The sequence below is a fragment of the Pseudoalteromonas neustonica genome (assembly GCF_001653135.1).
Taxonomy (GTDB): Bacteria; Pseudomonadota; Gammaproteobacteria; order Enterobacterales; family Alteromonadaceae; genus Pseudoalteromonas; species Pseudoalteromonas neustonica.
Genome location: NZ_BDDS01000005.1, coordinates 1 through 57,671, shown reverse-complemented (window position 1 = coordinate 57,671; position 57,671 = coordinate 1). Strand labels below are relative to the sequence as shown.

At 40.2% G+C, this 57,671-nt stretch carries 42 protein-coding genes and 1 rRNA gene (1 of these 43 running past the window's edge); 20 read left to right on the top strand and 23 right to left on the bottom strand.

Annotated elements, in window-relative coordinates:
- Together nudB and A7967_RS09035 are read left to right on the top strand one after the other, a co-directional pair.
- On the top strand, positions 1–242 hold the 3' portion of the coding sequence (nudB, locus tag A7967_RS09040; RefSeq protein ID WP_054205831.1) for a dihydroneopterin triphosphate diphosphatase. The gene continues 202 nt to the left of window position 1, outside the view; only the last 242 of its 444 coding nucleotides appear in the window; the start codon falls outside the window, past its left edge; it ends in the stop codon at positions 240–242.
- Positions 243–358: 116 nt separating this feature from the next.
- Positions 359–604 carry a DUF3297 family protein gene (locus A7967_RS09035; protein WP_054205830.1) on the top strand — a complete coding sequence of 82 codons (246 nt, stop codon included), beginning with the start codon at positions 359–361 and terminating at the stop codon, positions 602–604.
- 77 nt (positions 605–681) lie between these two features.
- On the opposite strand, the gene A7967_RS09030 is transcribed toward A7967_RS09035, so the two are convergent.
- Positions 682–1,116 carry a fatty acid desaturase gene (locus tag A7967_RS09030; protein ID WP_231659059.1) on the bottom strand — a complete coding sequence of 145 codons (435 nt, stop codon included), beginning with the start codon at positions 1,114–1,116 and terminating at the stop codon, positions 682–684.
- A gap of 248 nt (positions 1,117–1,364) precedes the next feature.
- Between A7967_RS09030 and A7967_RS09025 the strand changes: the two genes are divergently transcribed.
- Positions 1,365–2,162 (top strand): response regulator, encoded by a 798-nt coding sequence (locus A7967_RS09025; RefSeq protein ID WP_054205829.1) that lies wholly within the window; start codon positions 1,365–1,367, stop codon positions 2,160–2,162.
- 108 nt (positions 2,163–2,270) lie between these two features.
- On the opposite strand, the gene folE2 is transcribed toward A7967_RS09025, so the two are convergent.
- From folE2 to A7967_RS09005, 4 genes are read right to left on the bottom strand one after another with little or no spacing between them, the layout of a single operon-like run.
- Positions 2,271–3,185, bottom strand: a complete 915-nt coding sequence (folE2, locus tag A7967_RS09020) for a GTP cyclohydrolase FolE2 (protein ID WP_054205828.1) — start codon at positions 3,183–3,185, stop codon at positions 2,271–2,273.
- Between the two features lie 20 nt (positions 3,186–3,205).
- Positions 3,206–4,534 (bottom strand): dihydroorotase, encoded by a 1,329-nt coding sequence (locus A7967_RS09015; RefSeq protein ID WP_054205827.1) that lies wholly within the window; start codon positions 4,532–4,534, stop codon positions 3,206–3,208.
- Positions 4,531–4,959, bottom strand: a complete 429-nt coding sequence (locus A7967_RS09010) for a MerC domain-containing protein (protein ID WP_054205826.1) — start codon at positions 4,957–4,959, stop codon at positions 4,531–4,533. The genes A7967_RS09015 and A7967_RS09010 overlap by 4 nt, the downstream gene beginning before the upstream one ends.
- A gap of 10 nt (positions 4,960–4,969) precedes the next feature.
- Complete coding sequence (locus A7967_RS09005; protein ID WP_054205896.1) at positions 4,970–5,446, bottom strand: Fur family transcriptional regulator; 477 nt, start codon at positions 5,444–5,446, stop codon at positions 4,970–4,972.
- A gap of 178 nt (positions 5,447–5,624) precedes the next feature.
- Between A7967_RS09005 and A7967_RS09000 the strand changes: the two genes are divergently transcribed.
- From A7967_RS09000 to A7967_RS23000, 4 genes are all read left to right on the top strand, one after another.
- Positions 5,625–8,039, top strand: a complete 2,415-nt coding sequence (locus tag A7967_RS09000; RefSeq protein WP_054205825.1) for a TonB-dependent receptor — start codon at positions 5,625–5,627, stop codon at positions 8,037–8,039.
- Between the two features lie 36 nt (positions 8,040–8,075).
- Complete coding sequence (locus A7967_RS08995; protein ID WP_054205824.1) at positions 8,076–9,473, top strand: hypothetical protein; 1,398 nt, start codon at positions 8,076–8,078, stop codon at positions 9,471–9,473.
- Between the two features lie 219 nt (positions 9,474–9,692).
- Positions 9,693–10,853, top strand: coding sequence for an ATP-binding protein (locus A7967_RS08990; protein ID WP_054205823.1), 1,161 nt, complete (start codon positions 9,693–9,695; stop codon positions 10,851–10,853).
- Complete coding sequence (locus A7967_RS23000; RefSeq protein WP_054205822.1) at positions 10,840–13,068, top strand: NACHT domain-containing protein; 2,229 nt, start codon at positions 10,840–10,842, stop codon at positions 13,066–13,068. The genes A7967_RS08990 and A7967_RS23000 overlap by 14 nt, the downstream gene beginning before the upstream one ends.
- Before the next feature lie 82 nt (positions 13,069–13,150).
- Here A7967_RS23000 and A7967_RS08980 read toward each other — a convergent pair whose 3' ends face one another.
- From A7967_RS08980 to A7967_RS08970, 3 genes are all read right to left on the bottom strand, one after another.
- Positions 13,151–14,449 (bottom strand): DEAD/DEAH box helicase, encoded by a 1,299-nt coding sequence (locus tag A7967_RS08980; protein WP_064435638.1) that lies wholly within the window; start codon positions 14,447–14,449, stop codon positions 13,151–13,153.
- Positions 14,450–14,607: 158 nt separating this feature from the next.
- The gene (locus A7967_RS08975) at positions 14,608–15,210 is read right to left on the bottom strand and encodes a hypothetical protein (RefSeq protein WP_054205820.1); all 603 of its coding nucleotides are present in this window, start codon (positions 15,208–15,210) and stop codon (positions 14,608–14,610) included.
- A gap of 362 nt (positions 15,211–15,572) precedes the next feature.
- On the bottom strand, positions 15,573–16,277 hold the full coding sequence (locus tag A7967_RS08970; protein WP_064435637.1) for a type 1 glutamine amidotransferase: 705 nt from the start codon (positions 16,275–16,277) through the stop codon (positions 15,573–15,575).
- Positions 16,278–16,374: 97 nt separating this feature from the next.
- On the opposite strand from A7967_RS08970, the gene A7967_RS08965 reads away from it, so the two are divergent.
- On the top strand, positions 16,375–17,169 hold the full coding sequence (locus A7967_RS08965) for a helix-turn-helix transcriptional regulator (protein ID WP_054205818.1): 795 nt from the start codon (positions 16,375–16,377) through the stop codon (positions 17,167–17,169).
- Positions 17,170–17,246: 77 nt separating this feature from the next.
- Here A7967_RS08965 and A7967_RS08960 read toward each other — a convergent pair whose 3' ends face one another.
- From A7967_RS08960 to A7967_RS08945, 4 genes are all read right to left on the bottom strand, one after another.
- Positions 17,247–18,437: an alpha/beta hydrolase gene (locus A7967_RS08960; protein WP_054205817.1), complete on the bottom strand. Its 1,191-nt coding sequence runs from the start codon at positions 18,435–18,437 to the stop codon at positions 17,247–17,249.
- A gap of 112 nt (positions 18,438–18,549) precedes the next feature.
- The gene (glmS, locus tag A7967_RS08955) at positions 18,550–20,370 is read right to left on the bottom strand and encodes a glutamine--fructose-6-phosphate transaminase (isomerizing) (RefSeq protein ID WP_054205816.1); all 1,821 of its coding nucleotides are present in this window, start codon (positions 20,368–20,370) and stop codon (positions 18,550–18,552) included.
- A 123-nt stretch (positions 20,371–20,493) separates the two neighbouring features.
- On the bottom strand, positions 20,494–21,264 hold the full coding sequence (locus A7967_RS08950) for a DeoR/GlpR family DNA-binding transcription regulator (protein ID WP_054205815.1): 771 nt from the start codon (positions 21,262–21,264) through the stop codon (positions 20,494–20,496).
- A 156-nt stretch (positions 21,265–21,420) separates the two neighbouring features.
- Entirely contained in the window at positions 21,421–23,475 is a 2,055-nt protein-coding gene (locus tag A7967_RS08945) for a winged helix-turn-helix domain-containing protein (protein ID WP_054205814.1), read from the bottom strand.
- 188 nt (positions 23,476–23,663) lie between these two features.
- On the opposite strand from A7967_RS08945, the gene A7967_RS08940 reads away from it, so the two are divergent.
- From A7967_RS08940 to A7967_RS08920, 5 genes are all read left to right on the top strand, one after another.
- A complete protein-coding gene (locus A7967_RS08940; RefSeq protein WP_054205813.1) occupies positions 23,664–24,890 on the top strand; it encodes an efflux RND transporter periplasmic adaptor subunit in 1,227 nt (408 codons plus the stop codon).
- 8 nt (positions 24,891–24,898) lie between these two features.
- Entirely contained in the window at positions 24,899–25,603 is a 705-nt protein-coding gene (locus A7967_RS08935; RefSeq protein WP_054205812.1) for an ABC transporter ATP-binding protein, read from the top strand.
- Entirely contained in the window at positions 25,597–27,990 is a 2,394-nt protein-coding gene (locus tag A7967_RS08930; protein ID WP_054205811.1) for an ABC transporter permease, read from the top strand. The genes A7967_RS08935 and A7967_RS08930 overlap by 7 nt, the downstream gene beginning before the upstream one ends.
- A gap of 182 nt (positions 27,991–28,172) precedes the next feature.
- Positions 28,173–28,709, top strand: coding sequence for a sugar O-acetyltransferase (locus tag A7967_RS08925; RefSeq protein WP_054205810.1), 537 nt, complete (start codon positions 28,173–28,175; stop codon positions 28,707–28,709).
- A gap of 98 nt (positions 28,710–28,807) precedes the next feature.
- Positions 28,808–29,113, top strand: a complete 306-nt coding sequence (locus A7967_RS08920) for a hypothetical protein (RefSeq protein ID WP_157601504.1) — start codon at positions 28,808–28,810, stop codon at positions 29,111–29,113.
- A gap of 65 nt (positions 29,114–29,178) precedes the next feature.
- Here A7967_RS08920 and A7967_RS08915 read toward each other — a convergent pair whose 3' ends face one another.
- The 5 genes from A7967_RS08915 to A7967_RS08895 form a co-directional block, all read right to left on the bottom strand.
- Positions 29,179–31,590 (bottom strand): ABC transporter permease, encoded by a 2,412-nt coding sequence (locus A7967_RS08915; protein ID WP_054205808.1) that lies wholly within the window; start codon positions 31,588–31,590, stop codon positions 29,179–29,181.
- 88 nt (positions 31,591–31,678) lie between these two features.
- A complete protein-coding gene (locus A7967_RS08910) occupies positions 31,679–34,075 on the bottom strand; it encodes an ABC transporter permease (protein WP_054205807.1) in 2,397 nt (798 codons plus the stop codon).
- A 93-nt stretch (positions 34,076–34,168) separates the two neighbouring features.
- On the bottom strand, positions 34,169–36,568 hold the full coding sequence (locus A7967_RS08905; RefSeq protein WP_054205806.1) for an ABC transporter permease: 2,400 nt from the start codon (positions 36,566–36,568) through the stop codon (positions 34,169–34,171).
- Between the two features lies 1 nt (position 36,569).
- The gene (locus A7967_RS08900) at positions 36,570–37,274 is read right to left on the bottom strand and encodes an ABC transporter ATP-binding protein (RefSeq protein WP_054205805.1); all 705 of its coding nucleotides are present in this window, start codon (positions 37,272–37,274) and stop codon (positions 36,570–36,572) included.
- A gap of 11 nt (positions 37,275–37,285) precedes the next feature.
- Positions 37,286–38,539, bottom strand: a complete 1,254-nt coding sequence (locus A7967_RS08895) for an efflux RND transporter periplasmic adaptor subunit (RefSeq protein WP_054205804.1) — start codon at positions 38,537–38,539, stop codon at positions 37,286–37,288.
- Between the two features lie 227 nt (positions 38,540–38,766).
- Between A7967_RS08895 and A7967_RS08890 the strand changes: the two genes are divergently transcribed.
- From A7967_RS08890 to A7967_RS08865, 5 genes are all read left to right on the top strand, one after another.
- Positions 38,767–40,173: a sigma-54-dependent transcriptional regulator gene (locus tag A7967_RS08890; protein ID WP_054205803.1), complete on the top strand. Its 1,407-nt coding sequence runs from the start codon at positions 38,767–38,769 to the stop codon at positions 40,171–40,173.
- 2 nt (positions 40,174–40,175) lie between these two features.
- A complete protein-coding gene (locus A7967_RS08885) occupies positions 40,176–41,495 on the top strand; it encodes a sensor histidine kinase (RefSeq protein ID WP_054205802.1) in 1,320 nt (439 codons plus the stop codon).
- Between the two features lie 249 nt (positions 41,496–41,744).
- Entirely contained in the window at positions 41,745–44,105 is a 2,361-nt protein-coding gene (locus tag A7967_RS08880; RefSeq protein WP_054205801.1) for a TonB-dependent receptor, read from the top strand.
- A 773-nt stretch (positions 44,106–44,878) separates the two neighbouring features.
- The gene (locus tag A7967_RS08870) at positions 44,879–45,148 is read left to right on the top strand and encodes a hypothetical protein (protein ID WP_054205799.1); all 270 of its coding nucleotides are present in this window, start codon (positions 44,879–44,881) and stop codon (positions 45,146–45,148) included.
- Positions 45,145–46,722 carry a PepSY-associated TM helix domain-containing protein gene (locus tag A7967_RS08865; protein WP_054205798.1) on the top strand — a complete coding sequence of 526 codons (1,578 nt, stop codon included), beginning with the start codon at positions 45,145–45,147 and terminating at the stop codon, positions 46,720–46,722. The genes A7967_RS08870 and A7967_RS08865 overlap by 4 nt, the downstream gene beginning before the upstream one ends.
- Positions 46,723–47,033: 311 nt before the next feature.
- On the opposite strand, the gene A7967_RS08860 is transcribed toward A7967_RS08865, so the two are convergent.
- Together A7967_RS08860 and A7967_RS08855 are read right to left on the bottom strand one after the other, a co-directional pair.
- A complete protein-coding gene (locus tag A7967_RS08860; RefSeq protein WP_054205797.1) occupies positions 47,034–48,854 on the bottom strand; it encodes a choice-of-anchor I family protein in 1,821 nt (606 codons plus the stop codon).
- 140 nt (positions 48,855–48,994) lie between these two features.
- Complete coding sequence (locus tag A7967_RS08855) at positions 48,995–50,272, bottom strand: acyltransferase family protein (RefSeq protein WP_082379053.1); 1,278 nt, start codon at positions 50,270–50,272, stop codon at positions 48,995–48,997.
- A 197-nt stretch (positions 50,273–50,469) separates the two neighbouring features.
- Here A7967_RS08855 and A7967_RS08850 point away from each other — a divergent pair, with 197 nt between their 5' ends.
- Both A7967_RS08850 and A7967_RS08845 read left to right on the top strand, forming a co-directional pair.
- Positions 50,470–51,339, top strand: a complete 870-nt coding sequence (locus A7967_RS08850) for a LytR/AlgR family response regulator transcription factor (protein WP_054205796.1) — start codon at positions 50,470–50,472, stop codon at positions 51,337–51,339.
- A 384-nt stretch (positions 51,340–51,723) separates the two neighbouring features.
- The gene (locus A7967_RS08845; RefSeq protein ID WP_054205795.1) at positions 51,724–52,995 is read left to right on the top strand and encodes a LysM peptidoglycan-binding domain-containing protein; all 1,272 of its coding nucleotides are present in this window, start codon (positions 51,724–51,726) and stop codon (positions 52,993–52,995) included.
- 74 nt (positions 52,996–53,069) lie between these two features.
- On the opposite strand, the gene creD is transcribed toward A7967_RS08845, so the two are convergent.
- From creD to rrf, 4 genes are all read right to left on the bottom strand, one after another.
- A complete protein-coding gene (gene creD, locus A7967_RS08840; RefSeq protein ID WP_054205794.1) occupies positions 53,070–54,377 on the bottom strand; it encodes a cell envelope integrity protein CreD in 1,308 nt (435 codons plus the stop codon).
- Between the two features lie 340 nt (positions 54,378–54,717).
- The gene (creC, locus tag A7967_RS08835; protein WP_054205793.1) at positions 54,718–56,199 is read right to left on the bottom strand and encodes a two-component system sensor histidine kinase CreC; all 1,482 of its coding nucleotides are present in this window, start codon (positions 56,197–56,199) and stop codon (positions 54,718–54,720) included.
- The gene (locus A7967_RS08830) at positions 56,186–56,866 is read right to left on the bottom strand and encodes a response regulator (protein ID WP_054205792.1); all 681 of its coding nucleotides are present in this window, start codon (positions 56,864–56,866) and stop codon (positions 56,186–56,188) included. Before A7967_RS08830 ends, creC begins: the two co-directional genes overlap by 14 nt.
- A 461-nt stretch (positions 56,867–57,327) precedes the next feature.
- Positions 57,328–57,442 (bottom strand): 5S ribosomal RNA (gene rrf / locus A7967_RS08825).
- Positions 57,443–57,671 lie beyond the last annotated feature (229 nt).

The window sequence follows — 57,671 nt, the reverse complement described above, 5'->3', positions numbered from 1 at the left end:
TAGGTTTAACCATTCGCAATCACCAAAAGACCAACCAATATACTATCCGCGAAAACTGGCGTCCTCGTTATCATGCCAACGCGCTTATTAATACCGAGCATGTGTTTAGTGTTTGCGTCCCAGATGATATCGTCATCATACTCGATCCTAAAGAACACACTGACTACGAATGGCTACCGCAACAACAAGCCGCAAACAAAGCATGGTCACCGAGTAACCGCGACGAGATATTGGCTCTATAAGCTCCTATCTCTTAGCTATTTTAGCGGTAATCGTTCATATTTATCACAGCCACTATTGAGCCTAAAGCGTGTATTGCCTACAATAGCGCACAATCTATTCTTTGCAGATCACAATTATGACTGACACAAATAAACCTGAACTACCTGATCAACTTTCGATCAACCCTCGTAGCCCACATTATGTGGAAGCCGTTTTTGATCACGACATTGGTATTCGCCACAATGGCAAAGAACGTTCAGACGTTGAAGAATACTGCATCAGCGAAGGCTGGATCAAAGTGGCAGCACCAAAAGCGTTAGATCGCCGCGGCCAACCACTTTTAATTAAAGTAAAAGGCACTGTTGAAGCGTTTTATCGTTAATACCTAACGGTAAACAAAAGCTCAACGTTGCAGCTTACGATGAATATTAACGTATCCGTCGTAAGCACAACACCATATTAGCGATCTATTCGTACTAACTCGTCACGTTGTGCTAAATGCTGCGGCAATACTAAACCCCACACCAAACCGATCGCGAACAACCCTTTTAACACCCACCAGCCAATATCCAATTGCCCTTTTTCTAAAGCAAAATTTGCAGAGCCAGGAAATGCATGATGATTGTTATGATAACTTTCGTCCATAGTTAATAATGCAGCAAAAGGCACGTTATAGCCTTGAACATATGCTTGCTCAACATGCCAATCCCTTTGCCCATGATTATGTGCAAAATAACCAATTAACCAATGCCCAACCACAGATACACTCACTCTAAGGCATACACCCCACACCACCCAAGAGACACCGCCCAGCCAAAATAATAGCAGCGCTAAAGGGAGTTGTTGCAGCATCCATGTTCTTTGCATCCATAAATACACGCGACTATTGGCCACACTCGATTCAATATTAAAGCTTGGTGGATCGGCAAGTTTTATATCGCAAAAGAGCAAAAAAAGACTACAGACTAACCTTCACACTCTGCCATTGGCCTTTCATAGGCCTTTTTACTCTTTGTTTTACATGCTTTTTAATACTTTTAGTTACAAAAATGCAAAGTTTTGTCCTGCTAGGGCATATTGTTGATCTATAATACCGATCTAAGCAAAAGCTTTCGTATAACAACAACACTGAAGAGATATAAATGAGTGATTTAACCGCAATAGCCAATTTATCAATACTGTTAGTTGAGCCTTCCGATGTGCAACAAAAGTTGATAATAAAATCACTGACTCAGAGCGGTGTAACTCAAGTTGAAACAGCTAACACACAAGCCCAAGCTTTAGCGTTGCTTGATAGCTATCAGCCTGATTTAGTGATCAGTAGCATGTATTTTTCTGACGGCACCGCTGATTCACTTTTACAGAAAATACGCTCAACACCACAAACTGAGCATCAAGCGTTTATGTTGGTATCAAGCGAGCGCAACAAAAAATATTTAGAGCAACTAAGGCAATCTGGGGTATTAGCTATTCTACCCAAGCCATTTAGCGCCGAAGCAATTACCCGTGCGCTTAAAGCAACATTAGATATTATTAGTGAAGAAGAAGTTGAATTAGAGCATTTTGATGTCACTTTGCTGCGCGTGCTTGTTGTTGATGATAGCCGTTTTGCGCGTAAGCATATTATAAGGGTGCTTGCAGGTATGGGGATCCCTGCACCTGTTGAAGCAGAAGATGGAAAAAAAGCTGTAGAACTGCTTAATGAACAGTCGTTCGATTTAATTGTAACCGACTACAACATGCCTGAAATGGATGGCAAAGAACTGACCGAAACAGTAAGAAGCTCAGCAACCTATTCGCATATTCCGGTTCTAATGGTAAGTTCGGAAGCCAACGAAACTCATTTAGCAAACATTGCCCAAGCGGGTGTAGATGCCATTTGTGACAAGCCATTTGAACCCGCAACAGTAAGAGAGCTGCTGTTTAAAATTATGTCTTAATATACCCATAGCATTAAATTAATGACCTGTTATTACAGCTTAATAACAGGGAAATAACTCATACGGTTAGTGAGTCATTTCACCGATAAAATTCTCCATTTTGGGTCTTTAAAGCTTTTCGTAACCATGTGAAGATTTATGATCAATAACCACCGCATTATGAGCATGTAAACTTTCTTGATGCTCAACCTTAAACCAGTAGTCGATGACTTGCCCATTATTTTCTAGCGCTAGTTTTAAACGTCTTGCTGCGTCTTCACAGAACATGAGGTTTTCAGCATTTAATTTTGCAAACGCTTGTTCGTCTTCGCGTTTTACTGCGGTTTGCACAGGTGTGCCTATCACTTCTTCTAAGTTTTTAATCAACGTTTCAAGGTTCGGCAACGCATTATTTTGCAGGCGTAATTTTAAATAGGCATATGAACGCTGACTATGTGGTGTTGCAACTGAACCTTGCTGCGAGGTAACCCAATCTAAAAGCTGCTCTTTAGATATAAGATCCTGACTAAACTGTGAAGTAATGGCATCACTCATTGCCTGCCTTGATAAAGCCGCAGAACAAGGACATGTACTTGAATAAGGAATGGTCAGTGACAACTCCATATTCATTTGTTCATTAATGTATTCACAACGAATACTCACAGGATAAGTTTGATAACCAAATTGATCACTGAGCAACGCAGGTTTGCGAATTGTTAATTCAAACGCTAATTGCAGTCGTGCAGCAAGGCTTAATCCTTGTTGAGACTCGACTAACTCTTTTAAAAGAGCAGCCAACACACCTACACTTAATTGCTCTCGCGCCAAAATATCTTTTACCCTTAGATACAACCGCGACATATGTATGCCTTTCGCGTCAGCTTTATCTAAACTTACAAATACATCCGCTTTTGCTGCAATTGATGAGCTGGGTTGTTCAATAATATTTAAAGGAATGGCAATGCCTTCCATACCAACCCATTTTAATGGTAAGGCTGCCCCGGCGCGCTGCCCAGATGCAATATCAGGTAATTGTAATTTCATATTTTAACTACTATTCACTTTTAACGATTAAATAACAAAGGCATTGCAATGCCAGTCGTGTCTATTAGCTGCTGGCCATCAAATACTTGTTTACCATTAACCCACGTGGCCATAATCTTTGCCGGGAATCGATGACCGTCAAAGGGGGTCCATTCACAGTGGTAGCGGGTGCTTGTATGATTGACTAAGGTTTGCTGATTTGTATCAACTAAAACCAGATCGGCAAAATAGCCTTCACGAATAAAACCACGATCTATTATGTGGTAACGCAATGCAGGATTATGGGCTGTTTTTTCAACGACCTGCTCTAGTGTTAAGCGCTGTTGCTCTACGTGTTCAAGCAAAGTTAATAATGCATGTTCAACCAAAGGCAGGCCTGCTGGTGCTTGACTATAAGGAACCTGTTTTTCACTCCAAGTATGTGGAGCATGATCGGTTGCAATAATATCAATTTGACCATTTATAACTGCATTGAGTAGCGCATCGCGGTCGCTTTTTGCTTTGATTGCTGGATTACATTTAATCAAATTACCTTGCTTTGCATAATCCTCTGCACTGAACCACAAATGATGAACACAGGCCTCAGCAGTTATATGTTTATTACGAATATCACCTGCCGAAAACAAGCTAAGCTCTTTTTCTGTGGTGATATGCAATACATGTAATTGCGACTGATACTTTTTAGCCAATGCAACAGCATAAGATGATGAGGCATAGCAAGCCTGCGTATCTCGGATAATAGGGTGATCGTGTATGTCTAAGGTTTTCCCCTGCAACTTACCAAGGTTTTTTTCAATAACACGACCATCTTCACAGTGGGTCACAATTAAAATTGGGCTCTCTTTAAAAATTGCATCTAACGCATCAGGGTGCTCAACAAGTAAATCCCCTGTGGATGCCCCCATAAAAACTTTTACGCCACAATGGCGAGTTGGATCAAGCCTTTTAATTTGCTCTAAATTATTTTCAGTAGCACCTAAATAAAAGCTATAGTTTGCCAATGAGCTGTCGCGACCTAGCGCAAACTTATGCTCCAGTGCCTCAATCGTGGTCGTTGACGGGCTTACATTTGGCATTTCCATAAAACTAGTGATGCCACCTGCAACGGCTGCGCGCGACTCACTGCCAATATTGCCTTTATGAGTTAAACCAGGTTCGCGAAAGTGCACCTGATCATCAATCATTCCAGGTAATAAATAACACCCATTTGCTGCAACTACATGGTCATTCGCTTGTGCGGGTATATCCGCCGCTATTTTATCGATACGCCCACCAACAATGCGCACATCAAGAACCTGTGACTTACCCTCATTGACTACACAGGCATGTTTAATTAATGTGGCTTTCAATTTACTTGCTCTGACATGCTAGCTGAACACGGACAGTCTTCATTATTTTTGGCTATACACTGACGAAAATTAAACCAATGGGCAACAGCAATAAAAGCCGCACCTAATAGCGTAAACCCTTTCTCGCCTAACTCACCGAATAACGCCTCACCAGCGGTCACTGCGAGTACCATTAAAATCACACCAACAAGCCCTGACACCATATAGCGAAAACGTTTATGCTTTTTACAACCTAAACTTAATGCAAGTATGCTTGTAGGTATTACAGCTGCCAATATCCATAAATGGAACTGTTCATTATCAAGTTGTAAGGCAGCAAAGCTAGGTAAAAGTGTTAGTAAAATAGGTGTTGCAAAACAATGAACTGTGCATACCATTGAAAGACCTATAGCAAGCTTATCCATTACACTTTGTGTCGATTTCATTCTATTTCCTCTAATTGGACTGCGGCAATTTTGGCTTGCATTGGCAACATAATCCCGAAATCTCTAACTGCGAACCCGCCGGCGAAAAACCTGTAAGCTCCAAATGTTCAAACAAAGCCTTCACCTTGTCATTATCATCATTCATCTCGGTCACTTTGTTACATGAAGCACAAATTAAAAACATAGATAACTGATGCTGGCATCCATCATTGGCATGACTGCATGCCATAAATTTATTCTCTGATTTTAATCTATGTACCAAGTTGACCGACTCTAAAACATCTAAAATCCGATAAACTGACATAGCCAAAATCGGCACATCCATCACCTTATTGAATTGGTCAGTAAGTTCATAAGCCGACAAAGGCTTATTTGCATGGAGTAAAATTTCGAGTACCTGCTGACGTTTTTCAGTCAGTTTTTTTCCTGATGTTTCGCACTTAATATTTGCAAAACGAATCGCTTTTTTAACTTGCCGTTGATTCACTTTGACCACACTAACTCAGGCTTACTCAACTCAAACTTTGCCATTCCTTGCCCCTTATCATGATTCCATTTCGTGTAAACCTGTTCCATTTGCGCCAAACATTAATTAATTTTTCTATTGATACAATATAACATTTCAAGCACAATTGATATAGTATAACATTCACTAAGGTAGTCAAATGAAACGAAGATCTCAATTAGCTGTGTTGATAGCGGCTTTATTACCCGCAAGTGTGCTTGCAAAATCCATTGAAGGCGTTGTGTTAAACAAGCAAGGTAACGTTGTTGCCAACGCAACAGTAGAAGTTGAAGGCTCAGACATAAAAGTTACAACGGATGCAAACGGCAAATTTGTAATAACGGGCTTAAAAGACGGTTTAAAAGAACTTCACGTTGTTGCCCCAGGTTATGCTCACCTTCATCGCGATATCATGCTTAATACCAGTGATAGCCAATCGGTTGCTTTTAATTTAGAGCGCTCACCAATTGAAGTTATTGACATTGAAGCAACCCCAATTCATATGTCAGCAATGGAATCTGCCTCTCCGGTGAGTGTTTTATCCGGTGAAAAATTAAGACGCGAACAAGCCGCAACACTCGGTGACAGCTTGGAAAGACTGCCAGGTGTTAATACTAATTTTCACGCCAAAGTCGCCAGCACCCCAATTATTCGTGGCTTAAGTGGACCTCGAGTTCTGATCACTCAAAATGGCCTTGATGTGAGTGATGTATCAAGGGTTGGTCCAGACCATTCAGTTGCTTCAGAGGCGTCAACTGCACAACAAATAGAGGTATTACGCGGCCCTGCAACGTTATTTTACGGCAGCGGTGCAATTGGCGGGGTAGTCAATGTGGTAGATAATCGCGTACCAACAGACAGTTCAACTCGTGGTGAATGGAATGTAGAGCACAACTCGGTTGATGACCAAACCGTTGCTTCTTTTAATGCCACCACAGGCACTGATTCGTTTGCTTTTTATGCTGATGCATTTTGGCGAGAAGCGAATGACTATGAAATACCCGTCGCTGCTGAATTAGCACATGACGATCATGACCATGCAGAACACCATAGTGATTATGTTGTAAAAAACAGCAACGAAGAGTCTGACGGCTTTACTGTTGGCGCCAGCTATTTATTCGATCAAGGCTTTATTGGTTTAGCCATCGAGCAATTTAATCGTCAATACGGCATTCCGGGTCACTCTCACGGTGCTGAAGACGAGCACAGTGATGAAGAAGAAAGCGTATTTGCCGATTTAGAACAAACTAAAGTGCAACTATTAGGTGAATACAACCTAGATAGTAAATGGCTTAATAAAATCAACCTACGTGCAGGTTTTACAGATTACGAGCACGCAGAAATTGAGCACGGCTCAGTTGGCACCACATTTAAAAATAAAACCAACGAATTACGCGTAGACATTCTGCATAGTCAATTTAATGAGTGGAATGGCGGCATTAGCTTTCATTACAAACAAAGTGATGTTGAAGCACAAGGCTCAGAAGCGTTTACCCCTCCTTCACAAACACAAAGCTATGCCATTGCACTAATGGAAGAAAGACACTTTGGTGATTTTTTAGTGCAATTAGGTGGCCGCGCCGAACGCGTAACTATCGATGCAGATAACGTATTACTACCTAGTATTGATGCCCACGCGCACGACGACGTAGGTGGACATGACGGCCATGATCACGGCCATGATGAACACAGTAACGCAACTCGCGTATTTGACGCAAAGCATGAATTTACCCCTGTTAGCTTATCTGCTGGCGTAGTCTGGGACTTTGCTCCTAGCTATAATTTAGGCTTGTCATTGTCGCGTTCAGAGCGTGCGCCATCAGCCTCTGAGTTATTGTCGTTCGGCCCTCATATTGGTACTGCAACCTATGAAGTCGGCGCATTGTTTGATATTCATGAAGACGGCCATTTAGGCTTATCTGATCACACCATTGATTTAGAAACCGCCAATAATATTGACTTAACCTTTCGTAAAACCCAAGGCGATATAGGCTTCATTTTTAATGCCTTCTATAACCAAGTAGACAACTATTATTATCAAGTTGAAACTGGCTTATACGCTGAAAGTGGCCACGACCACGGGGATGACCATGATCACGGTGACGAGCATGATCATTCATCTGAATTACCTGTTTATTTATTCAAGACGGACGATGTAACTTTACACGGTTTTGAAGCGCAAGTTGCATGGCAGTTAACCGACGAGTTCAAGCTTGAGCTATTTTCAGATTACGTGCGCGCTCGCCTTGACTCAGGTGGCAACCTACCGCGTACGCCGCCACTGCGTTTCGGTACAGAGTTTAGCTACCAAACCGAAAAACTCAGTGCCCACATTCATGCCACTCGCTACCAAGAGCAAGACCGTACCGCTCCTGAAGAAACTGCTACCGATGGTTACACCTTGGTCAATGCCAGTATTTCTTATGATTTATCGGTACTCAATCAAGACCTTTCTTTGTACCTACGAGGCACAAATTTAACGAACACAGAAGCCCGTGTGCATAGCTCATTCTTAAAGAATATTGCGCCACGCCCAGGCCGTAGCTTTGCATTAGGCATTCGTGGCTATTTCTAAGCCATAAAAATTATAAATAAATTAAAGGAAACTAACATGACCAAACTATTCAAACTAAAACTTATTGCACTTGCAATTAGCAGTACATTAATTACAGCCTGCGGCGATGCAGAAACCAACATTGTTGAAAAAGATCCAATTGCAGTGCCTGATGACGGCCATGATCACGGTGATGGTGGCGACCACGGCGATGGCTATACAATCGACTCATTAGGAAGACTCGCTGTACTTGCCGCTGATAGCAACGCAGCCAGCTTTTTTGACTTAGACGACAATAAACTGCTTGAAACATTCACCCTAACACATGATTCAAATACGCTGTCAGTGTCTCCTGATTTTCGTTATGCACTTATTGCAAGTCGCAGCCAAGATTACCTTGGCTTTATTGATGGTGGCTTATGGCGTGAAGATCACGGTGCACACCTACATGACTACGAACAAAGCCCTGTACTTAGCAGTTATGAACTAACCAGCGGCAGCCGCCCTACCCACCTCGTTAATCACGATGGTAAATTAGCTATATTTTATGATGGTGATACAGACTCAGGCACAACCGCCTCAGTAGCGGTTCTAACCGACAACGATATTACAAACGCAACAGCGGCATTACCAAGCATTAGCTACAATATAAATATGCACGGTGTAGCGCAGCCACGCGGCGAGCACGTATTATCAACAATTCGTCGCGATGATGCACAGAGTACATCAAACGCTAAGATTCTGCCTGATCAAGTCGGTGTTTACCACCTTCACGATGGCGAATACGAACTAGAGCAAACACTTGAACTTACTTGCCCAGATTTACACGGTGCAGCACAAAACCACGACACCATCGCATTTGGTTGTAGTGACGGCGTGCTATTAGCGCATCAACATAATGACGAGTACGAAGCTGTAAAAGTGGCCAACATTGATGCTGTAGGCGATCTACGAATTGGTCGACTATACGGCCACGAAAAAAGCGATACCTTTATTGGTATAGCTTCGGGTCATGGCGGCGGCGCTGCTGTGCTGTTAAGTATCAACCCAAGCGACGCTGAAATGGAAGCGCTAGAATGGCAACTAGCCGATGGCGCAAGTGCGGTATCTTACTCTTTCTCAGCCAATGGCGAGCACTTTTTAGTACTAGACAGCCTAGGCTTTTTAAATGTACTTGAGGCACATGCGCACGACGGTCACACGCACTGGGAACTAGCAGGTCAAGTTGATATCACTGAACAAGACGTAACAACCATGCCTGAGGGTATGAAGTTTAGTATGACAGTAGCACAAAACGGTCATTTCGCTTATGTAGCCGACCCTATTGCTCAGCACGTTGTGCAAGTACACCTTGAAGATTTAGAAATTGAAGGTGAACTAGAACTTACATTCCCACCAGCGGCTATTACTTGGTTAGGTATAGCACAAGAAGAAGAGCACGCTCACGAACACTAGGTTTATAGTGTATTGACCAGTTAGAGTTTTGGGCTAAAGCCACAAAATGACAAAACCCGTCATTAGATTTCTAATCACGGGTTTTTTATATCTTCTCAAATATACGTTTAAAAACGATTCCTCTAATTTAAAAAATAACAAATTATAATTTGCCATAACGTTTGACAAAAAATAATTTGCCAACTAATCTAACAAAATATAATTTGTCATGAGGTGCGTATGAAAAACATTGTTGGTCAAGCTGCGAGAAGTGCGAACTTTTGGAATAGACCCTATGAACTAGAGGACATATGGGAAGCAATAGACAACGGTAGCCATATTCTCCTTTGCGCCCCTCGCCGTGTAGGTAAAACATCAATAATGTATAAAATAGTTGATGAACCTAAAGCAAATTATATCCCCATTTATATTGATACAGAGTCTGCTGATTCCGAGGCAGAATTTTGGTCAAAAGTTTTTAATGCACTAATGGAAGAAGACTTCATTGCCAGCCTGAAAACAAAAACTAAAAACTTCTGGGATAAAATCAAAAGCATAAAAATAGCTTCAATAACGATGGACGGCGTTGAGTTTGGTGATGGCAAAATGCTAGATCACAAACAAGCTTTTCACAGGTTGATTAAAGATTTAGATCATGATCAAAAGCTCATTATTATGATTGATGAGTTTGCTCAAACCATTGAAAACATAATAAAGTACGAAGAACCTAAGAACGCTATTAGCCTACTAAAAGCCCATAGAGAATTACGACAAGATCAAAAGTTTTCACAAAAAGTGACTTTTATCTACGCAGGCTCTATAGGCTTAGAGAGCGTAGTATCCAAAATTGACGCTATTAAACACATCAACGATTTAAACAATATAAAAGTCCCGCCTTTAACTCCCCCCGAAGCAGAGCAGTTTACTATCGCACTGTTCAAAAGTGCGGAGATTAAAATCAATCAAGCAGATATTGACTATTTACTTAATACCATACATTGGCTGATCCCATTTTATATCCAACTCATTACCCAAGAAATTAAAAAAATCTACCGAAGAGAGCAAAAGATTAATCAAGCTGTTATTGATCAAGCAATTCATAACGCATTAGATAACCGCAATCACTTTGAGAGCTGGCAAAGTAAACTCAAAACCGCATTAGGCAATAATGAGTATTTATTTTGTAAAGAAGTACTGAACGCTATTTCCAACCAAAAAGAGACTAACTTGCTCGATATCATGAATATTGCCAGTAAACATAACTTAGACGGCAATGAAGCAAAAGATTGCCTGCACTCATTAATATACGATGGCTACATTAACAACAACGACAACAATAAAACCTATCAATTTAACTCTCCGATCTTAAGAATGTGGTGGAACAAAAATGTCGCAAACTAATTACTCGCGCTATAAATACACGCCTGATGAAATTGATGAAAAAGAATTTTTTGCTAAGTTTGTTGTGCGTAATCATGATTTTGACGACATTTTTGATGACATCAAAAACAGTGATTACACAGTTCCTAGCCAACACTTTATAATTGTCGGCCAGCGAGGTCAGGGCAAAACAACTCTATTAAGAAAAATAAAACTCGCAGTACAAGCTGAGCCAACGCTAGCTGATCTTTTAATCCCAATAAAATTCTCAGAAGAACAATATCAAATTCGTTCACTTAGTCGCCTATGGGAAGAAATTGCTGATTATTTACAATGCACAGCCGAAGATGACTTTGCTACCATACATGATGATATGGAAAGCCATTTTGATGATGCCGATTACGAACTAAAAAGCTTTTCATACTTAGAAAAAGCAGTAAAAGCGAAAAATAAAAAACTATTACTGTTGATAGACAACATTGACGAGCTACTAGGCAAATTAAAAGAAAAAGAGCAACGCAGACTCAGAGAAATACTCCTCACATCGCCAACACTCAAAATCATTGGTGGTTCAACCAAAATGCTCGAGCAGCATTTTGACTACGGAAAACCGTTTTACGAGTTTTTCAAAATAATTAAACTCATCGGCTTAAATAAACAAGAGTGTTTTGATTTTCTTGCCAGTATGGGCGATGAACAACAAAAGAAAAAAATAGCTCTCATCATTAAAAACACGCCTGAACGCATCGAAACTTTACGCCGTTTAACCGGTGGTGTACCAAGAACAATGGTGATGCTATTTGATATTTTTGTAGATGATGGCGGTAATGCATTTGATGACTTATTAAAAATACTCGACGATGCTACCCCTTTGTATAAACACCGCATGGACGACCTACCTGAAACGTTACAAGATATAACGCACACCATAGCAATGAACTGGGACGGCATCGGCACTAAAGAAATTGCCAAAAAAACCCGCCTAGAGAGTAAAACCGTATCCGCCCAGCTTAAGCAATTAGAAACTAAATACGGCATCGTAGAGTCTATTTCCATCGGTAAAAATAAGATTTATAAAATTGAAGAGCGATTTTTTAATATTTGGTATTTAATGCGTTTTGGCCGTAAAAAAGATCGCCAAAAAGTCGAGTGGTTAGTTAACTTTTTAACCTCGTGGTGCAGCCCAGAAGATCTTGAACGTAGAGCCAAAGGTTTTATGAGCGCTATTCGTAATGGTAAAATACAAGAGTCTTACGTTTATCACATGTGTGAAGCGCTAAGCTATGCTGGTTTAGATATAAACACCGAACATGAAATGAAAGAAAGCACCAAAGCCTATTTAACTTCAAATAACTCTACTCTCGTTAATGACATTTCAGCGTCAGATAGAGAAATTATTATCGAGGCATGGCAACTCACTGATGAAAATAAAATTGATGAGGCGATTAAATTACTCAAAAGTTCACAAAAAAATAGTGCTAACGTTTTAGGGGTTATTGGTTACCTATATCATGAAAAGAAATTGTACCTTGAAGCTGAAGAGTATTACTTAAAGGCGATAGAAAAGGGAAACTCTTATACACTTGTTAACCTAGGCTTTTTACATCAAGATCAACAACAATTTAATAAAGCGGAAAAACGTTACCTTCAAGCACTTGAACTTAATCAAAAAAGTGCTCTTTTACATTTAGGCTTTTTATACCAAGAACAACAACTACTTGATAAAGCAAAAGATTACTTTACAAAAGCAATTAATGCTGATGCAGAAGGTGCAGGGATACAATTAGCCTCGCTTTATTTTCAGCTAGGTAATGAGCACGAAAAAGCACTTGAACTGACTAAAACAGCCTATGAAGAGCAGCCAAGTGAGTACATAACCCCCCTTTATTCAGTAGTTTTATTATGGGCTGAAAAGCTACCGCAAAGTTATGATTTATTTATGCAATGTCTTGATAGTAATGATAGAACCTATGACATAAAGTTTCACGATAACACTATTGCTCTTTACTTTACTTTGCTTATGGCCAAAAAACAGTTTTATAAAACAAAAGAGCTACTCGAATTACCCGGTTATGCCTTAAAAGATAAATTTAAAGCAATTTGGTATGCCTTGATGACGTTGATGCAAGATGATTTCCCCCATGAGCTCACCAAAATGGGCGGTGAATTACAAGAAAGTGTTGATGAAGTTCTACAGCAAGTGGCTGAATTTGAGGAAAAATACGCTATCAGTTAAGTATTACTCTAATTATACAAGCTCAATAAAAAAGACGCAGTTGCGTCTTTTTTCGTTTTTTATATAGCTATTAAAAGTAGCTTTACTTACGACGCCAACCGCTCCATACATCATCTTCTTGATTGGCTTTTTTCTTCTTCTTTTTACCAGTACCTTCAGGTTTTGCCATTGGCTTATCGTTTTTAAGCGCCTGTGCTGCATCAAGGTTGGCTGGGTTTACGGCAAAGCCTGTAACCTCTTCGCGCTCTAAACGTAGTTTGTTTTTCTTCTCGATGATTCTAAAGTGATGAAAGTCTTCGTAATCAATTAGTGATAACGCTAAACCTACTTCACCAGCACGGCCACTTCGGCCAATACGGTGCATGTAATCAGCGGGGCTGCGTGGTAGGTTAAAGTTTATTACCACTGGCAGCTTTTCAATATCTAAACCACGGGCGGCAATATCGGTTGCAATAAGCACTTCAATCTCACCCGCTTTAAATTTTTCTATTACGTGAGTTCGTTCACTTTGGCCTTTATCGCCGTGGAATACTTGCGCGTTCACACCGCGTTTTTCAAGTTTGCTGGCTAAGTGCTCACAGTCTTTTTTGGCGTTCACAAAAATCAGTGCTTGGCGCCATTTATGAGTTTTAATTAAATGCGCTAAAACCGTGGTTTTCTCGCCTTTGTTAACACTAAACACGCGCTGTACAAGTGTGCTCTCTTCTTTGTTTTGTACTTGTATTTCAACTGGATTATTTAGCAGCTCTTGCGTTAATTGTGTTACTTGCTCAGGAAAGGTCGCTGAGAACAACATAGTTTGCTTTTTAACTGGCATTAATGCCAATAGCTCAGCAAGCTCTTCAGTAAAGCCAAGGCTTAACATGCGGTCGGCTTCGTCAAGCACTAAGGTTGAAACTTTATCGAGCTTAATCGCATTACTTGAGATTAAATCGAGCAAACGACCTGGTGTTGCCACGATAATATCGGCACCGCCACGTAATGCCTGCATTTGCGTATTAACCGACACACCACCAAACACAGCTACTGTTTTAATCGCGCCATTAAAGTTTGCAGAGTATGATTTAACGCTATCGGCCACTTGCGTAGCAAGCTCACGAGTCGGCACTAAAATAAGCCCTGTTACAAAGTTACCCTTACTTGCAGTACTTTTAGCGCCCTGCTCTAGGAAAGCTTTTTGCAACATAGGTAATGCAAACGTTGCTGTTTTACCTGAGCCGGTATTCGCCCCAGCAATTAAGTCACTTCCCGCCAAGATACTTGGAATTGCTTTAGCCTGAATCGACGTAGGTTGCGTGTATTCAAGATCAGACAATCGAGCAATTAGCTCTGGAATAAGGCCAAGTTCGTTGAAATTACTAGGGTTTGCGGCTGAGGTCATAAAAAGTGCGGCTCATTACTAAAAATAGCCTGCAATTTTAGCGTATTTATTGCCCGTTAAGTAGGGATAAGTGATTTTAATGTGTTTTAGGTAATGGCACGTGTGGTGGTGTGCGCTACGAATACCGCGAAAATTAATCTATTCATGCGCAGGCTTAACTAAGCCTGCGTTTTTATCAATGGGGTATCTTGGCTTTTTAAGAACTCAACGGCCTTAGCTTGATATTCTTTAATAAAAGATTCTGAGGTTAATTTTTCTACCGTTGATAAAGCAGACTGCGCATATCCAACAACTTTACTAAAAGAGCGAGGGTGCTCTTTTCGCATTTGTTGTGCTTCCTTAACACCAAGTTCAAAAAATGCTGTTATATCGATTTTATCACTTGAAGAAAAACCTCTGTTCTGGAAGTTGATCCCTTCAAGAGAGCCCTTTACATCCATAACATCCCCCCAAAATGCTCCTCTGAGGCTTTCTGTGTTACCGCTTGCTCTTTGTGTATCCGACTCAAGTTTTCTCACCGCATCGACTATCCCTTTGAATTCATTGATCGACATATTACTAAAGTCAAAGCCTTCAGGATTAAGCAGCGCACTATAGGGTGAGCTTTTTTGTGCTCCTCCGGTAAATGCAGCAATCGCTTCTGCTTCTGGTTCTACCTCTTTTTTAGCATCTGCCACTTGCTGCTGAGGAGCTATCGGCGCTTTGGGTTGATTTGTAGTAGTCAGACTTACCGCTTGATGAATATTAAAATTAATAGTCATAAAAGTTCCTTTTTTAGTTGTTCTGCATTCAAGTATTTCTGTATCGGCTGACTTATTTATTAGTTTAGGACTTATTTTGGGTACTTTACCTAAATCATTTTGCTAGACAGATATCGCCATATATACATTGTAGCCATGACGAAAAAAGCCTGTATTTCTGGCACGTTTATTAGCTACTCTGTAGGGATTAGTGGTTTTAATAATGGCTTTGATGAAAATATTCGACCCACTAGTTAAAACGAAGCGACGTTGTTCATTGATTTAACTAAATAAAAACCATAGCACGACGGCTAAAGTAACTCTATCTGACTTCAGGTTAGAGAAAAACGATAGAAACAGGCAGCGCAGCACATACTTTTGAGCTAATAGGTATTTACTAATTTATCTAAAAATAAATAGATCTTTTGGTTCATAGCATCATAGTCATGAGCAAGTAATACTTCTGGCTCCTCAACAAAGCGGTATTTTGCAGTTTCACTAAGATCATCATGCTCAATTAGCAAGGCTACAACCTCTTTAGTTAGCTCCATATGACATTGAAAACCAAATACTCGCTCATTATAAGCAACGATTTGCCTTGGGCAGCCCTCGCTATATGCGATGATCTTTGCATCAGGTGTCAGCCCCGGCATATCATTGTGCCAATGACCGACTTCTAACACTTTATCGAAGTGCTCAAACAAGGGGTGCACTAAACCTGCTGGTGTTAAAGTAATTGGAAATTTACCAATCTCACGCTCAGGACTATGTTCATAATGAGCACCTAATGCTTCGCCAATCAACTGAGCCCCTAAACAAACGCCAAGTACAATTTTCCCAGCCGCAATCGCTTTTAAGATTAGGGCTTGCTCACCTTTTGCATCAAAATAAGGGCATTGTTCAATTGTTGTATTAGGACTTTGAGGGCCACCCATTACAATTAAAATATCAATATCTTTAATCGCATCTAACAGAGGGCTACCTTCATACACCTTAGAATAACTAATAGTATAACCCTGCATTCTAGCCCAAGTTTCGTATGCACCTGGCGCTTCAAAATACTCATGGATAATAAAGTGAATATGCATTTTTTTACCTTTTAAATAACAGAGGCTCACGATGATATACCAAATCAGAGCTATGCGTTTTATACTAACAGACACAAAACATCGATAAACCGTCACCATGCAAGCTAACGAGCTAATCCAAAGTTATACTCATAAACAGCTAATAACAAAAACAATTCATATGCCTGCTGGTTACGTTGATGATTTTCACTCACACCCATGGCATCAAATAGTATTCCCATTTAAAGGTTTACTACAATCAAGCATTGGTGGTAAAAGCATAATCGTGCCTCACAATGCAATGCTATACATACCCGCAAACACGTCTCATAAATCTGTAGCAGTTACGAATACTGAGTTTTTAGCCATTTATCTTAATCCTGATGTATGGGTAGAGTATGCAAGTGAAGCTAAATCCTGCCTTGTAACTCCATTCATTAAACAGCTCATATTGCTCTTGTTTGAAAATGAAATGAGCCAACAATCAGAATCCAATACTACTCATTTATTACTAGTGCTCAGAGATCAAACTGTCATGGCTAATAGTTATGACATCCCATTATTACTGCCAACCGATAAACGCCTGCTAGCAATTTTCAAACAACTTAAGCAACAACCTGATTTGTCATTCACGCTAAAAGAATGGGCTAAAAAAGTAGGGGCATCAGAACGCACTTTATCGAGAGTTTGCGCAAAAGAATTTAATCAATCTTTCTCATTGTGGCGGCAAAATATAAGACTCGTTTTATCTTTACAACTTTTGGATTCAAAGGGCTCGATTCAAGATATTGCATTAGAGTTAGGCTATACCTCTGATTCAGCTTACATTTACGCATTTAAAAAATTATTTAATCAGACCCCGAGTAAATATCGTCGCGATAGCTTAGCTCATAACTTAACGTTGAAAATTTAAAAAATCATTTAGAACTACTGGATGCATAATAGGACTTTTTATCGATAAAATATCGAAAAATTAAGTACCTGCTTATATTACAGGTTTTTATTAAGCTGAGCTTCTAGCCGAATGCGTGTATCTTGTAAGTAATCTACATAAGGATATGAGTCATCTGCAATCGCTAAAGCAGATTCCATCTGTGCAAGCGCTTGGCGAGTGTCACCTTGCATTTCATAGCCATAAGATAGGGCTGAAAGCGCATCGACTGATTTTGGGTGGTTTTTTAAATTGTACTTAAACACCTCAATTGCACGAGTAAACTGCTTGCTTCCCGTTAAGTTATAACCGAGTGATCTAACAGCACGATCTGGTGGCGAAATTTGCTCGCCCCATTGCTGAGATAAGTTTTGATAATAAACATCAATAGAGGCTAAATCGTCAGTTAAAGCACTCATTGGCATTTGCTTAGGTAGAAATAAGTGGTAATAGGCATTAAATGCCCCAGCAGCGGAAGTCAGGTTATGCGAGATGCCATCAAACGCATCATTAAAAAAGCGTAACCCCCGCACTTTAGGCGATTGTAGTGATTGCTGTAGTTCATCATACCTTTCACGCATTATGCCGGCTTCTTCGCCAATATTGATGTAAACGTAGCTGTTAAGCTCTTTGTTTTTAGTTATAAACGATTTTGTGCTTTTTACCATTGCGCCATAATTCCACCAAACCGCAGGGCTATAAGCAATATGCGCTTGAAACAGTTCAGGATTTGCCTGCAACGCATACAGCGCAAATACACCACCAGCAGATGCGCCAGAAATCACTTTATAGTCATGCGTACGATAATTATTATTAACTAAAGGAATAAGATCTTGTTCAAAGAACGCTAAAAATTTTGCTGCGCCGCCCCCTTCGCCAACCGGACCTTGCGGCTCTTTATTCACTGTAGGATACATATCTCTAAGTCGATTAGTGTTTTCAATAGCGACAATAATAACCTCAGGCGCACGATTATCATTTTGTAAACGCTCAATAATAGCACTAGCAAGCGGTATATTACCCGCTCCATCTAAGCGATAAATAACTGGATACACCTTATTTGGCTCAGCTTGATAGCTTTTAGGCAACTGAACTACAACGGTGCGCTGTTCGTTTAATACAGCCGATTTAATCGTGTGCGTGTGCACAGAGTAATCAGCGGTTTGTTGTTTAACATCAGATTGTGCAAAGGCACTGTGTGAACTAAAAATACAAAAACTAACAAAGTACAGAGCGGTGAGTAAACGCATAACTAATCCCTTAGAGAATAATGAGTTACTTAAGCTAACAGAGTTTCAGGAACAAAAAAAGCGCTCAATGCGCTTTTTTTAAAATTAATAAAGTTTTATTAACCCATTGATTTTACTCAACAGTAACCGATTTTGCTAGGTTGCGTGGTTGGTCTACGTCAGTGCCTTTAATTACTGCTACGTAGTACGACAGCAACTGTAGTGGAATTGTATATACCACTGGGGCAATCACGTCATCTACGTGGTTTACGTTGATAACGCGCATTGTGTCGTCTGACTCAAAGTGTGAATCTTTATCCGCGAATACATAGATAATACCGCCGCGAGCACGTACTTCTTCTACGTTTGATTTAAGCTTTTCAAGCAATTCGTTGTTTGGTGCTACAACAATAATTGGCATGTCGGCGTCAATCAACGCAAGTGGGCCATGTTTTAGCTCGCCTGCTGCGTATGCTTCTGCATGAATGTATGAAATCTCTTTAAGTTTAAGCGCGCCTTCCATCGCGATTGGGTATTGTGAACCACGGCCTAAAAACAGTGAGTGGTGCTTGTCGGCAAACTCTTCAGCTAAGTCTGCAATGCCATCAGCGAGTAATAATGCTTCTTCTAATTTGTTTGGTAAGGCTTTAATCGTGTTCACAATAGTGCTTTGATCCAAGCCTTTTTCTTGCGCTATAGATGCTGTAAGCATTAACAAACCAACTAGTTGTGTAGTAAATGCTTTAGTAGAAGCTACGCCAATTTCAGCGCCTGCTTTAGTCATAAAGGCGAGATCTGATTCTCGTACAAGTGATGAGCCCGGTACGTTACAAATGGTCATTGAAGCCATGTAACCTTGCTGTTTAGCTAAACGAAGTGCCGCTAGCGTATCGGCTGTTTCACCTGATTGTGAAATTGTCACTAGTAGGCTATTTTCATGCACGAAAGACTCGCGATAGCGGAACTCAGAGGCAATCTCTACATTACAGCTTACGCCTGCAAATTGCTCAAGCCAGTAGCGGGCAACCATACCTGAATGATAAGACGTACCACAGGCAATAATTTGTACGTGTTTTACGTCTTTAAATATTTGCTGTGCGCTGTCGCCAAAGGCATCAATGGCAACGCGGTCATCATTTAAACGCCCTTCTAGTGTATTACGTACAGCAAGTGGCTGTTCGTAAATTTCTTTAAGCATGTAGTGACGGTATTCACCTTTGCCTGACGCATCTTGGGTGATGTTTGACTCAATCACTTCACGTTCAACGGCGTTGCCGTCTACATCAAAAATTTCCACGGTGTCACGAGTAATACGCGCTACATCGCCTTCTTCAAGGTAAATAAAGCTGCGTGTTACTGGTAATAATGCTAACTGGTCAGAGGCAATAAAGTTTTCGCCAAGGCCTAAGCCTATTACAAGTGGGCTGCCTGAACGCGCTACGATAATTTCGTTATCGTTGGCTTTATCAAATACCACTGTACCAAATGCGCCATCAAACTGTTTTACAGCGGCTTGAACTGCTGCAAGCAAGGTTGTGTGTTGCTGGCGAAGTTGATGAATTAAGTGCACCATTACTTCTGTGTCGGTGTCTGATAAAAACTCGTAACCGTCGCCTTTAAGCGCTTCACGCAAGCTTGCGTGGTTTTCAATAATACCGTTATGTACTAAGGCAATTTCGCTATTTGAAATGTGCGGATGCGCATTTGCTTCAGTCACGCTGCCGTGAGTAGCCCAACGTGTATGCGCGATGCCGGTAGTGCCTTTAACGCCCGCTTCATTAAGTGCGTTTTCAAGGTTTACTACTTTACCAACCGCTTTTACGGTATTTAGCGTATTGCCGTTTAAAAGTGCAACGCCAGCTGAGTCGTACCCGCGGTACTCTAGACGTTTTAAACCTTCAACTAAAATTTTATTTACTGGGCGTTCTGCAACTGCCCCAACGATTCCACACATAGTATTCTCCATTTTTGCACGTTACCCAATGTATTCACCTTGGGTTGTATGTGTTGTTAAATATTAAATGCCCATAATTGGTGTTGTCGGCCTATTATGAGCTGAAATTATTACCTTTTCAGGTCAATTTACCTCAGCGCAGATCAACTGCACGCCACATGCTTCAATTGCTTGGCGAGTATCAAGCGCCAAGTTGCTATCGGTAATTAAAGTTGTAACGCGTTGCCAAGGTAGTTCTAAATTAGGAATTCGACGACCTATTTTTTCAGACTCAACTAGCACGATTACCTCTCGAGCCGCCTCAGCCATTACTTGGCTAAGCCCTACTAACTCGTTAAAGGTGGTAGTGCCTCTTTCAACATCGATGCCATCGGCACCAATAAAAAGCTGATCAAAATCATACGAGCGCAAAACGTTTTCAGCTACTTGCCCCTGAAAGGATTCTGAATGAGGGTCCCAGGTGCCACCGGTCATCAAAAGTGTTGGTTCATTTTCTAAAGAAAGCAAACGGTTAGCTACGTTTATTGCATTGGTCATCACCACTAAACCTCGTTTTTTAGCAAGTTCAGGGATCATCGCTGCTGTAGTACGGCCGCTATCTATAATAATGCGGTTGTGATCTTTTATAAGGTTACTAGCCGCTTGTGCAATTGCCATTTTGCGAAGTGAATCGCTTTTCTCATCGCTATTTGCAACTATCTCTTGAGGTAGTGCAATTGCTCCACCGTAGCGGCGTAATAATAGTCCACTTTTTTCAAGCGCGGTGAGATCTTTACGAATCGTTACTTCAGAGGTTTGAAATTGTTCAGCCAATGCTTCAACAGCAACTTCTCCTAGCTCATTTACTTGGCTAAGTATTGTATGGCGACGTTGCTGAGTGTTTCGTTTGGTCATAAAGTAATTTATTAAGTTTCGTTTCGAAAGTTACAAGATTTTAAACGAAACTAATAAAATGGCAAGCCGTAGTTCAAAAAAAGCGCAAAATGCGCTTTTAATTAACCCCAAAACAGTGGATTTAAAACGCATTTAAAACTATTGCATTACAATCACTCACTGAATTTCAATTGTAATTATTTCACTAGTCCTACTACCTAAACGTTCAACTACAACCGTATTATTTATTTTGTCCACATAAAAATTTGGTCTGATCACACTAAAGTCAAACGTTTTAGAGCTTAGGCTAGAGCCATCAACATCATCTATATCGATTTCATTGAATGTTGTATTTATTAAGTTGTGGCTGCTCCATAAAATTTTACCGTTTACAACATCCCAGTTAGTGTTTTTTTCTTTTGAAACAGTTATCTGCAGTGGTTTTATTGTTTTTAAATTAACATTAAAACGAGACAACTTGCCTGTATTATCACCTAAGATATAACCGCCTTTAAATTGTCGGACGAAACGATATCCCTCAAAAAGAATGGATTCTGTTTCTTCCTTAATAGAGTATTCAAAAACCAACCATTCACCATTACTTTTTCTGGTGTAAAAAATAGATTTTTCATCTTCTGAGAAAGCAATATCGCCAATTAATTCATCCGTTTTAGATATATAGGTCAGATTATTATTAAGCGTACTGAGTATGGCGATACGACCTTGGAGTTTAATTAATACATATTGCCCTGACAGAGAGGGTGCTATCAGCTCAAGCGACTTTTTCGTACTTAAAAACACCACCTTTTCCTTTGGCTTTTGTTTTTTATAAGAAGCTAAATCGCTTATACCTTTTAGTTTCTCGATCGCCCAAACCTTATCTCCCAATGGTTGATAATCTACAATACGACGTTGCCCTGATTGCTCACTGCGAAACAATTCGATATCTTTAAAATTACTTAACGGCAATTTTTTCTCAGTAATTGTACTGATTCCATAGGTATCTCTAATAGCAAACAGCATGTTTGGGATCACCACATCAAGTGAGATAATACCTTGGCCTGTAGTGGAGATTTCATCTAAACGCCCAGTTTTAACATTTATTTTAGCTAGCTTTTTATCATCTAATAAAACAATGTGTTCATCATCAAGCCAATGAACATCATAAATAACCTCATTTTGATCATACTGAAAAAGTACACTGCCCGCCTTTAAATCTAAAACTCGAATAAAATTACGCTTACTATCCATATAAACTCGAAGTACAACCAACTTGCCTGAATTTGGTGAAATATCAGCTCGGCTATCATGTTCTCCTTTTTGAGAGACAGAGGTCACTTCTTCTACCAAACCAGCGTCAGTATTGAATTTATAGATAAGCATTGCGCTTTCTCTACTTTTTTGAGCTGAAAAATAAATAACCTTACTTTCATTTTTATCGATAAAAACATCAGAGATAAAATAAAAATGTGTCACTAAAACATCTATTTCATATTCTTTACTTTTAAGAGCTACCCGCTTTAATGATGCTGCATCACCGACATTATCAGAGAAGAATAAGTAATTTCCATCACGTGAGAAAGCTAAGCCCCCAGGTAACCTTGTATCATCAACTAGCACTTTTACTGTTTGACTATCTTGATCTTTTAAATAAATTTGATAGTCATTTCCACGGCTTAATTTACTTGTAAATGCGATAAACCGACCATCATTTGAAACTACCAGCGCTTTTTTATCAGAGATAATCGAGTCTATAACTTTTGTAACGACATGTGATTCGTCATCAATATTTTCATATATAAAATAGGCTAACGAAATCAATAAAGCTATAATTGCAAAAAGCAGAAAAGTTTTCGTTTTTTTTGTGTTGTTACTTTCTGTGGAGCTCAGTTTTTTACTGTCTTCTGAGACTGACAATGTAGAAAATTTAGAGACAGGACAAATTAATTTATAGCCGCGCTTAGAAAGTGATTGTAGGTATTTAGGATTTTTGTGATCATCATTCAACACTATGCGAATTTTGCTTATAATCCGTCTTACCGCAGCATCTGATACACAGCGGTCTTTCCATAAATTTTCATGCAATTCATCTATTGATATATAACGCTCATGATGCTCAATAAAATACATCAATACAGCAAAAACTTTTGGTTCTAGCACAACAGATTGCTCATTAACTCGAAGAGACATTTCGTCTGTGTCTAAATAATACTCACCTAATTGAATCAACATACGTCCATTGCAGCTTTTAACGACCCATTGTTTTTACTTAGCCCAATCATAACCTATGCAATTTTTCATTACTACAACCCTTTAACCTATTGATTTAAAACATAGTCACAACTTAGTTACAGTAAAATTATTTATGTATTATTGCCTAATTAATTTGTTGGAGTATTTTCGTTGAAAAAGGAATAACTATGAAACTTACATCTAAACTAATCTATCAAGGGTTGATAGGTTTATCTGCCGCTATGCTTATCTCTGGCTGGCAATTAGGCTTTGCAGATAATGCCGAAGTTATATCAAAAGACTCTGTCACTATTGCAAAGGTTGAGCGTGGTGATTTTTCAATTAAAGTTGATGGCTACGGGTCATTGCAATCAATCAATAAACGACTCCTCACTGCAACTAGCAATGCTGTGGTTGACGAAATAAAACTCAAAGCAGGTGCTGTGGTTAACCATGACACGGTGATCCTCACTTTAAATAACCCCGAACTAGAAAGTAAGCTGCGCTTGGCATTAGCAAAACTTAAAAATGCCAAAACCCAAAAGCGGCAAACCGTATTACTACAACAACGCGAGATGCTAAATAACGAATCAAGCGTATCTGAGCTAAAAGCACAATCTGAAATAGCCATGCTGCAAGTTGAAGCAGAGCGCACATTGGCTAAATCAGGTATTGTTTCCGGGATCAGCGCCAAGAAAAATGAGCTGGAAGCCAAACAGTTAATAAAGCGTATTGAGCTTGAGGAATCAAAACTAGATAAGTTAACACTGATGCAAAAAGAAGCCCTATCGATTCAAGATGACTTAATAGCCCAGGCGCAGGACGAGTTTGATGTCGCAAAATTAATGGTAGAGCAACTTTCTGTTAAAGCGGGCATGAGTGGTGTTATTCAGCGCTTACCTTTAAGTTTAGGACAAAGCGTCACTGCGGGTTCTGAACTGGCGCTAATAGGTAGCCTTTCTCCTTTGGTTGGTGAAATAAAAGTGCCGCAAATTCAAGCTCATTTAATTCAAATAGGTATGACGGCCCAAATTAGTACGTTGAATGATCAAGTACGCGGTCAAGTGGTGCGTGTAGATCCTGTGATCAGCGACGGTGCTGTGCAAATTGATATTGAACTTGAAACATCAGAATCAGACACCATGAAGCCCATGCAACAAGTAGATGCGACTATTTTTGCCAATGTACAAAAAAATGTGAATTATATTAAGCAACCAACCGGTGCAAGCGAAGGCAGCTATGGCTCATTGTTTAAACTCACACTGGATAACAAAGCAGTTAAAGTTGACGTGCAATACGGCAAAGCATCTGGCCAACTGATCCAAGTGTTGTCAGGGCTAGAGCCTGGCGAACAGGTTATTATTTCTACATTAGATATCCCCGCAGAAACAACAACAATAAAAATTGCTGGTTAAGGAAAAACATGAATACTGAAATTTTAAGAGTTAATAACTTAAGTAAGTCTTTTGCGAACGGTGAGCAAGTAAGTCAAATTTTAAAAGGAATTAGCTTTACCGTATACGACGGCGAGTTTATCTCTATTTCTGGGCCTTCGGGTTGTGGTAAATCAACACTGCTTAACATTATGGGCCTGCTTGACACTCCTCAAAGCGGTGAATATTACATTGACGGTTTATTGGTCTCTGATATGGACTCAAACCAACGTGCGAAAGTACGCGGTAATCGCATTGGTTTTGTGTTTCAATCGTTTAACTTAATTGACGAAATGACCGTACTTGAAAATGTTGCGCTGCCACTAAAATATCGTGGTGACTCGCTATCATCACGTCATGCAAGAGCGTTAGATTGTCTTGAAAAGGTGGGTTTGGCTGATAAAGCTGATTTACACCCAAATCAAATTTCTGGTGGTCAGCAACAACGCGTATCAATTGCACGCGCACTAGCTGGTGATTCTGGCATCATGCTGGTCGACGAGCCGACAGGTAACTTGGACTCAAAAAATGGCGATGCAATCATGGCGTTAATAAAAGACCTTAATCAGCAAGGTACAACGATTGTATTGGTTACCCATGATCCGCGTTATGCCGACATGGCTACGCGGAGTATTCAGCTAAAAGATGGCACTGTGGTTACTGCAAATGTAGAACAGGTTGCTCAGTCATGTTAAAAACTGCCTACAATACCTTTAAACGTGCCAAACAATATTATTTTACTACTGTATTTACACTGGCATTAACGCTCTCTATGGTGCTTAGTTCATTTAGCTTGGTTGATCTAGTGTTTTTCTCACCGTTGCCTTATCAACAAAGCGATAACTTATATTTACTTGAAGGCACCATTAACTCTAAAGGTTACTCAGGGCCTGCTAGTAATTCAAAGGTAATGAGCTACATTCAGCACGAAAACACTGTTTTTACTGATGTCGCTACTTATCATAAGTGGACTGATTATAAGCTACTAGATAAACCCAGTAGACCCGCAATAGATGTCATTCTCGCTTCACATAATTTATTTGATTTACTCGGCGTAAAACCAAAACTTGGTCGGTTATTTAACAAATCAGAAGCGCTCGGCACACAGCAAATGTCGGTCGTATTAGGCTACCGCGCTTGGCAAACCCACTATAAAAGTGACCCTAATATTGTTGGTAAAAAAATACAACTTAATCAACGCCGCTTCACGGTTATTGGCGTCGCTCCCGATAACCTTGTACTACCTGATTACAGCAAGATAAATAACGCAATTTGGTTACCAATTGATACTGACGAAGCCTTCAACCCTAAAACATCTAACGGTTTTATGGGCGCATACAAAAACGTTGTTAGATTAAAACCCGCAACCTCAGAGCAAGAAATTAGTAAACAACTAAGTAATTTATCGCTCAAAGGCGCGCAGTTGCACGCGCCTAATATTTTAAAAGACTTTACTGTGGATGCACGGGTTACTGCATTTAATGATGCTCTTAGGGGCGACAGCGGAAAGATTGTATTAATGTTGTTACTAGGTGTGTGCTTATTAATGCTCATTGCTCTTATCAACCTGTCTAGCATGCAACTTGCAAAAGCTATTACGCGTATAAAACCACTTGCAATCAGCTTTGCATTCGGAGCAAGTAAAAAACAGCTCATTATTGAAACACTCAAACATAATATTTTACTTATTAGTATTGCAGTATTACTTGCTTTAACACTTACTCAAATCGGCTTTATCGTTATTCAAAACCTAGCAGCTGACGCCATTCAACGCTTAGATACTCTGTCTTTAAGCATTAATACATTGCTGTTTTCAGCATTTCTAATTATCAGCATTGCCTCACTTTACTCCTTCATAGAGCTCAGTGTTGTTAAAGAAAAAAACCTAATGAACAGCCTACAAAGCAGCGGTAAAGGCACCGGTAAACAAATGAGTTCTGCCACCAGCCACTTACTTGTTGGTTTGCAAATTTTGTTTTCGTTTTTAGTATTAACCACCGCCAGTCACGTCGTGCTCGTTACACTATCAGAAGCACTTAGAGATAACGGCATTAACACTCAAGGCAAGTACTCACTAACCGTTAATTACAGCAATATTGATAAATCCAGCGAACGCATTAATTTACACAAAGCAATTAGTCAGAGGTTGCTGGCGCTTAATAATGTGAGCAGCTTAGCTGTTTCGTCCGAAATGAGGCTACCAAAAACGGTTAACGTCAATCAAATATATAACGAAGCCGGACAGTATATTGCCCAAGCACGGAATAGCTTAGTAACTGCCAATTACTTTACTGAACTTAACTTCACGATAACGGGTAAAGGCTTTGCCAAGGGGGATGAACAACTCGAAAACCCACCGATAATTATTAACCAACGCCTTGCGGACTTACTTAATAAAAACAGTAATGATGTACTCAATAGCAAAGTGAGTTTTGACAATAAAAAATACTACTCAATCATAGGCATTGTCAGCAACACCTATGTACCGGGCAGCCCTGAAAGTGAAGACTTTGAAGTGTTTACACCTAAAGATTATCCTGGCTGGCAACAATTTACGTATTTAATTACTATTGCAGATGACAATAATGCAATTGCCCATATTCAACAAGCGGTATTAGAAGTAGACCAACGACTAGACATTAATAACATCGCCTCTTTAACAAGTTTGTTTGATGGTAAAAGACAACGTCATTTAAATGCAGCATGGCTGGCTATTGTATTGGCATCAACATCGCTACTGATGGTGTGTATTGGCATAAACGGTATTGTTAGCTATTTAGTTAAAGTTCGCAGATATAGCTTAGGCGTAAAACTTTCTATGGGGGCTGACAATTATAGGCTCCTAAAAGAAAGCTTATTAGAGCTTATGCAACCTATAACAATGAGCTTAGTATTAGCTTTTTCGTTGGCATTTTTAATTATAGGCTATTGTATGTCATTACCTGGGGTTGACCTGCCTATAAACTGGTGGTTAACAATGGCCATTTGGTTAGGGTTATTAGCTATATCAGTACTTGCCAGCTTTTTTCCGATCAACCAAACGTTACAGCAAGATCCAATAAAGGCGTTACGAAATGAGTGAAAATAAGACTCAAGCGCTTTATATCCATAAATAAAGCTATAAATAGGCACCCGACTTTAATCTATTTTGCGTAAAGTCGGGTTTCATTGAATCACTCACTGTCAACAACAACAGGCAGTCCCGTTTGGTTAGCAGCCAATTTTGCTTTATCATCAATGCATACTCATTAACTCCCTAAAACGATGACTCATCTAACTCAATTCAATAGCCTAGCAAAACCACTGTTTGAAGAGCGCAAAGCCGCTCATGAAATCTGCCGCTTATTTAACAAAAGCCCAAGTAAAGGTAATTTAAAGCGTATTAAAGGGCTATTTGCGCAGTCCGGGGAGGGCGTAATAATTGAAGCTGGGTTTCATTGTGATTACGGCTCGCAAATGCAAATTGGTGATCGTACTTTTATAAACATTAATTGCACTGTGTTAGATGCTCCAATTGTTGAGGGGGTCATTACCATTGGCAATGATTGTTTAATTGGCCCAAATGTTCAGCTATTAGCGGTGTCTCATGCAGTTGAGCCTAAACAAAGGCTACAAAAAGAAAACTTTGCAGCGCCAATAACGATAGGCAATAACGTGTGGATTGGCGCAGGGGTTATAGTCTTGGCGGGCATCACCATCGGCGATAACTCTGTAGTAGGCGCAGGCTCTGTTGTCACCAAAAATATTGCCGAAAATACAGTAGTTGCAGGTAATCCAGCAGCTAAAATCAGAGATATTTAAAAACATTGATCGTAGGCAGTCCATTTATAGCGACACAAAATATACAGCCAAATTCACCTTTACGCGCTCAAGCACGCCCTACAGGTAGGTCGTCATTTATGGCGACACAACATATACAGCCAAATTCACCTTTACGCGCTAAAGCACGTCCTACAGGTAGGTCGTCACTTATGGCGACACAACATAAACAGCTAAATTCACCTTCACGAGCTAAAGCACGTCCTACAGGTAGGTCGTCATTTATGGCGACACAACATATACAGCAAAGTTCACGTTTACGCGCCAAAGCACGCCCTACAGGAAGGTCGTCATTTATGGCGACACAGCATAAACAGCCAAATTCACCTTTACGCGCTAAAGCACGCCCTACAGGTAGGTCGTCATTTTTGGTGACAAGAATATAAAAGGCCTCCCGATAAACAGAAAGACCTTGGTGAGAGATTGTAACTAATTTTATGTAACTACTTATCTATTCATCACGCAAAATAAGCGATGGCCTTGTGCTTGCCGCTTTAAATGCAATACTTGCTACCGTAAGCCAAGTGATCGCAGCAACGCTTAGTGCAGCAATTAAGTAAACCCACATAGCTTGATCAATACGTTCATTAAAGTTGGCTAACCAATCGCCCACCAGCCAATAAGTAAGCGGATACGCTATGGCTACACTCACCACCACTAAAATCAAAAACTCTTTCGCCAATAGGTTCATAATCCTAATGCGTGATGCACCGAGCACTTTGCGTACTGCAACTTCTTTTTGTCTGCGCAAAGTAGCAAAGGACGCTAAACCAAAAGTCCCTAAAATCGTTAAAAAAATCGCAAGAGGGCTGAACACTGCTAATATATTTAACGTTTTTTGCTCGTGTTTATGGGATGCCATAAATTCATCAATCAACCAACGCAACTCTATATCATTGCGCTGCAAGTGTTTTTGCAGCACTGCATTAACCTGCTTAATTAATGCATCTGCTTGCTTACCATCCGTTTTTAAAACAATATTCGCGATATCTGTATCAGCAAAACCCAAAATGAAAGATGTTGGTAGTTCGGGCTTATTCACCGACCCTAAGCGAATATCATCTACCACACCAACCACTGTTGCTGTAAAATTACGTCTTGGTACTGTAACTTTAACTCCAATGACCTCTTCAAGATTGTCATAGCCCGCCATTAAGGCTTTTTGCTTGGTGATGATAATGCCAAATTCAGCGCTGCTATCATCATTGGAATGATACCAATCGCTTGAAAAATCACGTTTAAAACCGCGTCCAGCCAGTAGTTTTAAGCCTAAAGTTTCAACTACATCAAACCCCACTCGAATAGATGGAAACATGCCATCGTAAGTCTCACCATTTGGCCAGGTATAATGCATACCGCCATTCATATCTGTTGCGTAGTCTGTATCGCTTAAGGTGATATTTTCTATCCCATTTAGCCCAGCCAGTTCATCTAATAATGCATTGCTGTATTTATTGAACAATAACGCTGAAGGTAACTCACGAATAACCAACCGATTCTCTTTTTCATAGCCTACATCTGTACTGTTAACCAACACCATTTGCTGGTAAACCATAACAACAGCTGCAATTAAGCTTATAGCGACCACCCCCTGTATACACAAAGTAAGTTTGCGAATGTAGGCTGATGACTTACCACGACTTAAGTCACCACTTAGTACGCGTTTGGCGCTAAATGACGATATAAATAAGGCGGGGTATAATCCAGCCAACACACCAATGATGATAAACATACTAATAACACCCAACATAAAAGCAGAGCGATAATCAAACCACAATTGACTCTCAGTGAGTATATTAAAAGCGGGTAAACTGAGCTCAACCAATGCGAATGCAATGACCCCAGCCAACAAGACCAATAGCAAAGACTCCATTAAAAACTGGCTTACAAGCTGCCATTTGCTTGCACCAAGTGATTTGCGTACCCCAACCTCTTTAGCACGCTTTGCAGCCCCTGCAATATTAAAATTAATGAAGTTAACACTCGCAATAATCAGTAATAATACACTCAAGGCTAGACTCACTTGCAGTGCTAGATATGACCCACCTTGTTTCATTTCCCATTGACCACTGGTATTAAAGTGCAATTCAGTCAAAGGGATAAATACAAAGCTTACATCACTAAAGTTAGGGTTATTAGCACGCTTAACTTGCTCATTTGTAATTTCTTGTGCAAGAGCAGCCGCATTAGCACCTTCCATTAATTTTACATAAACATGGCTACCAAAAGGACCTTGCTCAACCTTGGGCATTTTTGCTAGTACATCAAAGGAGAAATGGGTGTTATTGCCTAAATCGTCAAATACAGCGGCAATTTGATACTTACCACCATCATAGTTGAGCGACTCTCCAACAACATTATTACGGCCAAATAGCCGCTTCGCTTCTGACTTACTCAGAGCAATTAGACCCTGCTGTTGCAAAGTGCGATTTAAATCGCCATACATCACATTGATGTCAGCAAATTCAGGCAGATTTTCGGTAGCAATATAGAAATTACGTAAACGAAATTGCTGATCCTCCACGGTCACCACATCGGCAAATGGATGATCACTAAATTGCAAAAAGAAGCTGTTCGCTATTAAAAGCATGTCTTCTATTTGAGCATGGTCACGCATGAGTAATGGCATCTTAGGATTAATTGCACCATCAACTTGTAGCCCCACAGAACGCATATCTTGATGGATACGATAAACTCTTTCTGCATCGGCTTGATGCTTGTCGATAGTGAGCTGGTGCTGTGCAAATAGCGCCACTAATATGGTCGCGGCAATACCGATACTAAACCCTAAAATATTGAGTGCCGTGTGTATTTTCTGCTGTTTTAACACTCTAAATGCGGTTGCGATGTATGACAAAAACATACTCTCTCCTTGCCCTTGTGATTATTTTTGAATATGAAAAACAGCGACCTAATTATCTTAGATCGCCGACTTTTTAAGTTTATTGTTATTACTCATACCGTAAAATTAAAGACGGGCGTGTGCTGGCCGCTTTAAGCGCAAGGCTTGCTACGGTTAGCCAGGTAATGACTGTAACGGTAATTCCAGCAAATAAATAAACCCAAAGTGGCTGAGTGATTCTATCGTTGAAATTATTCAACCAGTTATCCGTTAGCCAATACGCTAAAGGCATACTTAATAAAAAGCTCAGTGATACGAGTTTTAAATAAGACAAACTCAACCCTGTTACTAATTGCATGATGGGTGCGCCCAACACCTTTTTAATGGCCAAATCTTTTTGTTGCGAGAGTACCGTTTGAGAAACTAATACCGCAAGGCTTATAAGGGTTAGCACCGTACTCAAAATTAATAACCATTGTGATAACGTAATTATGCGACGCTCATTTTTGTAATTTTTTGCATAATCATCTGCAAGCGCGCTTACTTCTATATCAAGGATTGAAAAGCGCAATTTTAATACATCCGCAATTTGCGTTTTTAAATCTGTATGTGAAGCTGCGTCAGTTACTTTAATGACTATATTGCCATTCGGAATGTAACTACGTGCAAGATTAAAAGAAAGGGGTATCATTTCCTGCTTAGCTGAACCTACCTTAACATCTGCGACAACGCCGACAATAGTCGCATTTAAATTTGAATCAGCATTGGTAAGCGTCATGCCGATCACGTCCTGCAATGATTTGTAACCCGCTAAATGAACCATCGACTCAGTAACAATTAACGCCACTTGCTCAGAGCCATCAGGCATTTTTTGATACCAATCACTTTGAAATTCTTCACTAAAGCCTCTGCCTGCTAACAAGTGAAGGCCTAATGCTTCAACAACATTAAAGCTAGTTACAACGGAAGGCGCGACACCTTCAATTACCTGACCATTTGGCCAAGTTAATTGAACTCCTCCTCGTACTTGCTCTGTAATATTAATGTCGGTTGCAGTAACTGAATCAACGCCTGGTAAATCAGCAATTGCTGATATTAGTTGTGCTTTATCTTTTTCAAATAGTTGTGTGGCTGGTACACTTTTAACTATGAGTCTATTTTTAGTTTGATAACCCACATCCATGTTAGCAACAAACTCCAGCTGTAACTGGGCAATTATAAAGACGATAAAGATCAATATCGCCAAGCCTGCTTGAAAACTCAGTACTCCCTTCACTAGCAAACTTAAATGGTACTGATAATGTGTTCTTACTAATAATTTCACATCAACATTCGCAACAACTACCCCTGCATATACACCATTGAGTAATCCTATTACTAAGGTAACTAAAACAGCCATCAGCACCATACTCTTGCTGAGTACGAACAATATATGTGTCTCGACTAACTGATTAAAGTAACCATAAGTCAGCTCAACAAATGCCAAAGACAACACCACCGCACAACCTGTCATCAAAATAGATTCATAGATAAATAAACGAAAAAGTTGACCTCGGCTTGCCCCTATTGCCTTTTTAATCGCAATTTGTTTTGCAGCTCTACCAACACTGACTAAATTAAAGTTGATAAAATTACAGGTTATTTGCAAAAAAAGAATGAAAATCAGCCCGCACGCAATGGTAACTGCGAGGATCGACCCAGGCGCTTTCATTTCATAAGTTGAGCGACCTTTTAAATAAATATCAGTGATATTAATCAATTTATATTGTACCGTTTTGTGCTCTTCTGACTTTGTTGTTAAATACTGCTCAAACAACTTAGTTTCAAGTTCAGCAATATCTGTATTTACAGCTGTTTTTATATAAACGTAACCATGGGGTTGCTTTTCAATTGTGTTAGGGAAAGCTGTTAGCACACTGAACTGAAAATGAGTATGCGTTGGTAAGTCCTTAAATACCGCGCCAATTATATAGGCTTGATTTTTTGTCGTTAACCGTCTTCCAATTACATTGGCGTTAGCAAATAGTCTGATCGCTTCTGATTCACTGATAGCAAGTTGATTAGGCGTGTTCAAAACCAGATCTAAATTGCCAAAAATAATGTCTAGGTTAATAAATCGATCTAAATTATTTGACGCAAAATAGACATCTTTTAACTTAACATTGGTTTCGCCATTATGTGCGTCTAAATTAAAATGGTGATCAACATATCCCATAAACTCGGCAGGTATTAAACTAAATATTTCTTCAATGTCGCTATCATTTTTAAGTGCTAGTGCCACAGCTAAATCGCGCATCGGCATAAGCGTGTCAAAGCCAAAGCTTTTATAATCTACATGTGCCCTATATACCCGCTGTTTATCCGGTTGGTTACTATCATAAGAAAGCTCATGTTTTACAAATAGAGCCAACAAGATAACAGCTGCTAACCCAGCGCTATAACTAATAAAATGGAGCCAAAATAATCGAGTCGCTTTTGTTCTTATTGAAATAATTAATTGTTCCAAAGTGGTCATCCTTTTCAACTAGCTTTGCGCTGCCAAAATTTAACTCGATACTTTGGCAGCGTTAACATTTTTGTCTAAAACATCACTTTTTTATTATTCATAGCGTAAAGTAAGCGATGGCCGTGCGCTCGCGGCTTTGAAAGCAATAGTTGCTACCGTAAGCCAAGTTATTACTGCCACAACCAATGCAGCCACGCCATACACCCAAAAAGCTTGCTCAACACGCTCATTAAAGTTCGCTAGCCAATCGCCCACCAGCCAAAAAGTAAGCGGGTAGGCAATCGCGACACTTATCACTACTAGAATTAAAAACTCTTTAGCGAGTAGATTCATAATACTGATGCGTGATGCACCCAGTACTTTGCGTACAGCAACTTCTTTTTGACGGCGTAATACTGAAAAAGACGCTAAACCAAAAGTCCCCATACACGCTAAAAATACGGCCAGTGCAGAAAAAACACTGACTAACTTTGCAGTGCGCTCATCATTACGGTATATCGCTTTATAGTTTTCACTGACAAGCTCAATTTTTGGTGCAAATATATTGAGCGATTTACCAAGCACTTGTGATAATTGAGCTTTGATAGCACTTAACTGAGTCATATCTATATCGAGCAGCATACGACCGGTCCAGCTATTGGTATAACCACAAATAAAGAGAGTTGCAGGTTGTTGATCGCGAACTGTGCCAACTTTTATATCTTTAACTACCCCTACAATCTTTAAAATCATCAGGTTATTACGGCCATCTTGGGTTTTCCAGATACGGCCAAGGGCAGCTTCTGGAGAGCTATAACCAGCTTGTTTTACCAATGACTCTGTTAATATTACCGATGCACTCGCTTGTTGATTATCATCAAGTGCATACCAATCTGCTGATGTCTGCTGGCTAAAATCTCGACCAGCAATGAGCGTAAGCCCTATACTTGGTATTGCGTTCATTCCAACACCAATAAAAGGTAAAATTTGCTCTGAAAACTGCCCGTTATCTGCGGTGAAGCTCAACGATGAATTAAACGAATCCGTTAATGAGATATCAATCACGCCAACATGATCAACACCGTTAATATTGTTTACTTGGTTTAATAACGCATTATTTTGTTGATAAAAGAGATCGCCGGCATCAATGTCTGATATTTGCAGCTTCGCTGTTTTTTCATAACCTACTGGCAAGGTTTGTAAGTAGCTAAGCTGCTGCTGTAACAACATAGCGCCAATGATCAACGCCACTGAAAGGGCAGACTGAAGTACCAACAACGCCTTACGAATTAAAATCGCAGTATGACCTCGCTGCAAATCACCACTGAGAACACGTTTTGCACTAAAAGCCGACATAAATAGCGCGGGGTAAACACCTGCTAGTAATCCAATCAATAGCACAACCCCCATGACAAGCGCAGCAAATAAAGATTGATAATTCATCACTAGTTGGCGGTCAATTAACTGATTAAATATTGGTAAACTCACCTCAACTAACATGCACGCAATAACACCGGCTAATAAGGTGATTAATACCGATTCAAGTAAAAACTGTGTGACTATTTGACCTCGGCTTGCACCAAGAGCTTTACGTACCCCCACTTCTTTAGCGCGGCGTGCAGCTTGTGCAATACTCATATTAATAAAATTAAAACTTGCCAATGCAATCAGTAAAATACTCAACCCTATACAAATATAAACCGTTGTTTGTGAGCCATTTTCTTTCATCTCATAGCGCGAATCACTCGTTAAATGGATATCTGTTAACGCCTGTAGCGATAATGAAACCATGTCTTTATGTTCAGGAAAAGCAAGCCTAATGTAACGATCCTCAATGCTTTTATTTAACGTAGCAATGTCTGTCCCTGCGGTTACACGTAAGTAGTTGTAGCCTGAGTTACTACTATAAGAAGTTGAGGGCGCAGACTCTTTAATTAGTGCATTGAATGCAAAATGTGTGTTTTCGGGCAAGTCAGTAAATACAGCAGCAACCGTCCAACGCTTATCACCTCGTTGCATGGTTTTGCCTACTGCTTGCTCTTGGCCAAATAAACGCAGTGCATAGCTACGACTTAAAGCGATATGGTTTGGCTGTAAAAGCGCCTCTTTAAGCTGTCCATGCAGTACATCTATTTGCATAAACTCAAGAATATTTAAGCTTGCACTTAGTACACCTTCCAATTTAAAACCTACACCATCCACCTTATATTCATCACCTGGTGGGACCATTCCTAAACTTAGAATATCTTCTATCGCAGGAAGGTCTCGCATCGTCATTAAGGCATCTTTATTCGAAATAGGTGCACTAACCCCTAATGTATTAAACGTTTGAGATACACGAAATACGCGCTCATGCTGCGGTTGAAAATTATCATAAGATGATTCATAAACAGTAAACAGGGCAACCAAAATAGCCGCGCCAAGGCCAATACTTAAACCGACTAAGTTTAAAATAAAATGCTGTTTTTGCTGTTTAAATGCCCGTAGGGCAGTTACCAAGTAATTAATAAGCATATTAAGCAACCTCAACAGCGGCTTGCTGTACTAAATTTGCTTTATCAAGCATCACTTGGCCATCAAGCAAGCGCACTAAACGGTCTGCGTAGTTTCCCTCTTTGTCAGAGTGCGTAACCATAATAACCGTGGTGCCTTCTTGATTTAGCTCACGTAGCATGGCCATCACTTCATCGCCATTTTTAGAATCTAAGTTACCCGTTGGCTCATCGGCTAAAATTAGCTTAGGGTTAATAACCAAAGCGCGCGCGACTGCAACACGCTGCTGCTGACCGCCCGATAACTGCTGAGGTAAATGCTCGCCACGGTGGTCTATTCCCACTCGTTTTAAAATTGCATCAACACGTTGCTTACGCTCACTTTTACTCACTTTTTGGTACTGTAAAGGCAGCTCAACATTTTCAAATACAGTTAGCTCATCAATTAAGTTGAAGCTCTGAAATACAAAACCAATCGAAGCTTTACGTAGCTCTGCCAATTGCTTCTCGCTGTAACCTGCAATGTCAGTACCTGCAAAGTCAAAGCCACCACTTGTTGGCGAGTCCAGCATGCCTAAAATTGATAACAACGTTGATTTACCACACCCAGACGGGCCCATTATCGCTAAAAAGTCACCTTCGTTTACTGTTAGGTTAATGTTGCTTAGCGCTGTTGTTTCAACATCTTGAGTACGAAATACACGGCTTAAATTAGTTAATTTGATCATTGTTGTTATCCTTAAAATTGTAGTTGTTGTGCTTTTTCGAAGTTGCTGTAGCTTGAGGTAATCACTTGATCCCCAGCGTTTAGCCCTTCAAGCACTTCAAAATAGTGTTGATTCTTTTTGCCTAGGCGGATATCACGGCGCACTGCTTTATCACCGCCTTGTTCGATTACATAAACCCAGTTACCGCCCGAGTTAGTAAAAAAAGCCCCGCGTTTAAGCAGTAAGGCATTGTTATTGTCACCCCCTAGCATTAACTCAATATCAATGCTCTGCCCACGTTTAATACTTTTTGTCGCACTGGGTAAATCAACCTCGATTTGAAATTGTGACTGCTGTACGCGGCTATCAATTTTGCTCACTTTGGCGGTAATCTCGCCATCATCAAGCTCAATCATCACTGTCATATCGCGCTGAACTTGATTTAAATAAAACTCATCAAGACGCACCACTAATTTATATTCGTTAGGAATATCAATTTGACCGAGTCGTGCGCCGCTACTTTTTGACTCACCAATTTCTACATCAAGCTCGCTTAAATAGCCTGACACGGGCGCTTTTACCAATAAGTTGTCGAGGTTTCGACGGGCAAACTGGAGGTTTTTCTCTAGCATTTTAGCGCTATCTGAAAGCTGAGCCACTTGCACCTCTCGTATTGAGTTTTCTTGTTTTTGGCGCTCTAGGGTGAGCTCTTTACGGGCTTGGTAATAATTTAAATCTTCTTCAAGCTCTGCTAATTGCTCTTGCGCCAACACCCCGCTTTTAACCAAGGGCTTAGTTTGTTTTAAGCGGCGTGTTAAATGAGTGATTTTTAATTCGATTTCTAATAGGTCACGGCGTAAATTTAAGCGGCTGGTTTCCATCGTCATTTGTGTATTACGTAAAAAGTTAAGCTGCTCTGTTACTTGTGCCTCACGGCTCATAACATCCAGCTGTAAGTTAGTATTGCTTAAGCGCACCAGTGGCTGGCCTTTTTCTACAAACTCTCCTTGTTCTATCAAACGCTCTTCAACTTGACCACCAGCGATAGTATCAAGGTAAATACTGGTTTTTGGCACAACTTGACCGCGTAAGCTTAAGGCATCTTTAAAGGCACCTTGTTTAACCGTGCTAACCGTTAAACTGCTGCGCTCGATATTTTGGCTACGGCCTGTATCACTGCTTTGCGTAAAACCGTATGCAGCCGCTGCAACACCTAAAGTAAGTGCTGCAAAAGTAAATTTTTTTAAATATTTTTGCGTAAATGAGCGTTCTATTTTTTTGTCCATGTCGGCTACCTTGATACAGGTTTAATTAATCTAATTACCCATAGGTATAACAAAGTGCATGCCAACTTTTATTTTTATTAAATTACAATGACTTAAATTTAAATTTTGCCCAGCGGATACTCTAAGTGTCCGCTAATAGAACACTTAGTAACTTATTAAGCGTCCATTTATGGACACTGTACCGTTTTTGTTTTAGGCTAAATAAAACCTTATAAAAAATAATAATTATGAAACATTCAGGTTCGATTTTAATTGTTGACGATAACCCCGATATTCTCATTGCGGCGCGTTTATTATTAAAGCAACACTATCAACGCGTTAAAACTACTGATAACCCATTTGATATTGCTGGCATTATTAACGAACAGCGCAATAGCGATCAGCCCATTGACGTTATTTTATTAGATATGAACTTTAGCCAAGATTCCATTAGCGGCAAGGAAGGCTTTTATTGGCTAAAAAAAATCATCGAACAAGACGCCAACATCGTTGTTTTACTAATGACCGCTTACGGCGATATTCAATTAGCCGTAGATGCAATTAAAGCGGGGGCCTCTGATTTTATTGCCAAGCCTTGGCAAAACGAGCAATTACTTGGCGCAGTCGCCGCTGCATTTTCACACGCCAAAGACAAACAGCAAGTGGGCAAATTAACGCGGCAAAAACAAGGGTTAAACCAAGCCTTAAACACGCCTAACTTTAAGTTTTTAGGTCAAAGCAATGCGATGCAGCAGGTGTTTAGCACCATAGAAAAAGCAGCTCAAACTGATGCCAACATATTAATAACCGGTGAAAGTGGCACAGGGAAGGAGTTGACCGCGCATGCCATTCATCAAGCAAGTATGCGCCACAATCAAACCTTTATGAGTTTAGATATGGGTGCAGTAGCGCAGAATTTATTTGAAAGTGAACTATTCGGCCACAAAAAAGGCGCGTTTACTGATGCTAAAGCCGATCGCATTGGTAAATTTGAGCTTGCCCACGGTGGCAGTTTATTTTTAGATGAACTGGGTAATTTACCCCTAGAGCATCAAGCCAAATTACTGGCTGCACTGCAAAATAGACAAATAACGCCCGTTGGCAGCAGTAAAGCCGTTGATATTGATATTCGCCTCATTTGCGCCACTAACGACAACCTTGAGCAAGCGGTCGCTGAAGGTCGTTTTCGTCACGACTTACTGTATCGTATTAATACCGTTGAAATTAGATTACCTGCCTTACGTGAGCGCAGTGATGACATTCCATTACTTGCTGATTACTACCTCAATCATTTTGCACAAAAATATAAACGCAACTTAACCATAACCACGCATGATATGGCATCGCTTTGCCATTACTCATGGCCGGGTAATGTACGTGAGCTCGCCCACGCCATAGAGCGTGCGGTAATATTAAGCGAAGGCGAAAATCTTGATGTGAGTTCAGTGGTTGGCAATATTACAAGTAACGTCAACAGCACTAATAACCCAATTGAAAATAATAATGCGTACGATACTTTTGATTTAGATATACTCGAACAACGCACAGTGCGCGCAGCCCTTACTCACTATCAAGGTAATGTGAGCCACGCAGCTAAAGCGCTTGGTTTAACCCGCGGTGCGATGTATCGCCGCCTTGAAAAGTATGGCTTATAAATATGCGCCCTTATTTTTTACTCGCCTTTAACTTAGCCGCATTAACCAGCTGCAGTGCACTATTATGCTACCTGTTTATTAATAAAGGCTTTTCGGCAACGCTGCTATCAGTTGTCTTAATAAGTATTGCGCTGATCGGCCATCTATTTACACTATTTACTCGCCAGCAAAAACAAGCCGAAATGGTTATTCGCGCACTCGCTAATGGCGATAGTACGTTAGGCCTTAGCCAGTATCATCCAATGCGTAAGCAGTTCGATCAAGTCAAAGAGCAAATGCAAACCGCACGCTTTAATGCCGAGCAACAAGCACAGTTTTTACAAGCATTATTAATTCATGTCGACTTGGCTGTATTAGTCTCTGATGACAGCGGCCAAGTTATTGAGTCAAACCCTGCTGTAAATAAGCTTTTAGGCAAAAGCTTTAAGCACTTAACTGAATTAGGCGCGGTGGGTGAGCTACTTTTACAAGCCGACCAAAACGTACGTAGCACCCTACACTGGCAAATAGGTGAACAACACGATACATTGTCAATTCAACTAAGTATCGCCGAAATTCAGGGGAAAGTTCGCCGTGTTGTCAGCATACAATCGATTCATGATCAATTGCAGTTAAAAGAACAGCAAGCCTATAAGCGCTTAACTAAAGTACTAACGCACGAAATAGCAAATTCTATCACGCCACTTTCATCTCTAGCTCATACGTGTACAACCTTATTACCGCAAGAACTGTGTTTTGATGATATTGAAGATAAGCAAGACTTACAACTTGCGCTAAGCACGTTAGCGTCACGTACCGGGCATTTAGGCGAATTTATAGCACGTTTTCGTCAAGTTAGTAGTTTACCCAAACCTAATTTAGCACCATACAATTTAGCTAATATACTTGAACAAATAGTCGCTCTGCACCAGCAGCAAGCACTCAGCCAAGGCACAACTTTTGAGCTTGCGATTCGTAGCCAGCAACTGGTGATGCTTGATAATAGCCAAATAGAGCAAGTGCTGGTTAACTTAGTAAAAAATGCACTTGAAGTACTTGCTATGGATCATCAACAAAACGCACAGCACTCAAACAAAACACCCATAATTCAACTCACCCTCGCGCAAAATAGCGCCCAACAGCTTTACATTGAAATCAGTGATAACGGCCCAGGTATTGCTGAACACGTTATAGATATGATTTTTGTGCCCTTCTTTACCACCAAGCAACAAGGTTCTGGTATTGGCCTAAGCCTATCAAGGCAGATTATGCTCAACCACGGCGGTGATTTAGTTTATGTGCAAAAGCCACAAGGCGCATGCTTTAGGTGTGTGTTTGGATGATAGGCCGTCATTTATGACGGTAATTAGAATTTATACTTTTCGCTAAAACACAACTTACTACCACATTTCTCTCATCTTGCCACAGCTCATCACTATACGTGTACTAATTTTATAGTGTGATTCTTGCCCAATATGGTTATTCCTTCTTTACAAAACCCGAACAAAAGGCAATGCAAATGATAGTGATTTGCAAAACCACATGTTACCATTGTGAACACAAGATGAAATGTTGTAAAAAAGAAGGACTCTATGAAGCGCTCGTTAGTTTCTGCTGCATTAAACATGGCTTTATTGCCAGCAGTAATACTCTCTCATACTACTCATGCCGAACAAGTGACACCTGATAGCGATAAAAAAATCGAAACTATTATGGTAACAGGCCAAAAAATAGCCCGCTCTTTACAAGAAACAACAACCAGTGTAGCGGTCTTAACGCCTGAACAACTTGAGCAACAACAGATAAACAGCTTTGATGATGTAATGATTAATATTGCAAATACGCATAGTGACAATAATCGCAGCTTTAGCATTCGCGGTATTGATGGCTTTAATGTTTCAGGCGGTGGTAATAGCTTTTTAGCCAGTATTTATGTTGATGGTGCGCCCCTACCTGCTGACTTAGTTAGAGCCGGTGCTTTTTCAACTTGGGACGCGCAACAAATTGAAGTTTTACGCGGTCCGCAATCAACACTACAAGGCAGAAATGCATTAGCGGGTGCTGTAATTTTAAATACACAAAACCCAACCTATGACTGGCAAGGCAAATATAAACTTACCGTAGGATCCCATGGCCACCAGGATGTAGGTGTTGCTATTGGAGGTGGTATTGTTGATGAGCAACTTGCATTTCGCTTTAGTGCAGAAGAAACCAGCGATGACGGCACCGTAAAAAATACATTTGATAATTCAGATGCCAGTGCCTCTGATGAACACACATACCGCCTTAAGTTTTTATATGAACCCACAAATTTAGAAGGGTTCTCTGCCCAATTAAGTCTAATGAATGCTGAGCGATCGTACGGTACGACTACACTGGCAATTGCTGAAGGTCAAAACCCTTTTGAAAATCGCGTAACCGTTTTTAATGATCCCCGTAGACGAAAAACCAGCTCTGATCTTGCCTCTTTAACGTTGCAATACGATATTGACGATCACTTATCGATTGCGTCTTATACTACCTATTCAACTGTAGACACTTCCTTTGTCTGGGACTCTGATTATGTGGCTAAAAGGGGTATAGAGCCAACAGTCGATACTGGCAGCACTCGCAGTAATGACTCTAATATTGATACGTTAAGTCAGGAACTTCGCTTAACGTTTGATTATGATAGCTTTAGCGGTGTGTTAGGTGGTTACTATTTTAACGCCGACAGCGAGAGTACTAGCACCGGCTTAAATCATTATCAGTTATCCAGGTTTGGTTTATCTAGCGATGGCTTGCAAGCGCAGTTTAAATTGCCAAAAAATATTGCTGACTTAGTTTACAGCCAATACGATGCATTTAACCCTGCAACAACAGAAATTTATACGCAGCTAAGCAGCGAAGTAACCAGTTATGCACTGTTTGCCGATGGTGTATGGCATTTAAATAATCAATGGGATTTACTTGCCGGTATCCGCTTCGATAAAGAAAAACAAAGCAACGCTAATGACGCTAAGTACACTATTTTAAATCAAGACAAAATGCCTAACCCAGCCAATTACTCAGGCACTCCTCTTGAAGGTATTACCCCCCTTATTACGGGTATAAACAATAAGCTGTTGGCCTTTGCTGCACAAGCATCAAAAACAGCGCCAATGGTAGACGCATCATTTAACACTCTATTACCTAAAATTGGTGCCAGCTATCACATTAATGATAATGCGACAGCGAGTTTCACTTACCAAAAAGGCTACCGTTCTGGTGGCGTAGGTGTAAACCAAGCAACTAGTAAAATTTTTGAGTATGATGCTGAATATACAGACAATTATGAACTTTCATACCGCTCAACTTGGCTTGATAATAAGTTAACGGTAAATGCCAATCTGTTCTACATTGATTGGAAAGATCAACAAGTTGATGTGCAGCTATCTACAAATACCTATGATAGAGAAACAAAAAATGCCGGAAGCTCAAAAGTCCAAGGCTTTGAGCTAGAGCTGAATTATTTAGTAAGCAACAACCTGACGGCATATGCGGCCATTGGCTACTCTGGCACTGAGTTTACTAATTTTAAAATAAGCATCCCGGTTGCTGATGGCTTTAAAGAAACCGATTTATCTGGGCGTCGCTTTATGGCTCCACAAAGAACCCATAATTTAGGTTTAACCTATCAAGCTGATAATGGCTTTTTTACCAACCTAAACCTTAATTATGCAAGCAATGCACCTACTGCTATCAACCCTGAACGTAATGGCGATAAGCCGGGTGACCCTTATTATGATCTACACAATGATGCACGTACTCTAGTGAACTTACAAATCGGCTATGAGTGGGAATCTGTAGGCGTTTACCTCATTGGCAAAAACCTGCTGGATGAAGAATATTTCACTTCAAACGGAGTCAGAAATCCTGATTTAGGAAAACCAAGAGAGTTTGCACTTAATATTCGTGGTGTATTTGATTTATAAGTAAGAATTACCTAAGCCTTGTATACCCAAGCCACCTCAAGATGCAGAATTCAGCGTTTCACAGGGGCTTAATATCAAGGCGTTACATTGCAATAATGGCAATCCCTTTTAAGTAGTAACAACGATGAGAGTGAGTCCCTGTGAAGCGCCCTGCGGGTTGGTTTTAAAGCGATTTATACTACGTTATTGATTTTAACAATAGAACCACTATTACTTGCAATCAATGCCTTGCCTAAATCGCTTTAAATTCCAACTGAAACTCACATCTTGAGGTCGCTTGGGTATAAATGCATGATTAAGCGCTTCACAGGGTCAGAACCTAGGCGCTTTGCAGAGAGTAAGTCTCTGCAAAGCGCCAGGTAGTTGGTTTAAAAAGATGTCAGTTCAGCTGGCGTCTTTTTGTCGTTTAAACAATATAAAAATAATATTTAAAGGAATAGAAATGAGCTACTTTTTTTTGCTACCAGCTTATTGGCTGTGTGGCATTTTGTTATATGGGGCAAGCCCTAGACAAAAATTTATAAACCCCAATCAGCGTGTACCGCCAAAATGGTTAACCTTGTTGTTTACGACCGGTTTATTAATTTTAACTGTATCGCTGATGCTTATTGCTAATACAGGCATTTTTATTGCGCTTCTTTACGTATTCATTTTATTTATGTTTTTTATTCCTGCCCCTGTTTTTTTACTCTCGCACAGACCTAAATGGGCTTGGCCAAGCGTTGGTTTTTTTTGCTGCCTCGCGGCGGTATTTCACTTATTAGGAGCAACTCATGTGGCATAAAACATTTGCCGGAATGTTAAGTGGCTTAATTGTAATGATACTGGTGCCAAGCATCATTAGCTTAATATTCCCTCAACTAGTCGGGCTTATTTTAGCGCTTGGATTGGTATTCGCTTTATCAGCATGGGCTGGCGTGATGACTTGGTGCTATGGTGCAAATACAAATAAACAAGCATGGTTAAGAGCTGCTAAGGCGGCCATTCCAACCATTATTATCTTCATTGGCGTATTTTTAACTGCTACGGGGCCAACAGTATGAATAAAGAGACCTTAAAAAACCTTACACATGCTCATGCGTGGCTTGGGTTAATTATCTCTGGCGTATTAATGATTGTATTTGTGTGCGGCTCAATTTCGTTTTTCCGCCATAATATTACACAGTGGGATAGCCAGTATCATGCTCCTGCGGCCGCTTCGGGTGAAGTGGTGCCTGTATCAACAATTCTAGATAATATCGCAGCTCAAAATTTTGCTATTCCTGCCCATCATAATTTATTAATTGCACTACCATCAGCAGAGCAACCTTATTATTACACCGCGTTCGAAACTGAAACTGCGGATGGTCATCATGTTGACCACCAGCTAAATTTTGATGCTGTTACAGGGCAGCAGCTACCATTTGATCTTGATACCTTTTATTTGAGTGACATGCTCTATAATTTACATATCAGCTTATTACTCCCTTATGGCACTGAAATAGTGGGTGTAATTACCTTGCTCTTTTTTGTGATGGTGATGTCTGGTTTATGTATGGTATTGAAAAAAATGATCAGTCATTTTTATCAATACCGTACAAATCGTAATAAAGATACTTACCTTGATGGGCATACTTTAATTGGTGTTTCATCACTGCCATTTACCTTTGTTTTTGCACTGACTGGGGTTATGTTTAATTTAAGTATTGTGCTACAAGCAGGTTTTGGTTTTGCTGTTTTTAAAGGTGATATACCTGCTTTAATACAAACGGCAGGCTTTTTTCAATTCCCTCAAGTGGAATATTCTGGCAATGCTGTAAACAATAGCCAAGTTGATGTCATCCTCAAAAAAACCCAAACACAGTACCCAAACCAAGCTATTAAAATAATAAACATTTATGGTGCAGGAGACGAAAATGGCGAGGTAGAAGTTAGGCTACATGAGCAAAACAGTTTAGTGCCCACAACATACCTTACTTATAAGCTTAAAGATGCCTCGTTTATTGATGAGTATAATTCAAAGCAAGCGCCTACAGCAGCCACTTACACTGTACTAAGTAATCTACATTTTGGCGAGTTTGGTGGGATCACGCTTAAGTTTGTGTACTTTATTTTAGGGTTTAGTTGTTGTTATTTAATTTTATCCGGCAACCTTATTTGGCTAGAAAAGCGAGAAAATAACCGCCAACAAAGTAAACGAGGATTAGCTTTTGTAAAAGCCATGACCTTAGCTCTTTCAACAGGAACATTAATCGCCGTAGCCTGCAGCTTTATTGGCGCACGGCTTACTTCTATTAGCTGGGATCGAACCGAACTACTGCCTACCTTGTTCTTTTGTGCTATTGGAGTCAGTTTATTACATGCAATATTTAATAGTATGCAGCGCCAGCGCGTTCGTTTAGCGATGGTACAACAGTTATTTGTTGCAGCATTACTATTTACAATTTGCCCTATTTACGACCTTATAAATACTATTTTTGGACACACCACGCACAGTTACCAATTATTAGATGTGGTTTTAGTCAATGCGATGTTGTTAGTTGTAGCGGGGTTTTGTTTTACTTTAGCGCAATACAAACGCCGAGGTTTGGTGAAAAATAGTGCATTTGACGATACGCCAAAACCAATTTTGGAATAACTCAACCACATAATAAAATGGCGCACTGTTTAGTACGCCATTACATTGTAGGTCGTCATTTATGGCGACACAGCATAAACAGCCAAATTCACCTTTACGCGCTAAAGCACGTCCTACATTGTAGGTCGTCATTTATGGCGACAATCCAAAGTATAACCCTACAGCAAACACCTTTTCGCGCTAAAGCACGCCCTACATTGTAGGTCGTCATTTATGGCGACAACCTAAAATATAACCCTACAGTAAACACCTTTACGCGCTAGAAAATAAAAGGACGCACTGTGTATGTGCGCCATTTTTAAGTTAAATAATTACTTAAGTGCAATTTCCCATACTGCTATTGAACCTGATATTTCATTACCCACAATCAGCAATGCTTTGCCTGTCGCACTTTGCTCAGCTGGTACAAATGCCATGCCCTCTGGCGCTAAATCGCCAGTGATATCTGCCCCTTCTGTCGTGCCACGGTTATAAAAATAATCAGTGTATTTAACGTCAAATGGGTTGGTGATGTCGTATACCATAATGCCACCCATACGCTCTAATCCAACAAACGCAAATAAACGCTCGCCAACTTTACCAAGCGCTAATGCTTCAGGCTCCGGCCCTTTGGCATCTGAGCGGGTATCGCCTTCATTGGTATCTTCATCGTTATTAAACGCGCTGCCATGAATAGATGCGGTAATGCGCTCAATTTGATCCCCAGAATCAAATACCACTAAGCCATTGCTATCCCAAATAGTGAATGAGCGTGCACCGTAAGTATAAAGCTGCTCATATTGCCCATCATTATCTGCATCGCCTTTCACTGTGGTTACTTTTAAACGGCCAATATCGTCATTGTCGTTATTCAGATAAGAGAAGTTCGCCGCGAGCGTTAAATCTTTTGCGCGTGACTCATCAATGTACGCCAAGCAGCCGTCTTTATCGTCAAAATCAAGACCGCCTTTTGCTGTACAGTCTGCGGCATTGGCTGCATCAAAAAAGTACTCTCGGCCATCACCTTCGTTTGCACTGACAATGAAGTTTGCCCCTTTGTAGCTAAAGCTGGAAATAGTATCTGGCTGATACATACCAAATAAACCTGGGTACTTCTGAAAATTAACTTTGCCGTCTTTATCTGACGCATCCATGGTCAAGTTAGACCAATCTTTAAAACCAAGCCCCATCAACTTTAGGCTGTTGTCTGTTAAATCAACCACAGCCAAGCCGTTATTTTCTTGAATAGACACGTACGCGTAGCGGTTATCTTTGGAGATACTGACATACTCAGGCTCTAAATCCATTGCCACCGTTGTATTAATAACCTTGCCATTAATCGTTCGCCCTGTGGGATTGGCAAATACAAAACCTTGTGCCTCTAGCTCTGTTTGTTTGTCGTTATAGGCTGTAAAATCAAGCATTGTAGCTGCATCTGCAATCGCCCCGTTATTAACACTGATAATGCTAATACTGCCAAGTGGATCTACACTGTAATCGCCTGCAGGCTCACCTTCATTTGCAACCACTACCTTGCTGCCGTCATGGGTGAATGTCACCATATCTGGCAATGCACCAACCATTACATTTTTAATAAAAACAGGGGCATCGCCTGCGATGTTATAAAAGGCAATGTAACCTGCTTCACCAACCGTTTTAGATGCCATTGCCACAGCAAGGATCTGGTTATTCTCATCAATTGCAATACTGTTTGCATCACCGGTGGTGTGATCATTTAAAGTAATGGTGATCGCGCTTGTTAAATTAGTTGCCGTAACAATGCCTTCATTATTTTTTACCATGGCGGCGCTATCAAAGCTTTGTGCTGGCAAAATATTTACAACGGCAACATCACCGGAGCTGTTAATTGCATAAATCCACTTTTTTGAAGCCTGATAAGCAACAATTTCAGCGGCCCCTTCAGGGCTTTGTGCATTTAGTACCGCGCGACCAACTAAGTTAATATCTAAAAGTCGATTCGCGTCTTGACCATTTTCACCATTAGCGCCATCGCCCCCATCAACTCCATTTTGACCATCAACACCGGCAGCTCCTTGCCCTCCCTGCGGACCAGTTAAACCATCGTCGCCATCAAGCGAGCACCCTGTTAAAGCACAAAGTAATGAAATTGCGAGCAATGAACGTTTTAGCATGAAAAAACCCTTTTAATTTTTTGAATAATTAATTGGGGCATAGTGCATCACATGTGTATGACTAATGGGCTACGGTTTTATGGTTTTTTTATGACAACTAATAATACAGGGCAACTCTTAACTCAGCCCTAAATCACTTTCTAAATAAGTAATACCAACATCAACGGGCTAATAATCCCAAATCCAATCAACCGCGCATAAAAGCGAAGTTTTCTGCTGTATTGCCCGCTAGGCTTTATACCAAACAACGGGCAAAGAACATCGAATCCGCTAATCACTTCATAGAAAAACCAACAAATCATAAAAGTAAGACTGATGATAGCAAGAGGCTCAATGATTACTCCCAATTGCATTGGCGTAAACCAAAACGCCAAGGCGATGATCACGCTTTGATGTAAAATATAAAATGGGAAAACGGCGCCATTAAGCTTGCTAAGTATCGGATGGTTGCGATTCAAAAAACGCTGTGCGAGGGCTAACATCAGTACTACACCAAGTAAACGCTGGGTGGTATAAAGCATGTCCATGCTAGTGATTTGCCATTGGCTAGATGCAGGGTTTTGCCAAATAATATGATAGCCCGCAACAACTAATAGATAACCGACAATAAATAGCCCTAGCAACACCCGCCAACAGCGCAGTAATTGGTTATAAAATACTGGCTGCCACGCAAGCAAATAACCATAAAGTAAAAACAACGCGCCCATGGGATAACGAAACGTATCACTCGGCCAGCTCAATTTTAGCGCGCAAAGCGGCAACAGTAATACAATGAAAATAATAAGCAGTGACTGCTCACACAAGTACGTAATTAAAGCCTGAACTTTAGAAAGATGTAGTAAAGGTAAAATCAGCACAAGCAACAAGGTAAATTGCCATAATGAGCGTAAATACCAAAGGTGATTTACATCAACATGGGGCCAAATACCGGCACTATAATTTTTAAAAACCGGGTGTGATAAATCAAAAAATGCCTGATAAAACTGCCAATAATTCAGCGTTAAACCACTTTCTTGTGACATTTGCGCATACAGCTGTACCGGAACTACAAACCAGCTCCCAACAAGCAAGGGCAATAATATGAGTATACTGCGACTAACTAAAAAATCCCAAAAAGACAAACGCGCCGCAATGAAGCGCAGTGCAGCGCCAGAGATAAACCAAATCAGTCCCATTCGCCAGGGCGATAGTAATAGCATGGCATTTTCAACACCGCTGCTTAGATATTGGCTTTTGAAATGAAAACCCCAGCTTTGGCTGTACAGCATACCTGTGTGATAAAAAATAAGTAAACCAAATGCCAACACTCTTAGCCAATCGAGCTCATAGCGCCGCGGTAAACTTTCACAAGAGTGATTAAACACATTTCGCCAAGGTGAAAAAACACTCCCTAGCCCATTTTTTAGTTGTTTGACCATGACTTACATCCATACCTTAATATGTGTATTAATGTAGCGAAGATAATCTTAATTCCAAGTATAAAAGGCTGATAAAACAATACGTAGGGATAAGCGGTGGCTCACAGGGACAGTAGCCGATGAAAAGTATTGCCTATTATTACCTGCTTGCTATGCTCAAGCTTATTGGAATAATTTTTGCGATAACTCTGTAAAGTATGCACACATTAAATAGCGCTCAACTACACCACTTTCAACACTACCAAAAATGGTATGCCGCTATTTTTCTAGCATTGTATGTGTTTATTAACAACAGTATTAACGCCACCTCTCAAATTATGGAAGCGCAGCGCGATGGCGCATTACCATTTCTGTTGTGGGAGCCTTTTGTGTGGGAATACACGAGCGCTGTTAGTACCTTATTACTCATACCAGCTCTTTTATACTTGCTAAAACACCATCCTTTTAATTGGCAAGCAGTGAACCGCTCAATCGCTTTATATTTTGCAGCATCTGTACTTTATTGTGTGCTGCACGTTGGGGTGATGATTGGATTGCGCAAGCTTATCTATTGGCTACAAGCGCGCGCTTATGACTTTGGCCTGAATTGGTTTGAGCTGTTATATGAATACCGCAAAGATCTGTGGGCGTTTTTGTTTTTTATCGTCGTTATTAAAGTATTTAGTTATGTTTTCGCTCAAATCATAGGGGAAGCGACCACTTTGGCAAATAATGAAGAAGAGCTTATCCCCACCCAATTCGATCGTTTTTTAGTAAAAAAGCTCGGTAAAGAGTTTATCGTTAAAGTGAACAACATAGACTGGTTAGAATCATCTGGGAATTATGTAAACCTGCACTGCGCAGAACGTATTTACCCACTTCGTGCTACATTAACTCAGCTTAGCAGTAATTTAGAATCTCAAGGATTTTGCCGTATTCATCGCTCTCATGCAATTCGCTTAGATGCAGTTGAATCGATCACACCATTATCTAGCGGCGATAGTGAAATAAAACTAACCACGGGTAAGGTACTTAATTTATCCCGACGTTATAAAGATCAATTTAAAACTCACTTAAATATTAATTAACCCCAACTTTGGTTAAGATGCTAATTAACATAGTAATATTAGGGCGTGTTGACCTTTCGTGATTGATTTTGCAGCAGACTGTTTGGTATTTAGGCAAGGCAGCGCCTATGGTGTGTGGTTGTTCCCCATAAATAGGCGATAACGCAGTATAAATGCCAAACATGCGCTGCCCAAAGGGTTCTTCCTAGGGGTGATTAACTCATTGTTGCTCGGTTTTTACTTAGCCCACTAGGTTACAAACCTCGCGCCGCGATTAAATCGCCCCTAGATTGAACAAACTTCAATCCACAAAGGTCAACACGCCCTAGTGTTGTTAGTACTCTCCAGCTAGCGTTCGTTTTTAGCTAGGCTGACCTCATCGACACTTTAGGAGTGATTTCATACGTGTTTTCTAATCGATATATCGGCATTTTTCCGCTCATTTTTGTTTTATCTGGCTGTGAAACCACATCTGAAAAGCCAACCCCTCAAACAGTTATTACAGCACAGCCAAGCTCCGTTATTAGTCAGCAAAGTGAAGCGATTGAGCAGGTAGCGCCTTTAGCCCCTCAAACGCTAGATGATGTTTGGCAACGTATTCGCGTACAGTTAAGCTTTGCTGATTCAAGCCACCCAGATGTACAGCAACGCATAGCGTGGTATTTATCTCACCCAAACTATATGGATGAAATTAGCCGCCGAGCCGAACCTTACCTTTACTATATTGTAAACGAAGTCGAAAAACGCGGGTTACCCATTGAATTGGCATTAATGCCGCTGATTGAAAGTGACTTTGATGCAAGTGCCTATTCACATAAACATGCTTCAGGGTTATGGCAACTGACTCCCGCAATTGCCAAGCACTTTAAAGTGCACATATCTCCTTGGTACGATGGGCGTCAGGATGTCATAGATAGTACCCGCGCAGCGCTCGATTTTATGGAGTATTTATATCTACGTTTTGACGGTGATTGGTATCATACTGTTGCGGCCTATAATCTAGGCGAAGGACGTGTATTGAGGGCAATTCGTAACAATAAAAAACAGGGTAAACCGACCGATTTTTTTAGTTTAAAGTTACCAAAACAAACAAGTCAGTACGTACCTAAATTACTTGCTGCGGCGCAATTATTAAAAAGCCAGAAAATGGCATTTCCAGTAATTCCAAATAAAAATGCTATTGCTGTGGTGCCTGTATCGGGATCGGTTATTTTAGATAACAAAGATAAATGGCAACAACTAGAATCATTAAATAATGGCGTGATCCGCTTTCCTGCTATTATTGATGCACCGCACATCGTTGTCCCTATAGATAAACAAGCCGCATTTAAAAGCATGCTCGCAAGTCAAAAAAGTAACGATTTCAGTCAATGGCAGCATTATACAATTCAATCTGGTGACAGTCTCAGTGTGATAGCTAAACGCTATGCGATCAGTGTGAATCAATTAAAAGCATTTAATAACCTAACGAGTAACCGCATTCGCGCGGGGAGTAAATTGATCCTCCCTATACTTGCCGATCAAGAAATTGAGCATAAAGTAAAATCGGGAGAAAGCTTATGGAAAATCGCGAAGCATTACAAAGTCAGTATAAATAAACTAAAACAATGGAATAATCTCTCAAGCGACCATTTAAAAATAGGCGAAAAGCTAACTGTATTTTTGTCTAATAGTTAATAAACCTGAACTCTGAATAATCATAAAAGGGCCGATAAAATTATCAGCCCTTTTATTATTTGAGCGAAGGTTACTTAAGTAACCTCGTTATCAGCTTGCGGCTTTGTGCTATACCAGTTTACGGTTCGAGTGAGCATCATAATCAAACTGAGTACTGCAAACACCAATACACTGCCCATCAATAATGCATAATCTTCCGCACTTAATAAGCCAAATAATAAACCATATAAAAACACAACACCGAGGAAGAAAAACCCACCATGTTTACTATTTTTAAGCATGCCCGCAACATAGATACTGAGTAAAAATGCGGATGAAAGAGCTGATAAAAGATACGCCAGATTAAACCCTAAATGCTCACTTAAAGAAATCAACAGTAAATAAAAAACAGCTAGAGCAAGTCCGACAAAACCATATTGTACAGGGTGTATTGGCTCACCACGCAATACCTCAAGTAAAAAGAAACTAGCAAACACCAGTAAGATCACGAGTAAAGCATAATTACTTGCGCGATAACTTTTAAGATAATGATTTACGCCATCAACTAAATTAACCCCCATGCTGCGCTGCTTAAATTGCGCACATTCATTTTGAAATAAACAATGGTTAAATAACTCCTGCAGGTTCGTGGCAAAATAATTTGTTTGCCAACTTGCTGAGAAGCTTTGCTGTGAAATATTCGATTCAATTGGGAGGTAGTCGCCGACAAAACTTGGATGAGGCCAATCAGCTTGCATCGTTAATGAGGTTTCTTTGCCAACAGGCGCTAAAGCAAGTTTGCGCATACCTTGCAAATTTAAGTCAATTTGGTACGGTAAAATAGGCGCTTCCATGATGCTTGCATAATCAAGTTCAATACGAACCCCTTCTGGTAATTGTGCGATTTGCGTACCCGGTAACAATTTGTAGGTGTGATCATTCATACTTATTTGAGAGCCTTGCCCAATCCCTCGGATATCAGCAATGGCCATAACAAGATTAAGCCGCTTTATTTTTTTGCCTGCTAATGGTTTTAATGACGTTGTATCAAACACACCATCAAACCTATTTTTTGAACGATATAGAAGAGCTTTATAAATGCCCCGGTATTTTTCGAATGTTGATAATGTGCTGTCTATATTCAGTGATTCAGGCAATAGCAAAACACTTACGGCATGATCTATCGTTTTACCATCTCGAGTGCTGGTTTCAATATATTCAGCATGAATAAAAGGACCAATAATTTGTTGCTCAGCACTACTACTTTTTGCAATATCTGCTTGAACTTGATCTTGCAGATCAGCTCGCTCATCTATTAAATTTTGGATCATAAAAATTGGGATAAGTAGCAGGACAATTAAACCTATGATTATCAACAATTTTGTTTCTATTTTTTGTTTCATCTATATTCGCTCCATGTATTATTTAAATATACCCAAGCCACCTCAAGATGCGAGTTTCAGTTGGAATTTAAAGCGATTTAGGCAAGGCATTGATTGCAAGTAATAGTGGTTCTATTGTTAAAATCAATAACGTAGTATAAATCGCTTTAAAACCAACCCGCAGGGCGCTTCACAGGGACTTACTCTCATCGTTGTTCCTTCTTAAAAGGGATTGCCATTGTTTCAAAGTAACGCCTTGATATTAAGCCCCTGTGAAACGCTGAATTCTGCATCTTGAGGTGGCTTGGGTATACATGGTAACGAAGCTATGTGGAGTTATGGTGGGTCTTAAGTGGAGCTTTTATGGAGTTGGTACTGTGATCTCAACCAACACCCCTTGTTCAATATTACTTATAGTGAGTTCCCCTTTATGTAATTTAATGACTTGCTCTACAAAATTTAAACCTAAGCCTGTGCTTTTATTACCGTTAGCACGAGGCAGTGAGTAAAAGCGCTCTGTAATGCGCAACAGCGCATAATCAGGAATACAAGAGCCCGTATTACTAATTTTAATACTCACCATGCGCTGACGTAATTCTACGAAGATATTGATTTGACCGCTTTCGAATAAAAAGTCGAACGCATTATCAACAATGTTATAAAAAGCCTGCTGTATTAAAAAGCGGTCTCCCATTAACTGCATACTAGAGTCACATTGAATTGTTATTAGGGCATTTTTATTAGTGGCTTTAGCTATAAAAGAACCCTTTATTGCCTCAAGTAATGGGGCTATAAAAATAACTTCTCGCTTTTCAAGTTCAGGAAGTTGCTCTAGTTTCGTTAATGCTAATAACTTATCTATCAACTTTTGCATTCGTGCTGTTTCTGATTCAATATTACTAGCAAATAACTGCTGTTTATCATTACTTAGCGGGGTTTGTAGGATCTCACTCGCGCCTTTAATCGCTGATAATGGACTTTTCAATTCATGTGTTAGAGTTTGCACATAGTTTTCTACATAGCTTTTACCATCTAGTTGACGGCGCATTTTCTCAAGTGCATCACTGAGTAACCCATATTCATAAAATACTCTAAAAGTCGGTTTATTGGCCTTTTCACCCCGGCCTATTTTGTCGGCATAATTAGCTAGCTTATACAAAGCGCTATTGATCCGCCAAGCGATCAAAGCCCCTACTATTAATGCCAATATACTCATCACCGCTAGCCAACTTAATACACGGTACTTAGACATATTAATAAATGGTTGCACCGATCGGTTTGCTTTAGCTACCGTGACAGCGCCAATGATTTTTTCATTATGGATAATCGGCGCAGCTACATGCATCACAGTAGAAAGGGGATCACTTGAATCCAAGGCTGTAGAGCGTGCACCATATTCTCCTCGTAATGTCAGATACACATCATTCCAGCGCGAAAAATCTTTACCTATATCTTGCTGCCAAGAATCAAGGACAACAACTCCATCAGCATTAGTAATATAAATACGGTGATTAATTGCAGGCTTGCTAATCCCCCAAATGGCCGCATTAGGCTCTCGCATACCGTATGAATTAATCTGTTTAGCGAACTTACCTTCTACCAATGTACCCTGAACAAGATCTTCTCGGGCCATGACAGCGAGTAAATTAGCCATATCAACGAGAGTTTCTTCACTTACTTGACGCACCGTTGGTTTTATTTCGCGCATTACAGTAGAGCTAACCAAGTAAGTTGTTAATATAACGAGTACAAAATAGAGTAAAAATAATCTAAACCCCAGAGGGATTTTAGGCCAGCGCTTAAATCGAGATAACCCTTGAGTAATCTGTTTAAACGGGCTCATAAAAGTACCCAAAGCCACGCTTTGTATGAATCAATTCATCTGTACCTGCTGTGCGTAACTTGTTTCTAATCGCTTTAATATGACTATCAATATTACGAGCATACATACTCTCTTGGCATAGTTCAGCTGATGATAATAATTGCTCGCGAGAAAATACCTGCCGTGGTTGTGAGACTAGTTTATCGAGTACCTTAAACTCCAAAGCAGTTAGACCAAGCGATTGCTTTGCATAATAATAATCGTAGTTTTCACTATAAAGCACAGGTTTACTTTGAAAGGAATCTAACAGTGGCGCCGAAACACGATGTGGTTTTAAACGAAGTTTCACGCGAGCTAGCATTTCTCTAGGGCTAAACGGCTTAGTAACGTAGTCATCACCACCTATCTCTAAACCAACTACACGATCTATTTCATCATTGCGGGCTGTTAAAAAAATAATAGGTAATGATGAAAACTCTCGGATCTGCTTACATAACTCAAAACCGTTAGCATCGGGTAAACCAATATCCAAAATGAGTAAATCAGTACTAATTGCTTTTAAATGTTCAAGCCCCGCGCCAGCAGTTGAAAACCAGGCGACTTTAAATCCATCCATTTCGAGTGTATGAATTAACGTATCAGCAATCGCTTTCTCATCCTCAATAATTACAACCTGTATACAAGACATATCGACCACTTCCCTTAACAACCTCATTAGCAGGCATAATAGTTACAGTTAGTTATAGCCCAGTCAATAAAGATAATAATTTGCACAAGTTGCTGTTCACTTATGGAGTTTGTATTTACTGTTCAAGAGACCAAGCTATCCTGAAAAAATATAGTCCCTTGCTGTCAACCTATTGTAGATCGTGATTTATCGTGACATGAAAATGCGTTGCGAAGAGAGTATATGGGGCTCTGGGGAATACTGTATATGCCTTCAAGCTAAAGCCTGACCTACAATAAAATACCTGCAAGTTGATTGTAAAACCGTCGGTCGTGATTTATCGCGACAACCGATATATGAGGGTATATCGCTTTCAGATGAACGCCTGAGCGACATTGACCACCTTGCACCTTGCTCACTTTTTCACTTTCCTGCAGACGTAAAAAAGCCCGACTCTATGAGTCGGGCTTTCTTTATTTGGAGCCTGGCGATGACCTACTTTCACATAACAAATGCTACACTATCATCGGCGCTGTTTCGTTTCACTACTGAGTTCGGCATGGGATCAGGTGGGTCCAAAACGCTATTGTCACCAAGCAAATTTGGTGTCAGTTCGTATCTCTACGCACTAACTAAAATTTGAAAATGCTGATAATTGTCTTCTTACAACTTTAAGCTTATCGCTTACAGCTGTTAGTAAATCTACTTTAGTTGTCGCGATAAATCACGACCTACAATCTTAACTTCTGCGCTTAAACAGTCACATAAAACGCGTTTGGCGTTGTATGGTTAAGCCTCACGGGTAATTAGTACAAGTTAGCTTAAC

What these genes read in the sequence shown, in the direction of transcription:
- A7967_RS09035 (WP_054205830.1), top strand. Translation starts at nt 359, where the DNA reads ATGACTGACACAAATAAACCTGAACTACCTGATCAACTTTCGATCAAC.
- A7967_RS09025 (WP_054205829.1), top strand. Translation starts at nt 1,365, where the DNA reads ATGAGTGATTTAACCGCAATAGCCAATTTATCAATACTGTTAGTTGAG.
- folE2 (WP_054205828.1), bottom strand. Translation starts at nt 3,185, where the DNA reads ATGAAATTACAATTACCTGATATTGCATCTGGGCAGCGCGCCGGGGCA.
- A7967_RS09010 (WP_054205826.1), bottom strand. Translation starts at nt 4,959, where the DNA reads ATGAAATCGACACAAAGTGTAATGGATAAGCTTGCTATAGGTCTTTCA.
- A7967_RS09000 (WP_054205825.1), top strand. Translation starts at nt 5,625, where the DNA reads ATGAAACGAAGATCTCAATTAGCTGTGTTGATAGCGGCTTTATTACCC.
- A7967_RS08995 (WP_054205824.1), top strand. Translation starts at nt 8,076, where the DNA reads ATGACCAAACTATTCAAACTAAAACTTATTGCACTTGCAATTAGCAGT.
- A7967_RS08990 (WP_054205823.1), top strand. Translation starts at nt 9,693, where the DNA reads ATGAAAAACATTGTTGGTCAAGCTGCGAGAAGTGCGAACTTTTGGAAT.
- A7967_RS23000 (WP_054205822.1), top strand. Translation starts at nt 10,840, where the DNA reads ATGTCGCAAACTAATTACTCGCGCTATAAATACACGCCTGATGAAATT.
- A7967_RS08980 (WP_064435638.1), bottom strand. Translation starts at nt 14,449, where the DNA reads ATGACCTCAGCCGCAAACCCTAGTAATTTCAACGAACTTGGCCTTATT.
- A7967_RS08975 (WP_054205820.1), bottom strand. Translation starts at nt 15,210, where the DNA reads ATGACTATTAATTTTAATATTCATCAAGCGGTAAGTCTGACTACTACA.
- A7967_RS08970 (WP_064435637.1), bottom strand. Translation starts at nt 16,277, where the DNA reads ATGCATATTCACTTTATTATCCATGAGTATTTTGAAGCGCCAGGTGCA.
- A7967_RS08965 (WP_054205818.1), top strand. Translation starts at nt 16,375, where the DNA reads ATGCAAGCTAACGAGCTAATCCAAAGTTATACTCATAAACAGCTAATA.
- A7967_RS08960 (WP_054205817.1), bottom strand. Translation starts at nt 18,437, where the DNA reads ATGCGTTTACTCACCGCTCTGTACTTTGTTAGTTTTTGTATTTTTAGT.
- glmS (WP_054205816.1), bottom strand. Translation starts at nt 20,370, where the DNA reads ATGTGTGGAATCGTTGGGGCAGTTGCAGAACGCCCAGTAAATAAAATT.
- A7967_RS08950 (WP_054205815.1), bottom strand. Translation starts at nt 21,264, where the DNA reads ATGACCAAACGAAACACTCAGCAACGTCGCCATACAATACTTAGCCAA.
- A7967_RS08945 (WP_054205814.1), bottom strand. Translation starts at nt 23,475, where the DNA reads ATGTTGATTCAATTAGGTGAGTATTATTTAGACACAGACGAAATGTCT.
- A7967_RS08940 (WP_054205813.1), top strand. Translation starts at nt 23,664, where the DNA reads ATGAAACTTACATCTAAACTAATCTATCAAGGGTTGATAGGTTTATCT.
- A7967_RS08935 (WP_054205812.1), top strand. Translation starts at nt 24,899, where the DNA reads ATGAATACTGAAATTTTAAGAGTTAATAACTTAAGTAAGTCTTTTGCG.
- A7967_RS08930 (WP_054205811.1), top strand. Translation starts at nt 25,597, where the DNA reads ATGTTAAAAACTGCCTACAATACCTTTAAACGTGCCAAACAATATTAT.
- A7967_RS08925 (WP_054205810.1), top strand. Translation starts at nt 28,173, where the DNA reads ATGACTCATCTAACTCAATTCAATAGCCTAGCAAAACCACTGTTTGAA.
- A7967_RS08920 (WP_157601504.1), top strand. Translation starts at nt 28,808, where the DNA reads ATGGCGACACAACATATACAGCCAAATTCACCTTTACGCGCTAAAGCA.
- A7967_RS08915 (WP_054205808.1), bottom strand. Translation starts at nt 31,590, where the DNA reads ATGTTTTTGTCATACATCGCAACCGCATTTAGAGTGTTAAAACAGCAG.
- A7967_RS08905 (WP_054205806.1), bottom strand. Translation starts at nt 36,568, where the DNA reads ATGCTTATTAATTACTTGGTAACTGCCCTACGGGCATTTAAACAGCAA.
- A7967_RS08900 (WP_054205805.1), bottom strand. Translation starts at nt 37,274, where the DNA reads ATGATCAAATTAACTAATTTAAGCCGTGTATTTCGTACTCAAGATGTT.
- A7967_RS08895 (WP_054205804.1), bottom strand. Translation starts at nt 38,539, where the DNA reads ATGGACAAAAAAATAGAACGCTCATTTACGCAAAAATATTTAAAAAAA.
- A7967_RS08890 (WP_054205803.1), top strand. Translation starts at nt 38,767, where the DNA reads ATGAAACATTCAGGTTCGATTTTAATTGTTGACGATAACCCCGATATT.
- A7967_RS08885 (WP_054205802.1), top strand. Translation starts at nt 40,176, where the DNA reads ATGCGCCCTTATTTTTTACTCGCCTTTAACTTAGCCGCATTAACCAGC.
- A7967_RS08880 (WP_054205801.1), top strand. Translation starts at nt 41,745, where the DNA reads ATGAAGCGCTCGTTAGTTTCTGCTGCATTAAACATGGCTTTATTGCCA.
- A7967_RS08870 (WP_054205799.1), top strand. Translation starts at nt 44,879, where the DNA reads ATGTGGCATAAAACATTTGCCGGAATGTTAAGTGGCTTAATTGTAATG.
- A7967_RS08865 (WP_054205798.1), top strand. Translation starts at nt 45,145, where the DNA reads ATGAATAAAGAGACCTTAAAAAACCTTACACATGCTCATGCGTGGCTT.
- A7967_RS08860 (WP_054205797.1), bottom strand. Translation starts at nt 48,854, where the DNA reads ATGCTAAAACGTTCATTGCTCGCAATTTCATTACTTTGTGCTTTAACA.
- A7967_RS08855 (WP_082379053.1), bottom strand. Translation starts at nt 50,272, where the DNA reads ATGGTCAAACAACTAAAAAATGGGCTAGGGAGTGTTTTTTCACCTTGG.
- A7967_RS08850 (WP_054205796.1), top strand. Translation starts at nt 50,470, where the DNA reads ATGCACACATTAAATAGCGCTCAACTACACCACTTTCAACACTACCAA.
- creD (WP_054205794.1), bottom strand. Translation starts at nt 54,377, where the DNA reads ATGAAACAAAAAATAGAAACAAAATTGTTGATAATCATAGGTTTAATT.
- creC (WP_054205793.1), bottom strand. Translation starts at nt 56,199, where the DNA reads ATGAGCCCGTTTAAACAGATTACTCAAGGGTTATCTCGATTTAAGCGC.
- A7967_RS08830 (WP_054205792.1), bottom strand. Translation starts at nt 56,866, where the DNA reads ATGTCTTGTATACAGGTTGTAATTATTGAGGATGAGAAAGCGATTGCT.